This is a genomic window from uncultured Tateyamaria sp. (genome assembly GCF_947494755.1).
Lineage (GTDB): Bacteria > Pseudomonadota > Alphaproteobacteria > Rhodobacterales > Rhodobacteraceae > Tateyamaria.
In genome coordinates, this window is sequence record NZ_CANLVZ010000018.1 from 1 (window position 1) to 57,352 (window position 57,352).

Consider the following 57,352-nt stretch of genomic DNA (forward strand, 5'->3'; position numbering starts at 1 on the left):
GGGCTTAGAAGTTTCCCTTTGCGGCCTCCGCCAAGATCAGCTTGTCCAGCGTCAGATCCGATACGGCCTTTCTCAAACGCTCGTTCTCTTTCTGTAGACGCTTCAGTTCCTTCAATTGATCCGTGCCCATTCCACCGTATTTCTTCTTCCAGCGGCAGAACGTTAGTTCAGTCACACCAATCTGGCGGATCGCATCCAGACGCGGCATCCCTTGCCCCGTCAGAACCTCAACCTGCCGCAACTTCGTGACAATCTCTTCCGGCTTCGGTCGCTTGTTTGCCATGTGCTTCCTCCGTTTTCCTAAACATAGCGAAGGACCACTTCAGTGGGGGAGGATCAAATCAGGCTAAGAACGATGGCAAGGCCGGGGCGATCCGTCGGGCGCATCCCCTAGCTTTCCGGGTCGACGCGACCGCGCATCTGCTTGACCTCACCGCGTACTTTCTTGGCCTTGAGGCGGCGCTTTTTCGATCCAAGCGTCGGTTTGGTGGCGATGCGGCCTTTGGGGGCGACAAGGGCTTTCTTGATCAATTCCGCAAGCCTCTGGCGGGCAATGTCGCGATTTCGGGCCTGACTGCGGGTTTCGTCACATTGGATGATCAACGCGCCCTCGGTCGTCCACCGCCGGCCCGCCAGACGGCGCAACCGCGTCTTGACCGCGGGGGCGAGCGACGGCGAACGCGCCGCTTCAAAGCGCAATTCCACGGCCGTCGCGACCTTGTTGACGTTCTGCCCGCCGGGGCCGGACGCGCGCACAAAGCTTTCGCTCAACTCCCAATCCTGAATCTGAATATCATCCGTGATGTGCAACATACCCCTTGCTACCCATGGAACGACCTGCCCGACCAGTGCGTTTGTCCCCCGATACGCAAATAATTTTGGGAGAGAGACAATGCTGAATACGCAGAGCATCACACAACTGACCACTGACCGCGCCGATCTGTATGCGTTTCGGATCAGTGGCGAAGTGAACCGCGATGACATGGAACAAATGGCCGAAGTGATGAACGCTGCCTTTGACGCCCATGACGACAAAATCGACATGCTCATGATCTTTGACCCCTACAAAGGGTCCGAAACCGGCGCGAGCCTGAGCTGGGAAGCCGTCAAAAGCCGGTTCAAGGCCATCACGAATGTGAACCGCTACGCGGTGGTGGGCGCACCCGACAAGGCCAACAAGATGATCGATTTCATGGACCAGTTGATGCCGGTCAAGGCCGAGACATTTGCCAACGAACCCGACGCATGGCGCGCATTGCAGAGACAGACCTCTGCCGCCGCCTGAACGTACGAAAAAAGGGCCACCTTTGCGGGTGGCCCTTTTCGAAATGTTTCGGAGGTGTGCCGGTTAGATCTCACCGACCAACTTGGCGGCCTGCGCCGCGTGGGGTTGCCCTAGAGGGCGGCCTCCCAAGCTGTTCCGACACCTCGCTCCAATACCTTTCTTGACACTGGATCACCTCCTTTTCATTTGTTGAACTCACGACCAGCTTTGCACAGCCGGTGCGAAAGTCAACGGATTTGTGCGCGCGTTCCGATGCGTGCCGTGATCCAGCGAAACGGTGCCAATGCAATAAGCGCCAGCGTCAGTTTCACCGCCCAGTCCGCGATTGCCAGAGACACCCAAAGCGGTGCGACGGGGCCAAGGCCGAGGATCGGCAAAGCCTCACCCGCCCAAGACACATCGTTGCCAGGTTCGATGAAGGCCAGCGTGCCAGAAAACGCGACGCTGAAAAAGATGGCCGTGTCCACAGTGCTGCCAATCAGGGTCGAGACGAGCGGGGCCTTCCACCACACACCACGGCGCAGGGCTGCAAAGATGCCGACATCAAGCAGCTGAGCCGTCAGAAAGGCCAGCCCCGATGCCATAGCGATGCGGAACGTAACCAGCGGGCCGAACTCACCCACAACCTGTGTGCCGATCATTGAACACAGCACACCCACAACAAAGCCGACCAACACGACCGTGCGCGCCGGTCCGGCACCGTAGACGCGGTTCATGATGTCCGTCACCAGAAAGGCGAACGGATAGGTAAACGCCCCCCAGGTCAGCCAACTGCCGAAGAGGTATTGAACAAGGATGTTGGAGGCCACAACGATGATGGCCATGGCAAGAATGCCGGGAAGGTGCGCGCGTGTCATAATATGATGCCCGTTTTTGCAAGGTAGCGGCGACTTGGCCCGGCAGGATACCGGACGGGCGGGTCTTAGTCGCAGGTGGCCCCGCCCGCAAGGGTTTCCGTGAGGGCGTATTCCACCAGTTCAGTGCGCAGGATCGATAGAAAGTTGTCGTCCGACACCATGCTGAGGCACGTGGCCCCGCTGATGGATTGCCAGACTGTAACCCCTTCGAGATTGTCATGCTGCCCGGCATGGGTCGTCAGCAAGGTCCGGGGCGGGGCGGTCCAGTCCATAGGGTCAAGGGTGCGAATGCGGCTGCGAAACCCAAGCGGGGAAAAGGCCCGCTCCAGGATATAAAGCCGTCCGTCAGGGCCGATATCTGCGCCGACCGGCAGGAATGGGTTGCGCCGGGACAGGGTGGCAGGCACGTCCCAAGCCCCGTTGCGAAACCGATAGACCGGAAAGCCGCGCGCCTTGTGGCCCGATCGCTCGGGCAGGGTGTAGACGGTGCCGTTCGCCTCGGCCGCCAGTGCTTCGAATGATCCGTTGGGGTGATAGATGTGGAACGCAGGATTATCGGGCAAGGCTTTGCCCTGTTGATCCACGACTTCGCCGGGTCCCTCATAGCTGTAGAACAGGTCGCCACCTGAATAGGCCAAACCTTCGCTGTCGCGATCAGGCTGCGGCTGGCTCAATCTGGCGACCTCGTAGGTGCCGGCAGCCCGGTTCAAACTGACGGAAAAGGCGGCCCCGCGATCTGACAGCAAAACGGCAGTGGACCCATCGCGGGTTTCAATCGCCGATATCCCGCCAAATCCGGGCAGACCAGAGGTCAGCGGAACCGCACGCACAAAGGTCAGCGGGTCGGCCCATGCCGTCCCGCACACCCAAGTGGCCGTGATCAACGCGAGGCCAGAACGCCAGCACATTGCTGCGGCAAATCTCCGACCCGCAACTCGCGACGGGGTTGGGGGGCAGGGGCGTTTGGATCGCGCGGCTTGGCGGGGGGCGGGTTGAGGATGTTGTTGACCCATTCCTGCGCGTCTGCACAGCCGTCACCGGGGGGCGGAGCCGCCTGTTCGATACACCCGCGCGCGCCCTTGGGGCAGGAAAGGCGAATGTGGAAGTGATAGTGGTGCCCGTACCACGGCCGGATCTTGTTGAGCCACGCCCGGTCTCCCTTTTCATCCTTGCACATCTGCACCTTGGCCCCCGGAAAGACAAAGATGCGCGCGGTGCGCTTGTCTTGTGCGGCGGCCTTGATGACCTCGTGATGGGCGCGGGTCCAGTTCGAATTGACGAAGGCCCCGGCCGACCGGCGCGTCGAGATGGAACTGATGCTTTCGCGTTCCGCCACAGACAGGGTGAGATTGCGGGCAGGCAGCATCCAGATATCCGCGTCCAGACCAATCTGATGGCTGCGGTGCCCGGTCAGCATCGGCCCACCGCGCGGTTGGCTCATGTCGCCAACATAAATACCGTTCCAGCCGGGTTGCTGCGCAGCCTTTACGCTCAGCTTCTTGACCATGTCGACCAGTTCGGGATGGCCCCAGTTGCGATTGCGCGACAGGCGCATGGCCTGCCATGTGGGCCCGGTTTCAGCCAGCTGGATCGACCCCGCGGCACAACCCTTGGCATAACTGCCATAGGCGGCCGCCTCTTGGGCCGATGCCCGGCGCTTGGCCCCGAACGCGCCTTTGGCGACGCCCTGCAGCGTGGCCGGATCGACATCGGGCAGCGGCGTGCCGTCGATGTTGGTATCAGCCCCGCCCGCGCAGGCGCACAGTACCAGCGATGCAATCAGGGCAAGGGATCTGTTAAGCCTTCTCATGCGTGATCTCCCTCTGGTTTGACCCATATCAACATGATGATCCCGATCAGGAATAGCACAATCAAGGGGGAAACACCCAGCCTTTGATCACCGGTAATGTCACTGGTCACGGCGATCAGGAACGGAGCCATGAAGGCTGTTGCCTTGCCAGAAAGGGCGTAAAGGCCGAACGCTTCGGCCATGCGAGCCGGATTGCCCTGCCGGGTCAGCATGTTGCGGGACGAGGCCTGAAGCGCACCACCCGCTGCACCGATGATGGCCCCGCCAACGTAAAACATCGTATCGGGCAGGGTTGACCCAAGTGGCACGGCAAAGCCCATCACGGACGTCGGGGTGAGCGACACGATCAGGATCGCAACACCCATCAGCGCGATACAGCAGGTCAGAATGACGGGTTTGGGTCCGACCGCGCGATCCACACGGCCCCCCACCCAACAGAAAATCGCGCCCGACAATGCGGCTATGATCCCGAATACACCCACATCCACTGGGGCCCAACCCAGAACCCCGAAGGCATAGATGCCCCCGAACGTGTACATTCCGTTCAACGCGTCGCGGTAGAACATGGACGAGCCGAGATAGGCGAATAGCGACGGCGTCTGCGGCAACCGCTTCAACGTATCAATCAGGTCGGAGAGCCCGCTGCCAAATTTGTACTTGGTCGACACCGCATTGGGTACGTCGCGGATGTACAGAAAGAACGGGATCATGAAGACCGCGAACCAGACGGCCGCAAAAGGCCCAACGATCCGGGTGTCTGCGCGGCTTTCCGTATCCAGACCAAACAGGGGCGTCAGGCCCACCATGGTCTTGCCACTGTCGGTTGCCTGAAACAGGGCGATCATGATGACCAGCGCGACCACGCCGCCCAGATAGCCAAAGGCCCAGCCTGACCCGGAAATACGCCCCAACTCTTCTTTTGGACCAAAGGTTGGCAGAAAGGCATTGGTGAAAATCGTCGCGAACTCCATCCCGACGAGGCCAAGACCGAAAAAGAACAGGGCCCAGAGAACGGAAAATTCACCCGGTGCCGTCCACCACAAACCCGCAGCGCCAATTACGTAGGCTGCGGAAAAGAGCCAGATCCACGGCATTCGCTTGCCGGTACTGTCTGATATTGCGCCGAGGATGGGGGCGAGCAAGGCGATGATGATGCCCGTGACGGTCAACCCATACCCCCAATAGGCTTGGGCCTGCGCGTTGGCAGCACTTTCGGCCATGCCACCCTCGACCAGCGCACCTGTGGCGACCTGGGCAAAGTAGGGGCCGAAAATGAAGGTCAGTAAAAGGGTGTTGTAGGGTTGGCTGGCCCAATCAAAGAAATACCACCCCCAAATGCGCTTGCGCTGTGAAGTCTCTGCCATGTCCGCCCCTTGCCTTTTGTTGAGGCAGAGTAGAACCGGGTTGCACGTCCAAGCGCAAGGAAAGGTTTTCAGGCGGCGGCGCGTGTGGGGACGTCGAGGTCTTGCATCGGAGGCCACGGTCGTTGTGCTTCGGCACGCACCCACGCTGCGATCCAGTCGGGCATGGGGGGTGATACCGCATTTGTACCCATGGCCGCCAAGACCCGGTCCGGGGTGACAATGCCGTTCTTGTCCGTGACAGCGGCACGGTAAAGAACGTGGCTGGCGCATTCGCCATCCGATTTCCACATTGATTGTTCGATATAGGTGAACTTGTCGTCCCAGCACACCGCGCGGCTGCGGGTCTCGAACCGTTCAAAGGCGTGCAGACGGCGGCGATACCGCACAGACGACCCGGCCATGGTCAGACCCCATTTGCGGGCCTTCAAAACGGTTACAAGGCCGGTGCGAAAGGCCATGCCGAGGCGGCCCAGATCGTACAAGGTCAAGGCGCGCCCGTTGTTCAACTCCAGAAACCCATCCAGGTCCCACGGCCAGACCATATGGCGCGACACATGCAGATCGGTCAGCCCGATATCTGGCTGACGACGGGCGAGATAAACATCTTTGGCCAGGCGAATGAACGGAAACATGGGGGCGACCTCCTGCCTTCGTAAATGCGGCGGCGCAGCGAAACGTCAACCACCGTTGCCAAGTGACCTTGCGCCATTTCGCGAGGCACCCTAGGTCTGGGGAAACAAAAGGGACGTCCGCATGATTGCCATTTACCAAACGCTCGACCTGATTTTGGGCGTTGTCTACATGATCATGATCATCCACATCATCATGAGCTGGCTGATCAACTTTCAGGTACTGAACCTGCACCAACCCATCGTCGGGCAGATCTGGATGGGGCTGAACAAGCTGCTGGAGCCAATATACCGGCCAATCCGGCGCTACATGCCCGACACGCACCCGCTGGATTTGGCCCCGTTGGTGGCGTTTATCGCGGTGATTGCCCTGCGCTCGTTTATCCTGCCGGCGATCTTTCTCGGCTAAGTTTGACTTGTTCACATCCTGTTAAAATGTGAGTCTGTACCAAACGAGCAGACAACATAAAATTTGACAGGGTTTTGAGATATGGCCAGCGCTGCCACGCTGTTGCAGGACGTCTTTGGGTTCGATGGGTTCCGCCCCGGGCAGGAAGAGATCGTTGATGCAGTGACAGCGGGCGAAAACACGCTGGCGATCATGCCGACAGGCGGCGGGAAATCCCTGTGTTTCCAATTGCCTGCGCTGATGCGCGATGGGGTGACGGTCGTGATCTCTCCGCTGATTGCGCTGATGCGTGATCAGGTGCGCGCCTTGCAAGAGGCGGGGGTGAACGCGGGCGCGCTGACATCAGGCAATACTCCGGAAGAAACCGATGCGGTGTGGACGGCACTTGAGGCAGGCGAACTCAAACTGCTCTACATGGCTCCCGAGCGGCTGGGCAGTGGGTCGGCCATAGGCATGTTGCGCCGGATCGGCGTAAGCTTGATCGCCGTGGATGAGGCGCATTGCGTCAGCCAGTGGGGGCATGATTTCCGTCCAGACTATCTGCGGATCGGCGAATTGCGCCGGGCTTTGGATGTTCCACTGGCCGCGTTCACGGCGACAGCTGACGCGGAAACTCAGGCCGAAATTATCCAGAAACTGTTCGACGGCGAGCCGCCCCGCAGTTTCCTGCGCGGCTTTGACCGGCCCAATATCCACCTCGCCTTTGCCGCCAAGAACGGACCGCGCGCGCAGATCCTCAATTTTGCCGCGGCGCGCAAAGGGCAGTCGGGCATTGTCTATTGCGGCACCCGGGCCAAGACCGAAACGCTGGCGCGCGCCCTGAGCGAGGCGGGGCACGCCGCGATGCACTATCACGGGGGGATGGAGGCTGACGACCGACGCATCGCCGAACGCCGCTTTCAACAGGAAGACGGGCTGATCGTCGCCGCCACTGTCGCGTTCGGGATGGGCGTCGATAAACCCGACATCCGGTGGGTGGCCCACGCCGACCTGCCCAAGTCGATCGAGGCGTATTATCAGGAAATCGGGCGCGCGGGCCGCGATGGTGCGCCTGCGGAAACCCTCACCCTGTTCGGGCCCGAAGACATCAAACTGCGTCGTACCCAAATCGACGAAGGGCTGGCCCCGCCCGAACGGCGCATGGCAGATCACGCGCGGCTCAACGCGCTGCTTGGGCTCGCCGAGGCGCTGGAATGTCGGCGCAAAACGCTGCTCGGGTACTTTGGCGAGGCCGAGGTGACCTGCGGCACCTGCGATCTCTGCGACACGCCCGCAGACGTATTCGACGGAACCACTGCTGTGCGCAAGGCCTTGTCGGCCATGCTGCGGACCGAAGAATGGTTCGGGGCAGGCCACCTGATCGACATTCTGTTGGGGATCGAGACGGACAAGATCCGCCAACGCGGGCACACGTCCTTGCCGACCTATGGGGTGGGCAAGGAATACACCAAACCGCAATGGCAGGCGGTGTTCCGGCAGATGATGGGGCACGACCTGGTGCGCCCGGACCCCGAACGCTACGGTGCGCTGCGCATGACAGATGCGGCCCTGCCGATCCTGCGGGACGAGGCCAAAATTAACCTGCGCCGCGATACGATCAAATCTGCGGTACGCGGCCCTGCGGTCAAAGAGATGGTGTCGGACGAAGATGCACCATTGCTGAGTGCGCTCAAGGCCAAGCGGCGCGGGCTGGCCGAGGCCGCGCGCGTGCCCGCCTACGTTATTTTTCCTGACCGGACCCTGATCGAGATGGCAGAAAAGCGACCCAACAACCTGGATCAAATGGCCGGGATCAGTGGCGTGGGTGCCAAAAAGCTTGAGAAATTCGGCGACGCCTTTCTGGAAGTGATCAACGGCGAGGCGGCCACTTTGCATCCCACCCGGCGCAAATTGGCCGGGCATGCGGCGGGGACAATCTATGACCAACTGCTCGCGGTGCAAGCCCAACTGGCGCGCGGGCAGGATGGAACAGACAAACCGCTAAGCTGCTCGGCATCGCAACTGGCCAAGGTTGCGCAGTTGCGCACCGCCGACAATGCAGCGCTGGAAAACCTGCTTGGGGATCGCAAGGCCGAACGCTTTGGCCCAGCATTTCTGGACGTGCTGCGGGACGCGGGTTAGATCGATTTCAGACAGGTAAGGATAGGTTTATGTTGGTGGTGATTTCCCCGGCCAAACGGCTGGACTGGGCAAAGCGTGACGTCAAAACAAGCGAACCCGCGATGCAGGAGGATGCGCTGCGGTTGGTGCGCACCGCGCGCAATATGACCTTGGGCAAGCTCAAGGCCCTGATGGACTTAAGCGATGATCTGGCGCGATTGAACCGTGATAGGTTTGCCGCTTTCGAGGAGGCACCCGCCGCCGATCTGACCCGGCCTGCGATGCTTGCCTTTGCGGGGGACACCTATCAGGGGTTGGACGCGGCGAGCCTGTCGGCGGATGACACCGCCTATGCCCAAGACCACCTTCGGATATTGTCCGGCCTGTACGGATTGCTGCGTCCCTTGGATGCGATCCAACCTTATCGACTGGAAATGGGCAGCCGCCTCAAAACGCGGCGCGGCACCTCGCTTTATGACTACTGGCGGGACGAAATCGCGCAGGCGCTGAACGTCCAGGCGGACGCAGTTGGCACGGACATGGTGGTGAATTGTGCCAGCCAGGAATATTTCGGTGCCGTGCCGGAGGCCGCGCTGACCCCCCGTGTGATCACGCCGGTCTTTATGGAAGACAAAGGCGCAGGCCCCAAAATCGTCAGCTTTTTCGCAAAACGGGCGCGGGGTGCGATGGCGCGTCACATCGTGCAGAACCGGGTGCGCGATCTGGATGGATTGCGTGCTTTTGATGCTGATGGATACGTCTTTCAGCCTGATCAGTCGGATGACACAAGGCTGGTCTTTGTGCGCCCTTATCCGGCTTGACGCGCCGCTTCTTCTGCTTCGGGTAACGGCGGTATAACGCCATCCGGGCACATCTCGCGCAATTTGCCGTGGATCTCGGGTTTGCGCAGCGGTTTGGTCAGGTAGTGATCAATGCCCGAGGCGAGAATACCCTGATCATCTCCGTCCATCGCGTGTGCAGTCAGTGCCACGATTGGAACGTGACCGCCCGTCTTGCTTTCCAGTTCGCGGATTTTGACGGTTGCCTCTTTGCCGTCCATTTTGGGCATCGAGATGTCCATAAAGATGAGATCGGGCGCAAAGCTTTCGAAATATTCAACGGCCTCGATCCCATTGTTGGCGAACTTGAGGTCGATCTCGGCGTCCTTCACCATTTTACCAAAGACCAGTTGGTTGGTCTTGTTGTCCTCGGCAGCCAGCACACGCATCTTTCGCGGCGTGGCCGGATCGGGCGGCGCGACGGCAGTGTCGTCGATCACCGGGCCAACCGATTGCAGGCGCGCAAACAGATCGGCGCGCGGAACCGGCTTTTGCATGATCGCGTGCAGATGCGCGGCACCCGGATCGTTTGCCGCAAAGCTGGGGTTTGAGCTGAGCAGCAGGATCGGCACCGGATTGTCAGCGGCGCGGATGGCGTCCGCCAGCTCGAGCCCATCCATCTCGGGCATGTTATGATCGGTCAGTACGAGATCGACATTGTCGAGGTTTTTCAACGCCTGCATCCCGCTGGAACAGCAGATCACGCCCAGACCCATCTGTTCAAGCTGGCGGCGCAGAATGGTGCGGTTGGCCTCGATATCATCGACCACCAGCACGCGGCGCAGCCCATCGGGTACTGGTGGATGTTCGGGCAAGTCGCTTTCGCTGAGCGCGAGGGGCAGTTTGAACCCAAAGCACGATCCGACGCCATCCTCACTTGTGACCCACATGTCACCGTCCATCAGCTTGACCAGTCGTTGCGAGATCGCAAGGCCGAGCCCGGTGCCGTCAAACTGCCGATTACGCTCATTTTCGACCTGATTGAACTCGCCAAAGATGTGGTCAACCTTGTCCTCGGGTATGCCGATCCCGGTGTCTTCAATCACAATCGTAACGTCCGCCCGCCCGCTTTCGGGGTCCGGCACGCCTGTAACGCGCACCAGAACATGGCCATCGGCCGTGAATTTCACCGCATTGCCCATCAGGTTGGTCAGAACCTGCCGGATGCGCCCCGGATCGCCCACGTATGTCGTCGGCAGAAACAGATCGAAATCGACCAGCAGCGTCAGCCCCTTGTCCCTTGCCGAGGGCTGCAACAGCATAATCACCTCGTGGATAGAGCGTTCCAGATCGAAGGGTTCGGGGTGCAATTGCAGCTTTTGCGCTTCGATTTTCGAATAGTCGAGCACGTCGTTGATGATCACGAGCAGCGCCTCGCCGGAATTCTTGATCGTGTCGACATAAAGCTGCTGCTCTTCGCTCAGGCCCGTATCACCAAGCAATTCGGCCATACCGACGACCCCGTTCATGGGGGTGCGGATTTCGTGGCTCATATTGGCGAGGAACGCGGATTTTGCGCGGCTTGCCGCCTCTGCCTCTGCCCGCGCGTCCTTCAACTGCTTTTCGTAGCGGACGGATTCGGTGATGTTGAGGCCAAGCGAGACGATATCGCCCCCGTGCCCGCGCCGGTCGACGAGCTTGACGTATTGATCGTTCCAGAGGCGGACCGTGATGGGTTCCGGGCTTGGCGACATCCACCGGTCGGTCATCATCTGACGCCAATCATCAGGCGAGAGAGTGCCTGTGTCCACGACCCCCTCTTCAGTCAACACCTGCAGGATCGTGACATAGTTCACCCCCGGGCGGATCAATTCGTGCCCGTCAAAGATGGTCAGATACGCGCCGTTGGCTGCAATCATCTGATTGTCGGAATTGAAGAACGCAAACCCGTCCGTGATTGTCTGAACCGAGTGCCACAGCCGCCGTTCGGCGATTTCAACCTTTTGGTTGGCTTGCCCGAGCTCGGTTTTGACCCGCTCGTTTTCCGTCTTGACCGTTTCGACTTCGGCCCGGGTTTCGACGATCTCGCCCTGCAATGCAGCCGCATGCCGCCCAAGCTTGCGATTGGCGGCTGACAGTTCGACCTGCTTCAGTTCAAGCAGCCGCTCAGCCGCGAGCCGCCCGCGCCGTTCCTCCGCCAGCTTGTTTGCCAGACTCATGCATCTGCCCCATCGAAACTTCCGCGATTCGGTATCTCACGGGGATGGTGAAGATGCGCTTAACCGCATCACCTGAAACATTTGCATGCCCCGCCCCGCGCGTGGCAGGTTGATGCATATTGTATCCATTTTATCGGAGATCACGCATGCGCCGTGCCATCTTTGCCTCCGTCGGTTTTCTTAGCGTTTGTCTGATGGTTTCCGCCGCTACGGCCCAGCAAATCCTGCCGGAGAACCGGTATTTTCTGACGCAAGACATGGATTTCTTTGGCGCGGACCGCACCGCATTGTTTGACACCACTGTTGCGGCGTGTGAGCGGGCTTGCAGCGCGGATGACCAATGCGTCGCGTTCACCTTCAACACCCGGTCGAACGCCTGTTTCCCGAAATCGGCGATCACTGACCGGCAACCCTATCCCGGCGCGCAATCGGTAGTGCGGGTGCGCAGCGATGCGACGCAAAACGCGACGGCGGCGCGACGTGCCGCCGCATTGGGGGCGAGCCAGGATGATATTGAGGCCGCGCGTGCTCTGGCTGCGCGCATGGGTTTTCGATATGCGGTCAACGGGCAGTCGCTTGAGGCTTTGGTCGAAGCATCCCGAGCCGCATGGCAACGCGGTGAGCGTGCCGTGGCCCTGCGGTGGTCGGGCGCTGCTGTTGCCTTGAGCGATGCGCCCGATGTCTGGGCGCGCTACGCCTATATCGCGCAGCGCTTGGGCGAGAATGCCCCAAGCCGACAGCAAGGCGATGCCCTCCAGGAGGCTGTGCCCGCAGCCCTCAACGCCTATCTGCGTGCAACGAGCACTGGTGGACAAGCGACCGCGCTGCAGACCTATGCAGAGGCGCTTGAGCGCACTGGGCGCGGGCGGGATATGATCGGCGCTCTCCGGCTCGCGCAGGCTTTGCAACCGCGCGATGACATCGCGGCGGCCCTGACCGATGCCATTGGAAAGTACGGCTTCCGGATTGTTGAGACCCAAGTGGACAACAACAGCGCCGCACCGCGTATCTGTGCCACCTTCTCGGAGGATCTGGTGCAGGCAGGCCTGGATTATGAACCCTTCGTGCGCACCGAAACTCAAGGCTTGGTCGTCGATGCAGATGGGCGCACGCTCTGCATTGACGGGGTGCGTCATGGTGAGCGGTATCGCATCACGCTGCGCTCGGGGTTGCCCGCGGCGAGTGGCGAGACGCTGAGCAAGGACGTCACCCTCACGCAATACGTCCGCGACCGCGCGCCCGTCGTGCGCTTTCCGGGACGCAGCTATGTGCTGCCGCGCGGTGCCGGGGCCAGCATCCCGGTCGAAACCGTCAATCTGGACACCGTGTCACTGACCCTCGCGCGGGTCAGTGACCGCAATCTGGTGCAGGCGATGCGGCGCGATTTCTTTGGTCGTCCCATGACCCAATGGCAGGCGGATCAGTTCAACACAGAGATTGCCGAAGTCATCTGGGAGGGCTCCGGCGATGTGGAAAATACGCTGAATACAGAGATGCGCACATTGCTGCCTTTGGGCGACGTGCTGGCCGACCAACCGCCGGGCATTTATGTGCTGACCGCCGAGCGTCCGGGCAGTGACAGCTTTGACACGCTTCCCGCGTCGCAGTGGTTTGTGCTGTCGGACCTTGGGATCAGCACTTGGCAGGGGACGGAGGGGCTGACTGCCGCGGTGCGTGCGCTTGGGGACGCCAGCGCCGTTGAGGGGGCAAAGGTCAGCCTGATTTCGCAGGCCAACGCGATCCTGGGGACTGCGCGCACGGATGCCGATGGGTTCGTGCAGTTCGAGGCTGGCCTGACCCGTGGCAGAGGGGCGACAAAGCCTGCGCTGTTGCAGGTCGAAACGGGTGATGACTTCGTGTTCCTGCCGCTGAGCGATCCCGCCTTCGACCTTTCGGATCGCGGCGTCGAGGGCCGCCCGCCTGCACCCCCCGTCGACGTGTTCCTGACACCGGATCGGGGGGCATACCGGCCCGGTGCGACGATCTATGCAACGGCCCTGGCGCGTGACGCAAAGGTTGCCGCGATCGACGGCCTGCCCTTGACCGCCGTTCTGTTCCGTCCCGATGGGGCCGAATACGCGCGCGTCGTCAGCGCCCAAGGCCGGGCGGGTGGACATGTCATGGCCTTGCCCGTGGCCACAACCGCGCCCCGCGGCACATGGCGCATCGAGGTAATGGGGGATGCGGATGCCCCGCCACTGGCCAGCCAGACCGTACTGGTCGAAGACTTCATCCCCGACCGGATCGAGGTCGATCTGGACCTGCCCGAAGGGGCCTTGCGCTTTGGGGCGCCTACGCGCATCGCCGTCGACGCCCGCTATCTGTTCGGCGCACCGGGCGCTGATTTGGTGGTCGAGGGCGATATGCGTGTGCAGCGGCGCAGTAGCGTCTCAGGCTGGCCGGGATACTCCTTTGGCCGCCATGATGCGCAGTTTTCGCCGCAGCGCGCTTTTTTCGACGGGGGCCGCACGGATGCAGCGGGACAGGCAGATGTCGCGCTCACATGGCCCGATGTCACGGCCGAGGGTGTCTTGCTTGAGGCGGTTACGACAGTGCGGGTGTCGGACAGCGGTGGCCGCCCGGTCGAACGGTCGCTGACCCGGCCTATCGCACCGACAGGCATGGTGATCGGGATCAAGCCGGGGTTCGAGGATGTCTTGCCCGAAAACGGCACCGCCCGGTTCGATCTGGTGGCACTTGGCGGTGCTGCGGTACGGGCGCAATGGACCGTCAACAAAGTCGAAACGCGCTATCAATGGTATCAACTGTTCGGCAACTGGAATTGGGAACCCACGACCCGGCGCACGCGGGTGGCCCAAGGCGAGATCACACTGGGCACCGAACCGCAAAGCATCGAGGTGCCAACCGAATGGGGCGACTACGAAGTGGTCGTCGAGACGGTTGAGGAGGCCTATGCGGCCAGCTCGGTCAGTTTCGCGGCGGGTTGGTATGGGGGCACGGACAGCAGCAGCACGCCGGATCGGCTGACCCTGTCGCTGGACGCACCCCGCTACCAGGTCGGGGACACAGCACAGCTGCGCGTGGTGCCGGGATTTGACGGGGTGGCCTTGGTGAGCGTCCTGTCAAACGGAGTGATTGCGCGCCAGGTGGTGCCAGTGGTTGCGGGTGAAAATGTGATCCCGCTGGACGTGACCCAGGAGTGGGGCACGGGCGCTTATGTCACCGCCTCAGCATTGCGCGGGTCGGGCGAAGGGTTCGGGCCGGGCCGCGTGTTAGGCCTCGCCCACGCGGCCATTGATCCCGGTGCAAAGGCGCTGAGCGTCTCCATCGAGGCCCCGTTGGCCGTCAACGGTCAGCCCGGCACCACAGATGTCGAAGTGCGCGTGGATGGGCTAGGTGAAACCACGGGATATGTGACGCTCGCAGCCGTCGATGTGGGCGTGCTGAACCTGACAGGGTTCGATGCCCCCGACCCGCACGCGCACTATTTCGGCCAGCGGCGTCTTGGCGTCGATCTGCGCGACATGTACGGGCGGCTGATCGACGGGCGCAGCGGCGCAATGGGCACCGTCCGCTCGGGTGGAGACGTAGGTGCGGCGATGCAACGCCAAGGGCCGCCGCCGACCGAGGCTGTGATGGCCACCTTTTCCGGCCCCGTTGAGGTTGGGCCAGACGGGGTCGCAGTGATCCCTGTGCCGCGCCCGAATTTCAACGGCACAATCCGCTTGATGGCGATGGCGTGGTCGGACACCGGTATCGGGCAGGCCAGCGCGGACATGGTGGCCCGCGATCCGGTTGTGATCTCCGCAGCTGTGCCGCGCTTTCTGGCACCGGGGGATCGCAGCCGGATGATGCTGGAGTTTGTGCACGCAACCGGGAATGCGGGGGCCATGACGCTTGCAGTCGATGCTGAAGGTGTCACGCTTGGTGACGCCCCCGATCAGATCGACCTGCGCGCGCAGGGCACAGTGCGCGTCGCTGTGCCGGTGACGGCGGATGCGGTTGGGAATCACGGCATTCGCGTCACTTTGACCGCACCGGACGGCACCGTGTTGCGCAAGGCGCTTACTCTGGGCGTGCGGTCCAATGACCCGGTTGTCGCCACCACCCGGCGGTTCAGCCTTGATGCAGGGGCCGCACTCACCTTTGACAACAACGTGCTGGCCGATTTGCGTGGAAACACGGCGCGGGCGACCCTTGCCGCAGGCCCATTGGCGCGTTTCGATATGCCGGGGTTGCTGCGCCAGCTTGACCGCTACCCTTATGGATGCACCGAGCAGGTGACATCGGCGGCGCTACCGCTGCTTTACCTGCCCCAGGTCGCCGGGGCGGCGGGGATCGACGACATCAAGTCCCGCGTCGATCAGGCGATTGCGCGGGTGCTGACCCGGCAGGCCAGCAATGGGGCCTTTGGGTTGTGGCAGGCGCAGGCCGGCGAGTTCTGGCTGGATGCCTACGTCACCGACTTCCTCACACGCGCGCAGGAGCAGGGCTACGACGTTCCCGCGCGTGCTGTGCGGCTGGCCTTGGACAACCTGCGCAACCGGATCAACTATGCGCCCGACTTTGACGCCGGGGGCGAGGATATCGCGTATGCGCTGATGGTTCTGGCGCGGTCAGGGGCCGCGTCGATTGGCGACTTGCGCTACTATGCGGACACCAAAGGCACGGCCTTTGCCACCCCGCTCGCACGGGCGCAACTGGGGGCGGCCCTGGCCAGCTATGGAGAGCAAACGCGGGCGGACCGGATGTTCGGCCTGGCCGGTGATATGGCGGTCAACGCGGGCCCCCAAGGTCAGCAATGGCGTGACGATTTTGGCACGCCATTGCGAGACGCGGCGGGTGTTCTGCACCTCGCCGCCGAAGTGGGCAGCACCGCCGTGAACCGGGCCACGCTCGCCAGCGCGGTCACCGCGCAATCGGGTCAATATTCGACCCAAGAGGCGGCGCAGGTGCTGATGGCGGCGCAGGCCCTGCGCAGCGGTGCGGGGCCTGCGGCCCTCACCGTGGATGATGTGCCTGTGGCCGGGCCGCTGGTGCAGTCGCGCAGCCGCGGAGATGCGGTGTCGATCATCCGCAACGTCTCTGGCGCGGCGCAGGACGTGACGCTGACCACATACGGCGTCCCCCTGAGCCCGCCCGAAGCGGGCGGATACGGATACCAGATCACGCGGGCGGCCTACACACTCGAAGGCACCCCGGTCGAAGGGCCATGGGCAGCGGGCGAGCGTCGGGTGATTGTATTGCGCGTCACGCCGTTCGAAGAGGTGGGCGCGCGGCTGATGGTGGACGATCCGCTGCCCGCTGGCATCGAAATCGACAATCCGACCCTCATCCGGTCGGGCGATGTGCGGGGGCTTGACTGGCTGAGCCAGGCTCCGGTCCAACACGTTGAATTCCGCGCCGACCGGTTTTTGGCGGCAGTGGATCAGCGGGGGGCCGACGCGTTTGAGCTGGCCTATATCGCGCGCGCGGTTAGCCCCGGCACGTTCCATCACCCTGCCGCGCTGGTCGAGGACATGTATCGCCCCGAATATCGCGCCATTACGGCCACCGGCGAAACGGTCGTGACCGAGTGAAACCGCATCGTCCCCTCATCGCGATAGCCTTGGCGATGCTGTCGGTCGCCTTCGCGCGCGAGCGGTGGGACATGTGGGTGGACGCGACCGTGATCCCACCGACGCTGAGCGAAACCTCGGTCGAAATGCGGGACCGCGATGGCATCCTCATGCGGGCCTTTCCGGTCGAGGATGGTCGCCTGCGGCTGGCCGTGACGCGTGGATCGGTGGATGCGGATTTCATCGACATGCTGATCGCCTACGAGGACAAGCGGTTTCGCGATCACAATGGCGTGGACGGGCGCGCCATGGCGCGGGCTTTGGGGCAGGCGATCTGGTCGCGCAAGATCGTCTCGGGGGGATCGACGCTGACCATGCAGGTGGCGCGCCTGCTGGAAAACACCGGCACGGGGTCTGTGCGGGGCAAGCTGCGCCAGATGCGGTTGGCCTGGGCGCTGGAACGGCGGCTGATCAAGGACGACATTCTGCACCTCTATCTGCAACACGCGCCCTATGGGGGGCGGATCGAAGGGGTGCGGAGCGCCAGTTTCACGTGGTTCGGCAAAGAGCCACGGCGTCTATCCCCAGCAGAGGCCGCCTTGCTGGTCGCTTTGCCCCAAGCCCCCGAAAGCCGCCGTCCGGACAAGTTTGCGGATGCCGCACGTGTAGCGCGCGACCGGGTTCTCGCGAGGGTAGGGGCGGCTGAGGTGCGGGCCGATGTGCCGCGCCAGATGCGCCCTGTCCCCCGGCTGGCCCCGCATATGGCAGATGCGCTGCGTCAAGCTGATCCAATGGCGCGGGGGCATGACACCCACCTCTCTGCCGGACTGCAGCGCAAGATGGAGCGGCTTGTGCGCACCCATGCCGCCGGGCTCGCGCCAGGGGTTTCTATTGCACTGATGGTTGCGGATCACCAAACGGATGAGGTTTTGGCCCGCATCGGCGCGCCCCACTACACGGATGCGCGCGGCGCACTGGGCTTTGTGGATATGACGCGGGCTGAACGCTCGCCGGGATCGACCCTCAAGCCGTTGATCTACGCGCTGGCCTTTGACCGGGGTCTTGCGCATCCGGCGACGGTGTTTGCGGATCGCCCCACGCGGTTTGGCCGCTATGCGCCGCAGAACTTTGACGGGCAATTTCGCGGCGACGTGACCGCGCGCCAAGCCTTGGAGATGTCGCTGAATATTCCACCCGTCGCGCTGACAGAGGCGTTGGGGCCGGAACGGTTGATGGCGACCCTGCGCGCCTTCGGGGCCGAACCGCGTCTGCCGTCAGGAACCGCCGGATTGGCGGTGGCCTTGGGCGGCGTCGGTCTGACGCTTGAGGATTTGATGCAGATCTACGCCGGGTTGGCGCAGTTGGGAGTGCGGGTCAGTTTTGACAACCAAGACAGTGCGCGTGCACGCATCCTTACCCCCCGCGCAGCTTGGCAAGTGGGGGATATCCTGCGCGGCATCGCCCCGCCGCGCGACGCGGTCGCCGGATTGGCCTACAAGACCGGGACGTCCTATGGGCACCGCGATGCATGGGCGTTTGGCTATGACGGGCGGCACGTCATCGGGGTCTGGATGGGACGGCCTGACGGCACGCCCGTCCCCGGTGCTTTCGGGGGCGATCATGCCGCCCCGATCCTGTTTGAAGCCTTCGGGCGGCTCAAGCCCAGCTACGACCCGGCCCCGCCACCACCGACGGACACGCTGATGCTCAGCACCGCAGATCTGCCCATGCCCTTGCAACGCTTTGGCACGGCGCAGGACGCTGCGAGTGGACCTGCGGTGGCTTTCCCACCAGATGGGGCGGTGCTGGCGCAAGCCGATGCGGTGATCAAAGTCGAAGGGGGCGCATTGCCGCTGACGGTCCTGTTGAACGGTGCGCCCATCGCCTCGAACCTGCGCCATCGGCAGATCGATATTGGCACCCTTGGCCTCGGGTTTTCGGACATTGCGGTGATTGATGCGGCGGGCCGTTCGGCGCGGGTGGCGGTGGAACGACGCCCCTAACGGCGGCCCTCGCGCAGCCACGCACCGGTGATCAGCCCCGCAGCCAGGATCAGCACCAGCCAAGGCGGCAGCAGCGACATCTGACGCACATCCTGCGTTTCATAGGCGTTGCGTGGCGTGATCCCGATCCATCCGCGCCCTGCGGCGGGGCGGCCTTCGCGCACCGTGCGGATGCGGGGTGTGCCTTCTTGCAGACGCAGCACGCCACCCCGGGTGGCCGCGACGCGTTCACCCAGAATGTCGGGGGTTGCAATGGTCGCTTCGAACTCTTTGGGCGCAGCAGGGCCAAGGCCGATCACCGTGCTTTGATCCCCGTTTTCGAGCCGGTAGAGGCCGATTTCAGGACCGTCAAAGCGGGTTTCGAACTGACCGGGTGTGGCTTCGTTCAGGTCAAGTTGCGTGGTGGTGCCGTCGGGGCCTGTGATGGTGACCGGTGGGGCGGTATCCTCGAGCGTGCGGCGCAGAATATGCATGGACTGGCCAGTGGCGATGGCGGTCAGGGCCTCTTCTTCCAACTCGGGCTCTTTCATCATCCAGTGGGCCAGACGGCGCAGCAATTCCAGTTGCGGTCCGCCGCCTTCGTATCCGCGATTCCAAAGCCACGCATGGTCCGACGCGAGCAGCGCGACACGGCCCTCACCCACCCGATCAAGCACGAGGAGGGGGCGATCCTCAACGCCTTCCATCACGGTGGTGCCGGACCGTGGATCAACGTCGATCTGACGCAACCAGCGCCCCCAATCCCCAGCACTTGGCAGCGCCGTGGTGACCGGATGACGTTCCCCGATCTCTGACACTTTGGGCAGATAGGCCTCTTCGATCACACGGGCCGAAGGCTGGGCCGGTAGCACCGCGCCCAGGGGCGAGCGATAAAGGCTATCGGCCCCCGCAAAATCCGGGCCAGCGGCGACCAGGACGGCCCCACCGTCACGGATATAGCGCGCCACGTTGTCGAGGTAGAGGGCAGGCAAGATCCCCCGCCGCTTGTAGCGATCAAAGATGATCAGGTCGAAATCGTCGATCTTTTCGAGGAACAATTCGCGGGTTGGAAAGGCAATCAGTGACAGTTCGCCTACCGGGACGCCATCCTGCTTTTCCGGGGGGCGCAGGATGGTGAAGTGGACCAGATCAACCGAGCTGTCGGACTTCAGCAGGTTGCGCCATGTGCGCCCGCCCGCATGGGGCTCGCCCGACACCAGCAGCACACGCAGGCGATCCCGGACCCCGTTCATCTGAATGAGGGCGGTGTTGTTGCGATCGGTCAGCTCGCCCTCGGCTTCAGGGACTGAAAACTGGATCACGTTGCGCCCGCCATGGGGCAGGGTCACGGGCAGGTCGATATCCTGCCCGATGGGCACATTGAAACGCTGTGCAGGTGCGCCATCAACCGAGATATCGAGCGGGGCCAGCCCCACATCGGTTGGCGCGGCACCGCTATCTTCGATCTGCAGGGTCAAGGTCACAGCCTCGCCAATGATCGCAAAGGCGGGGGCGTTCTTGACCAGCAGGCGGCGGTCCCAATCGGTGTCCTCGCCGCTCAGCAACAGGTGCAGCGGCGCGGGCAGATCAATCGGCAGATCGGGATCATGCACTTGCCCATCGCTGATCGCGATCAGGCCCGCAACCCGGGCGCGCGGTTCTTCGGCCAAGGCGTCCGACAGGGCGGTCATCAGGCGGGTGCCCGCGTCCTCATCCCCGTCCGGGACGGTGATCCGGCGCACCTCGGTGTTGTCGCGCGCGATCAATGCGGCCTCAAGAGTGTCCGCCGCGCTGGTGCTTTGGGCGGGACGGTCGCGCAGGCGTTGGCTGGCGCTTTGATCTTCGGCCAGGATCACGATGTCGGACAGCGGCGCGCGGTCTTCTTGTTGCAGGGCGGGACCCGACAATGCGGCCAGCACCACAAGGCCCGCCAAGCCGCGCAAGGCCCATCCCGACAGACCACGCATCAGCGCCAGCGCGACCCCTCCCATAACCAACACGGCCAGGACGGTCAAAACCGTCCATGGTAGCAGTGGATCAAACAAAACAGTTCCGGTCATTGGCCCAGCCTATCCAGCAGTGCAGGTACATGGACCTGATCGCTTTTGTAATTGCCCGTCAGCACGTGCATCACGAGGTTCACGCCAAAGCGGTAAGCCAGCTCGCGTTGCCGCTCACCGCTGAACCCTCGGCCTACGGGCAGCATCGCCTGACCCGAGGAGGTCACGGCCCAGGCTGCCGCCCAGTCATTGCCGCCGATCACCACAGGCGTGACCCCGTCATTGAGGTTGCGGAACGGCATGCCCTCGACCTGTTCGGCGCCGGGTGGCGCGGCCTCGACCCAGATATCCGCGCCCACGTGACGACCTGGAAAATCCTGCAACAGATAGAATGTGCGCGTTAGCACGTGGTCACGCGGCACAGGCTCAAGCGCGGGAATGTCCAGCGGAGCGGCGAGGTCCTGCAACTTGCGCCCGTTGCCGCTGGCGGTGCCAAAGCCCGCAATATCGCCGTCGCGCGTATCAAAAACGATCAAGCCGCCGGAGCGCAGATATTCATTCAGCTTGGTATAGGCTTCACGCGAGGGGCGGGGTTGGTCGGGCGTGATCGGCCAATAGAGAATGGGGAAGAACGCCAATTCGTCCGTTTCGAGGTTCACGCCAATCGGGGGGGCGGGCTCGATCGAGGTACGAAAGAACAGGGTATCAGACAGACCGCGCAGGCCCGCCTCGGCGATTTCATCCACTTGGCGGTCGCCCGTGATGACATGGGCCAGAACGACCTCGGCGGCAGCTGCAATCTGGGATCGGTCATCCTGTTGCGCGTGGGCATGAGAGGCTGGCAGGACGAGGATAAAGGCTAGCGCGATCCCGGATATACGCGTGGCGCGCACGCCGCCTGTGAGACGTCCCGACAAAGCGAGGGAGGCCACCACATCCAGCAGCAGCAGGCAGATCGCGGCCGCCAGCAGCAATCCGGCCAGCGGTTGTTCCGGGGCGATAGTCAGACCCGACACCGGAATACGGGCAGGCCATGTTGCAGGGTTTAGGGCCGCATCCGCCGTCAACACATTGCGCGCGAGGCTGCGATCTCCCGAAAGGTACACGCCGGGCAGCAAGTCAGGCCCGGTTGGGTCGCTCACCAGCGATGGGCCATCAACGCCCGGCATCGCGCCTGCGTCGCGCAGGCCACCAAATCCATCCATCACGATCTGCGGGGCCCATATGGTGCCCTCGAGGTCACCTGCCTCGGGGGCCGAATTGGTCGATGACACGGCCAGCCGTTCGAGCATTTCGACGAACAGACCGGACAAGGGCAGGGTCGACCACTCCGCGTTGGCCGTCACATGGAACAGCACGATCTGGCCTTGCCCAAGCCGCTTGCGGGTCACAAGCGGGGTGCCATCGCTCAGCTCTGCGATGACGCGTTCGGCCAGCGTCGGGTCGGGCTGCGCCATGACCTGAGCGGTGATGGCCACATCCTCGGGCACGTCCAACCCAAAGAAGGGAGAGCCTTCGCGGAAGGCCGCGAGGGTCTTGGGCGATCCCCAGCTCATCGCGCCACCGACGCTCCGGCCCCCGGCGCGCAGGCGCACGGGCATCAGTGAATCCTCATCAATGCGGCTGATGTCGCTTGCGGCGACGCGCGGCCCGGCAAAGCGCAGCAGCAGCCCGCCTTGATCCAGCCATTCGGTCAAATCCTCGGCCTCGCCTTCGGACAGGGTAGCCACATCGGCCAACACGATCACATCCGGGTTCGCGGGCAACACGTCGGACAATGCACCGCTCAGCAGATCGGCGGTCGGTTCCAGCGCGCGTTCAAGGTAATGCAGAGGAGAGAGCAATTCGAGGCCCTCGCGCCCTTCACGCCCCGCGATCAACGCGACCTCTCGGCGGCGCAGACTGTCATCGACCAGTGTGACTGACCCGGCAGAGCGCGCGCCCTGAACTTCGAACCGCGTGACGCGGGCGCGCAGTTCGGCGGGCAGCGACAGGGCAGTGGTTGCCGTCATCTCACCGCTTGCGAACGCGGCATTGGCGGTGGCGAGCGTCGTGGCATTGCCAGCCGGGTCGCGCCCTTGGGCCAGTACGGTAACGCCCCGTTCGGGGCCGGGCTGGGCGCGGATGGCTGTCAATTGAACCGCCCCGTCGACATACGCCGCAGGGGTCAGGGCCAGCACATCCAGCGCGGTTTGCGTGACACGCACGGCACCGCGGGCCTCAAGGGTCTCCAGCAAGGGCGCGCGATCCGGATAGTCGAGCGCATCACTAAACCACACCGTCTCAAATGACCCGTCGGGCAGCATCGCGCCGATCTGATCGGCGCTATGGGGTTGCCACGGGGCAGGGGCGAGACCGGGCAAGCGCGCCGAAATGGCATTGGCTGCCTGAAACACTGTCGGTGCCGGATCGGCCAGATGCAACAATGCAACCTCCCGACCCGCAGCACCCGCACGGCGCAAGGTATCATCGACCGCTTCGATCTGACGTGGCCACTGTACAGCCCCCGCCCAACTGCCATCCATCACGATCAACAGCGGCCCGTCGCCAGTTTCGGCGTTGGTATTGGGGTTCAAGACCGGGCCAGCCAATCCGATGATCATTGCGGCGACAGCCAACATGCGCAGCAGCAACAACCACCATGGCGTGCGATCCGACACCGCCTCGTCATCCTGAAGGCCAAGCAGCAGGGCCACGCCGGGAAACCGCTGGCGGATCGGCGCGGGTGGGATCGCGCGCAGGATCAGCCACAGGATCGGCAGGGCGATCAGTGCAATGAGCAACCATGGCGCTGCAAATCCGATGGGGCCAAAAACGGTCATGTGCGTGCCAGCCCTCCGTCCAATGCGCGCCACAACCACAGCAGCCCTGATTGGGCGGATGTGTCGGTGTGGTGCAGGCCGTACTGCCAGCCTGCGATGGCGCAGAGATGTTGCAATTCAGCCTTCCGCGCAGCAAGGCGGTCCAAATAGCGCTCTTTGAGTTCGGAAGCCTTCAGTGTTTCATGTTCCAACGTGCCACCGACACTCTCAAAAACGGTGCGTCCCCTGAAGGGAAAGGCCTCTTCTGCGGGATCGAGCGTGTGCAACAACACACCCCTTACACCCCGGTCGGCCGCTTTGGTAAGGGCAGTGTGCACGGCCTCGATATCGCCCATGAAGTCCGACACGAAAACGGCGCGGGCATGGGGGATCATGGCGCGATGTTCGGGCGGGGCGTAATCTTCGGTATCGTCCTGCGAGAACATCTCGGCCAGACGCAGGATCTGGGCGCTGCCCCGGCGCGGGGGCAATTGCGTTCCGGTGAGCCCTACACGTTCACCACCGCGAATAAGAAGAATTGCACAGGCCAGCCCAAGCACGCGGGCGCGGTCGGCCTTGGTCGTCAGATCGCTGGTCGAGGCAAAGCGCATCGATGCGCCCTGATCGACCCACAGCATCACCGACTGCGCAATCTGCCACTCGCGTTCGCGCACAAACTGCACATCCCCCATCGCACTGCGGCGGTGGTCGATCATCCGGCGACTGTCGCCGATCTGGGCCGGGCGGTATTGCCAGAAATCGTCGCCCATGCCCGCGCGACGGCGCCCATGGTCGCCCAACAGGACAGCCCCCGCCAGATGCTCGGCCCGCGCCAGAAGGGCAGGCAGACGGGCGGCTTGAGTCTCCGCCTTTTCGCGCAAGGCGAGAGGAGTGATCACGCAGCGGCCTTTTGACGGCTGAGGGTCGCGGCGGTCGTTTCGATCAGGTCGGCAAGGCTGTCGCCGCGTGCGCGGGCTGCGAAGTTCAGCGCCATCCGGTGGGACAGGACAGGGCGGGCCATGTCGATGACATCCTCGGCTGAGGGGGCAAGGCGTCCTTGCAGCAACGCGCGGGCGCGCACAGCCAGCATCAAGGCCTGCGCTGCACGCGGTCCGGGGCCCCAGGCGACGGTTTCGCGGACCAGATCGGAGGCGTCAGCCTCGTCTGGGCGGAAGGCGCGGACGAGATCAAGGATCATCTCAACCACGCTGTCTCCCACCGGCATCCGCCGCAGGAGAGTCTGGGCGGACAGCAACTCGTCGCCGGAAAAGACTGGCGTGGCTTGGGCGTCTTCGGTGCCCGTGGTGGCCAGCAGAATATCACGCTCGGTCGCCCGGTCGGGGTAGAGTACGTCGATCTGGACAAGGAAGCGATCAAGCTGCGCTTCGGGCAGGGGATAGGTGCCTTCCTGTTCAATAGGGTTCTGGGTCGCCAGCACGTGGAACGGGACGCCAAGGGGGCGGTCCTGTCCGGCGACAGTCACCGTCTTTTCCTGCATCGCCTGCAACAGGGCGGATTGGGTGCGGGGGCTCGCGCGGTTGATTTCGTCCGCCATCAGCAACTGGCAAAAGATCGGACCCGGTACAAAGCGGAACGCGCGGCTGCCATCCTCGGCGGTGTCCAGTACTTCGGAGCCCAGAATGTCGGCAGGCATCAGATCGGGGGTGAACTGGATGCGGCTGCCATCAAGGCCCATGACGGTCGACAGTGTCTCGACCAGGCGGGTCTTGCCCAGACCCGGCAGGCCGACCAGCAACCCGTGCCCCCCGCAGAGCAGCGCGGTCAGGGTCAATTCGACCACACGTTCCTGACCAATGAAGCGTTTGGTGATCGAGGCTTTGGCCTCAGCCAGTTTGCCCCCCAGTGCTTCGATTTCGGCCACAAGATCCTGCGCGTCGGTCATGACATCTCTTTCATTCGGGATATATGCTAGTTGATAACCTATTACCCTCAGAGGGAATGGCAAAAGATATGAGTGGACAAAAAAGCGTGACACCGGATGCCGAAGGGCTTTTGGCGTCGATCAATGCCACGAAAACGCGCGGATTGCCGCCCGTGCATCTCTGGAATCCGCCGTTTTGCGGGGATCTGGACATGCGTATCGCGCGGGACGGGACGTGGTTTTACGAAGGCACGCCCATCGGGCGGCCTGGTCTGGTCAAGCTGTTCTCCTCCATTCTGAAACGGGAAGAGGGCAAGTATTTCCTTGTCACCCCGGTCGAGAAGGTCGGGATCACGGTCGATGACGCCCCTTTTGTGGCGTTGGATTTCGAGTCCAAGGGGGAAGGCGCGGATCAAGTGCTGACCTTTACCACCCATGTGGACGATGTGGCTGTGGCCGGTCCTGACCACCCCATCCGCGTACACCGGGACGCCGAGACGGGCGAACCAGCCCCCTACATTCTGATCCGAAGCGATCTGGAGGCGCTGATCGATCGCAAGAGCTTTTACCGGCTTGTCGATCTGGGTGTACATCACGACGGCTGGTTCGGCGTTTGGTCCAGTGGCCAGTTCTTTCGGATCATACCGTCCGCCGAATTGCCCTGAGGCTGGCGCAGGACACCTGCGCCTTACACTGCACAACTGACTGTGCGCCGATGGATATGGTATCGTACTCGCAAATCGCCGAACCTATTGCCCTGTAAGGCGGAGGTGTCCTCCGCCCGTCCGATATCAGTGAGGGATCGTGTATGAGCGATGGAACAGCCGTCATCATCGGCGCAGGCAGCGGCTTGTCCGCCGCAGTTGCACGTCGGTTGAGTGGCGCAGGCTATGATCTGGTTCTGGGCGCGCGCAACACCGATAAATTGTCTGATCTGGTCAGTGAAACAAGGGCGCGTGCCGTTGCCATGGATGGGAGTGTGCCCGCCGACGTGGCCGCTTTGTTTGACAGCATCGACGGGCCAGTCCGTGTCGCGATCTACAACCCATCGGCCCGCCAACGCGGCCCCGTCGCCGATCTGGACCCCGAACAAGTCCGCCGCGCCATCGAGATTACCGCATTTGGGTCGTTCCTTCTGGGGCAGGCGGCGGCGCGCCGCATGCAGGATCAACCCGAAGAGGACGGGCGGCGGGGCACCATCCTGTTCACGGGCGCATCGGCCGGTACCAAAGGCTTTGCCCAATCCGCGCCCTTCGCCATGGGCAAGTTCGCGCAACGCGGTCTGGCGCAATCCATGGCGCGCGAGTTGCATCCCAAGGGCGTGCATGTGGCTTGGGTGAACATCGACGGCGGGATCGCAAATGTGGACCGGCCCGAGCGTGCCGACGATGGAACGGACAAGATGTTGAACCCGGACGCGATTGCCGAAGGGTATCTCCATCTGATCAACCAGCACCGGTCGACCTGGTCGGACGAACTGACGTTGCGCCCATGGGTCGAGACGTTTTGATGGTGCTGGTTCACGACCGCGGCTAGGGTGCCGCGATGCCACGTTTCGCAGCCAACCTGACACATCTGTGGGCCGAATTGCCCTATTTGGATCGCTTTGATGCAGCGGCGGAGGCTGGCTTTCTGGCGGTTGAGGTTTTGTTTCCTTATGATGTGCCCGCGCCCGACACGCAGGCCGCCTTGAACTGCAACGGGCTACAGATGGTTCTGCTGAACGCGCCGGGGCCGAACTACACCGGCGGCGCGCGCGGGTTCGCAGCCATTCCGGGCGGTGCCACGCGGTTCGATTACGATATGCGCCGCGCCGTGCGGTATGCGCAGGCCCTTGGCGCGGGCATCATCCACGTGATGAGCGGCGATGCGGAAGGTCCCGAGGCGAAGGACACCCTGATCGACAACCTCAAACGCGCGACAGCGACCCTGCCCGAAGGTCTCTGCCTGACGTTGGAGCCATTAAACCCAAAGGCACAGCGGGGCTATTTCATGAACAGCTTTGACCTGGCGGCGGAGGTTATCGAGGATGTGGGCGCACCCAATCTGGGCCTGCAATATGACAGCTACCATGCTTATGAAATCACCGGCGACCCCGTGGGTACCTTTGAGGCGATGGCCCCGCTGATCCGCCACATCCAGATTGGCGACGGGCCGGGGCGGACCCCTCCCGGCACGGGTCAGATTGATTTCCCGGCCCTGTTTCAGGCGATTGACGCGTCTGACTATGCGGGCTGGGTCAGTGCCGAATACACGCCCAACGGCCACACGGAAACCGGGCTCGGCTGGATGCGCTGAGCATGTGCGTTAACGCACTTTTCACAGATGCACCCCATCAGTACGTTGCCCTTGATCCGCAACATAGGATAGGTCCGATGATCCCTGCCCGCTATGCCCACATTGCCTTTGGTTTTCTGCTGAGCGGGATGATGTCGTTTCTGGTCTCGGGTATTTCGACGTTTTTGACACTTGGTCCGATCAGCGGCTTCTTTGGCGCTTGGACCGGAGCGTGGTTGCCCAGTTGGGCGGCTGCCTTTCCCATCGTGCTGGTGGTCGCCCCGATTGCACGCCGCATTGTCGGCGCACTGACGATCAAAGAGTGATGGGCCGGGTGCCTAGTGCGCCTCGGCCCAGTTCTGGCCCTGCCCTGCGTCCACGATCAGCTTTACGTCCAGATGCACCACCGGATCGGCGGCGCTTTCCATGACGTCCTTGGCAACCCCGATCAAATCGTCGACCGCACCATCCTCGACCTCGAACAGCAGTTCGTCGTGAACCTGCAACAGCATGGCGGCGGGCAGGTCCTTGATCGCGTCGGGCATGCGGATCATCGCGCGCCGGATCACGTCCGCCGCGGTTCCCTGAATGGGTGCGTTGATGGCCGCACGCGCGGCAAAGCCGGCGCGGGGGCCTTTGGACGCGATTTCAGGCGTGTGGATGCGTCGCCCGAACAGGGTCTGCACATAGCCGTGTTCCTTTGCGAACGCCTTAGTGTCGTCCATATAGGTGCGGATACCCGGGAAGCGTTCGAAATAGCGGTCGATAAAGCCCTGCGCTTCGGCCCGTGGGATGCGTAGATTGCGGGCCAACCCAAAGCCCGAAATGCCATAGATCACCCCGAAGTTGATCGCCTTGGCCTGACGTCGCACCTCGGGCGTCATTTCGTCCAGCGGCACATCGAACATCTCGGATGCGGTGAGGGCGTGAATGTCGATGCCGTCCGCAAAGGCCTGCTTGAGTTCGGGAATGTCCGCGATATGGGCAAGGATGCGCAATTCGATCTGTGAATAGTCCAGCGCCACAAGCGTCTTGCCCGGTTCGGAAACGAAAGCCTCGCGGATACGCCGCCCTTCCTCGGTGCGGATCGGGATGTTTTGCAGGTTTGGATCGGTCGAGGCGAGGCGACCTGTTGAGGCCCCTGCGATAGAATAGGACGTATGCACCCGGCCCGTATCGGCGTTGATGTGATCCTGCAGCGCATCGGTGTAGGTCGATTTCAGTTTCGACAACTGCCGCCAATCCAGCACGCGCCCCGGCAATTCATGCTCGGTCGCCAGATCTTCGAGCACATCCGCGCCGGTGGCATAGGCCCCGGTCTTGCCCTTTTTGCCGCCCTCAATCCCCATTTCGTCAAACAGGATCTCGCCAAGTTGCTTGGGTGAGCCGACATTGAACTTGCGGCCCACCATTTCATAGATTTCATCTTCAAGCCCCGCCATCTTCTGCGCGAAGGCATTGGACATACGGCTGAGCGTGTCGCGATCCACCTTGATGCCGGAGCGTTCCATCGCGGCCAGCACGGGCACCATGGGCCGCTCGAGCGTTTCGTAGACTTTGGTCACTTGCGCGCGGTGAAGCTGGGGCTTGAAATGCTGCCACAGTCGCAGGGTGATATCGGCATCCTCGGCGGCGTATTTCACCGCGTCCTCAAGGGGCACCTGATCGAACGTCTTGGCCGATTTGCCAGACCCGAGCAGGGGTTTGATCGGGATGGGCGTGTGGTTCAGATAGCGTTCGGACAGGGTGTCCATGCCGTGATTGTGCAGCCCGCCATGCATTGCGTAACTCATCAACATGGTGTCGTCGATAGGGGCGACCGTGATGCCGATCTGCGCAAAGATCTTGGCATCGTATTTCATGTTCTGTCCGATTTTGAGGATGCTGTCGTCCTCCAGTACGGGCGTGAGCATCGTGAGCGCTTCATCCAGCGGCATCTGCCCTTCGGCCAGCTCATCCGAGCCGAACAGATCATCACCCCCCTGCTTGTGGGCGAGCGGGATATAGCAGGCGTGGCCGGGGTTCACGGCCAGCGATATGCCCACCAGCCTGGCGGTCATTTCATTTAGGCCGGTGGTTTCCGTGTCGATCGCCACATATCCACGCTCGTAGATCAGGTCGATCCATGTTTGCAGGGTTTGCGCGTCCTGCACATGCTCGTAGATGGCGTCGTCGAAACCGGGGGCCTCGGGCGCATCCGGTGCGGCGGGGGCAGGCTCCTTGATCTCGGGCATCTCGACCTTGAGCTGCTCGGCGATGCGCTTGGTAAGGGTGCGGAATTCCATCTCGGCCAGAAAGGGCATGAGGTGATCGGGGATCGGGTCACGCACCTCGAGATCGTCTAGGGTAAAGTCCAGTTCCATATCCGCGTCGAGCTGCACGAGGCGGCGGGACAGCCGGATCTGGTCGGCATGTTCGATCAGGGTCTCGCGGCGCTTGGGTTGCTTGATTTCGCTGGCCCGGTCGAGCAAGCCGTCCAGATCGCCATATTCGTTGATCAGCAGGGCCGCCGTCTTGATCCCTATGCCGGGCGCGCCGGGCACGTTGTCCACGCTATCCCCGGCCAGCGCCTGCACGTCCACGACACGGTCGGGATACACGCCGAACTTCTCGAACACGCCGTCGCGGTCGATGCGCTTGTTCTTCATCGCATCAAGCATCTCGACCCCGTCGCCGACAAGCTGCATCAGGTCCTTATCCGAACTGATGATGGTGCAGCGCCCCCCGGCGGCACGCGCCTGGACGGCGAGGGTGGCGATGATGTCGTCGGCCTCGAACCCTTCCTTTTCCTTGCAGGCGATGTTGAAGGCTTCGGTGGCCTGGCGGGTCAGCGGGATCTGGGGGCGCAGGTCCTCGGGCATCGCCTCGCGATTGGCCTTGTACTGATCGTACATGTCATTGCGGAACGTGTGGCTGCCCTTGTCAAAGATGACGGCCACATGGGTTGGCGCATCGGGGCCAGTGTTACCCTCGACGTAGCGGTGCAGCATGTTGCAAAAGCCCGACACCGCCCCGATGGGCAAGCCGTCGGATTTGCGGGTGAGCGGGGGCAGGGCGTGGTAGGCGCGAAAGATAAAGGCCGAGCCGTCGATCAGATGCAGGTGACATCCCTTGCCGAACTGAAGTGCCATTGCGCCGCTCCCTCTTACTGCTGCGCCCCTCTTTTGGCACGGGGCAGGGCAAGGGGCCAGCCGTGATCCAATGGCGCGCCTGCTGGCGCACGATATTTTTGATTTTGAGGGTCGCTGTGGGCTTGCTCAGCTATCTGCGGGGCCACTGGCGAGGACGTATTTGCAGTCGCAATAGGGGCATTCCACCCAGCCTGTGTCCTCGGGGATCTGCAACCAGACGCGGGGATGGCCCAAGGCACCTTCGCCTCCGTCACAGGCGATGCGGGTGCTGTCGACCGTCTTGGTTTCCGGGGCGTCGATGGGCATGGGGGCGGTCCTTGGCTGTGGCGCGGTGCAGGCGCGTTTATGGGCCAAGGGGGGCAGGCAGACAAGTCCCTAGTCGTCAGCATCCACAGGCCGATCCACGCGAGCCTGATAACAATTGTTGCGTGCCGAGCGGACGTGGATATAGGCGACATCGGGGTTGGCAAAGATCTGATCAAGACGAGCCGATATTTGGGACGTCGGGGTAACCGCGCCGGTGCCATAGACGATGCGATCCGCGTCGGAATAGCCCTTGATCAGGTAATCCGGCGAAGTGGTGAGGATCGGCGGCAGCTCAGCACCACCACCGCCGCGCGTGCAGGGTTCGGCGCACAGGAATATGGGGCCAACCTCGGCGTAGGGGTGCGTGCCCGCAAACGGTTTATGCGCCAATACCAGCATCGGCGCGCCCGCGGGAATATCACAAAGACAATGGCGGCAGGGATTGCCGTCCCCGTCACTGACCGCGCGTTCTGGTGGATTACCAAAGGCATCGGGGCCCCCTGCCCGGTAAGCGGCGACAATGTCAGAAGGTAGTGCAGTGAACACGGGCATCTCAGGTCCTTTCAAGATCAACGGGTCTATCGTGGGCACCGACGACCCGCTGCACGACCCGAAAGATGCGGCTTCCTATCTGTGTCGACCAAAAAATCGCGGAGGGTCGTGGCATGCAGCAAATCGGGAAACCCGTGCAGCCCAAGTCACTCCGGTGCAGCAAACCGTTGTTGCAACGAAAAGGCGTCCTTGGATGCGCCGTTCTGGCGCAAGTTCTGCAGCCTCTCCCAACCCTCGTTCAGCGAAACGCGGGTGCCGCGGACAACCCACCACATCACCATCGTCGCCCCGTCCGAGCGATCCACCCAATCGCGCAAGGTCCGCATCCCCTCGACATGCAATGGCTCGCGATAGGTGAAGCGGTGCATCGCCTTCACGTCCCGCCATCCGGCCATGGTGATGATGTGCAAATTCTCGTGAGTATCGCGGGTGTCCTGCGCCAAAATTCCGTCCATCTCGAGGTATTGTCCATCCGGTGCCCGCGCCCCGTGGGCGTGCCAGAACAGGTCACCATCCGCCTTGGCCTGAGCGAAAACCAGCGGCAACTGGCGGAAAAAGTACTGGGCGTTGGAGTGGCCTGCGTTGAAGGGCCCCACGGGGCGCACCACATTCATGTGAACCAGCGTGTATTTCTGCGCGTCGGCCAACTGTTGCTCGCCCCCAACCTTCTTTCCAAGCCTGATATAGCACGGTAGAAAGCCCGAGACGCTGCAAATAAAGGTTCATTGGCAAATGGCACCCTCAAAACCGGTTGTTCTGTGTATTCTTGATGGGTGGGGCCTGCGCAAAGAGACGCATGGCAATGCACCGGCGCTGGCCGAAACGCCAACCTTCAGACGGATCATGAAAACCTGCCCAACCGCGACCCTTACCACCCACGGGCCTGATGTGGGCCTGCCCAACGGGCAAATGGGCAATTCCGAAGTCGGCCATACCAATATCGGCGCCGGCCGGGTGGTGGCGATGGACCTCGGCCAGATCGATCTGGCTATCGAAGACGGCAGCTTTTTCCACAATGACCCCCTCAACGACTGGATCGCTGCGATCAAAGAGCAGGGCGGGCGCGCCCATCTGCTTGGGGTGGTATCTGACGGCGGGGTGCACGGGCATATCTCGCATATGGTCGCTGCGGCCAAGGCCTGCACCGATGCGGGCGTTGATGTGCTGATCCACGCGATCACGGATGGGCGCGATGTTGCCCCGAAGTCGGCGGAAACATACCTGTCGGATTTGAATGCTGAGCTGCCTGCGGGTGCGCGGGTTGTGACCGTTACGGGTCGCTATTTCGCAATGGATCGCGACAACCGGTGGGACCGCGTCGAAAGCGCCTTTGCCGCGATTGTCGCCGCTAAGGGGCGTGTGGCCAAAAGCCCTTTTGCCGCGGTCGAGGCCGCTTATGGCAACGACACCACGGACGAGTTCATCCCGGCCACGGTCATGGACGGATATAAGGGGGCCAAGGACGGGGACGGGCTGTTTTGCCTGAACTTCCGGGCTGACCGCGCGCGCGAGATCATGGCCGCCCTTGGCGATCCGTCCTTTGAGGCGTTTGAGCTGGAAGGTCGCCCCGATTGGGCCGGGTTGATCGGGATGGCGGACTATTCCCAGGCCCATCAGGCGTACATGGGCACCGTCTATCCCAAGCCCGAAATCGTGAACACGCTCGGGGCGTGGGTGGCCAAGGCGGGCCTGCGCCAGTTCCGCCTTGCCGAGACCGAAAAATACCCGCACGTGACCTTCTTTCTGAACGGGGGGCAGGAAACGCCCGAAGAAGGCGAAGACCGTGCAATGCCCAAATCGCCATCTGTGGCGACTTATGACCAGCAACCCGAAATGTCGTCGGTTGAGGTCACGGATCGCTTCATCGAAGCGATCGAGGCGGGCTATGACCTGATCGTGGTGAATTACGCGAACCCGGACATGGTGGGCCATACCGGCGATTTGAAGGCCGCGATTGCGGCGTGCGAAGCGGTGGATCGGGGCCTTGCCCGCGTGCTGCCCGTGCTTGAAGCGGCGGGTGGCGCGATGATCCTGACCGCGGATCACGGCAATTGCGAAACCATGATTGATCCCGACACTGGCGCGCCGCACACGGCCCACACGACAAACCTTGTCCCCGTTGCACTGATCGGGGCCGAAGGTGAACTGAACGAAGGGCGGCTTGCCGATCTGGCCCCCACCTTGCTTGAGTTGATGGGGCTGGAAAAACCGGTTGAGATGACGGGGCACAGCCTGATTGCATGAGGTATCTTGCGGCCCTTATTGCTTGCCTGATGGCTGTGTCTGCTGCCGCCCAAGAGGACGCGGGCGCGCTGGCACGTGAGGCGGGGGCGCAGCTTGAAAGTGCGTCGATCCAGTTGACGGAGGCGGACAGCGCGCGGGACCGGGTGCGTGCGCTGACCCAAACCGTGCAAGCCTATGAGGCGGGATTGTCGGCCATGCGGGCTGGTTTGCGCCGTGCGGCAATCCGTGAGGCGCAGCTCAGCGGGCAATTGGCCGCGCGCGATGCGGAAATCGTGCAATTGCTGGCCGTTCTGCAGCGGCTGACCCCTGGTGACTCTCCGACCGCGTTCCTGCATCCGGGTGGCCCCAACGGAACGGCGCGTGCGGGCATGTTGCTTGCTGAACTAACCCCGGCGCTGAACCAGAGGGCCAAAACCCTGCGCCGGGACCTTTCGGACGTTACGGACCTGCGCCTTTTGCAAACGCAGGCCGCCGCGCAACTGCAAACGGGCCTGAGCGAAGTGCAGACCGCACGCGCCGCGCTGAATCAGGCGATGGCAGAGCGCACCGACCTGCCCCAACGTTTTACCTCGGATCCTGTGCGCACCGCGATCCTGATCGCCTCTGCTGAAACGCTGGACGCGTTTTCGAGTGGGCTGGCCAGTATCGCGACGGATGATGCAGGCTGGACCCCGCCCAGCATCGACGATCAGATCGGCAACCTGCCCGCCCCTGCACGCGGCCTGATCCTGCGTCGCGCGGGTGAACCGGACGCCGCCGGGATCACGCGCCCCGGCATTTTGCTGGCCACCCGCCCGGGCGCGCTTGTCGCATCGCCAACCGCCGCGACGATCCGTTATGTGGGCCCATTGCTCGACTTCGGGAACGTCACGATTCTGGAGCCACGCCCGGGCACATTGTTTGTCCTGGCGGGTATGGGCGTTACCTATGGGGAAACCGGTCAGATCATCGCCGCAGACACGCCATTGGGCCTGATGGGAGGGCTGCCGGGGCAAGGTTCCGCAGACGTGCCATCAACTGGTGGTGATGGGGGTAGCGCTGCGGCGTCGGAAACGCTCTATATAGAGGTAAGACAGGACAATGTGCCAATGGACCCGCTTGAATGGTTCAGCACCGACAAGGATGGATAGAACAGAATGAAGAAATTCGTCATGGCCGCCGTGGGCGGTACACTGGCTGGCGTCATCGCCACCACGCAGGTGGCAGGGCCGTTGCTGGCGCAGGAAAGTGCGGCCAACAGCAGCGTCTATGAACAGCTCGACCTGTTTGGCGACATCTTTGAGCGGATTCGCAGCCAGTATGTCGAAGACGTCGAACCGAGCGAGCTAATCGAGGCGGCCATTGACGGCATGTTGACCTCGCTTGATCCGCACTCCAGCTATCTGTCCCCCGATGACGCAGCGGCTATGCAGGTGCAGACCCGCGGCGAATTTGGTGGCCTCGGGATCGAGGTCACGCAGGAAGAGGGCTTTATCAAGGTCGTCTCGCCCATCGACGGCACTCCCGCCGCCGAAGCGGGGATTGAGGCGGGTGACTTCATCACCCATGTGGACGGCGACAGCATGTTGGGCCTGACACTCGACTCAGCGGTCGAGCGGATGCGCGGCCCGGTCGGCTCGGAAATCATCATCACCGTGGTGCGCGAAGGCGAGACTGAACCCTTCGATGTGTCCATCATCCGCGATACGATCGAATTGCAGGCTGTCCGCAGCCGCACCGAAGGCGATACGGTCGTTATGCGTGTGACCACGTTTAACGATAAGACGACCCCCAATCTGATCTCCAAATTGCAGGAAGAGGTCGAAGCCTTGGGTGGCATGGATGCGGTCAACGGATTTGTCATCGACCTGCGCAACAACCCCGGCGGTCTGCTGACCCAGGCGATCCGGGTGTCGGATGCCTTCTTGGAAGAGGGTGAGATCGTATCGACCCGCGGCCGTGACCCGGCGGACGGGGATCGGTTCAACGCCACCCCGGGCGATCTGGCAGAAGGCAAACCCATCGTCGTGCTGATCAATGGCGGTTCTGCCTCGGCTTCCGAGATTGTCGCTGGTGCCTTGCAGGATCACCGCCGCGCCATCGTCGTTGGCACCAAGAGTTTTGGCAAGGGGTCCGTGCAGACGGTGATGCCGTTGCGCGGCGAAGGTGCGATGCGCCTGACCACCGCGCGCTATTACACGCCCTCGGGCCGGTCGATCCAGTCGCTTGGCGTCAGCCCCGACATCGTGGTCGAACAGCCGCGGCGCGCCCCTGAAACCGAGGAAGAGGACGAACCGGCAAGCGCGGTTGGTCAGCGTTCCGAGGCAGATCTGCGCGGCTCGCTCAACAATGACTCGCTGAGCGAGGATGAAATCCGCCAGATCGAAGAGGACCGCGCAAAGGCCGAAGCGGCTGCCGAACTGCGAGAAGAGGACTACCAGCTGGCCTATGCCATCGACATCCTCAAGGGGCTGAACGCGCTTGGCCCCGAAGACTGAGTTTTAACGGGGTGGGCGATATCGCCCACCCTACATCACAGCGCGACTTCGAAAGGGGTCAGCTTGGTCCAGTCGAACTCCACCCCGATCCCTGGTACATCGGGCGCGACCGCCAGATGATCCTCGATCACGAGAGGGCGGGTCGTATAGCGATCAATCGGAAAGCTGTGCACTTCGAGCCAGCCGCCATGGGGTTGAGATGACACCAGCGAGACGTGCAATTCCTGCATTCCGTGACTGCACACTGGCACATCGTGCACTTGCGCCATCTCGGCCACCTGCAACCACCCCGTGATTCCTAGGCAGTTGGATGCGTCCGGTTGGATGAAATCCACATACGGCAGGGCGCGCGCAAATTCGTGCATCGTGTGCAGGTTTTCGCCCTGCGCCACAGGCATGCCCGAAGCCTCCCGGATTGCGGCGTAGTCCTCGAAGGCGTCCGGAAGGATCGGCTCCTCGAACCAGGTGATGTCGTAGGGCGCAATCGCTTTGGCCATCGAAATCGCCTGATCCGTGGTCATGGAATAGTTTGCATCGACCATGAACGTGGCCTCTGGCCCGATCAGATCCCGCACGGCCTTGATCCGGGCCACATCCTCGGTTTGTGTCGGTTGGCCGATCTTAATTTTGACCGCGTTGTGGCCACGATCCAGATAGCCCTGAATGCTGTCGAGCAGCTTGGGCAGATCAAAGCCCAGGTCGATGCCGCCCGCATAGGCCTTGCACCGATCCGAAGCGCCGCCCGCCGCCTTGACGAGCGACTGCCCTACACCTTTCAGGCGCGCATCCCACAGCGCGATGTCCACCGCCGAGATCGCAAAGCTAAGGATGCCGCCCCGGCCCACATAGTGCATGTGCCAGTCCATCGCTTCCGTTAGCGCCTCGACGTTTTCGGCATCCTGACCGATCAGAAACGGGGCCAGATCGTGGGCGATCATGGCCGCCGTCGCGTGCCCGCCCCGCCCGCCATTGTAGGTATAGCCGGTGCCCGTCCGCCCATCCGCCAGCGTGACCGTGGCCGTCACCAGATGAAAGTGGAAATGGTCGCCATGCTTGGCATCCACCAACACCTCATCCAGAGGCACCTCGAAGAGGCGCGCGGTAACGGACGTGATCGCGCTCATGTATTCAGATGCGCCGTTTCCGGCACAGGGGTCAGCACTTTGCCCGTCTTGATGTGCTCGAGCAGGTTGTCGACGACGAGATCACCCATCGCAGCCCGCGTCTCATGCGTGGCCGACCCGACATGAGGCAGGAGGATGACGTTGGTCATGGATTTCAGCGCATCCGGGATCTTTGGCTCCGCCTCGAACACATCGAGGGCCGCATAGCCGAGCTTGCCCGTCTCCAACGCGCTGACCATAGCCGCTTCATCCACCACAGACCCGCGCGAGACATTGATCAGCAGCCCATTAGGCCCCAATGCCGCCATCACATCCGCATTGACGATCTTGTCCGTCGACGGACCACCGGGTGTGATGCAGATCAGCACCTCCACCGCTTCGGCCATGCCAAGAAGCGTGTCGTGATAGGTGTAGTCCACGTCTCTCTTGGTCCGGGTGTGATAGTGGATCTCGGGATTGAAGGGCGCGAGCTTGTCCGCAATCGCCTGCCCGATCCGCCCCAGTCCGAGGATACCGACGCGCCGGTTGTCCGCGCTGCGCGACAGAGGCGCGTTGCCGTTTGCCTCCCAATTGCCCGAACGCGCATGCGCTTCGTCGGCTAGAAAATTGCGGTAGCTTGTAAGCATCAGCATCACCGCGGTTGTCGCGACCTCCGCATTCAACACGTCGGGGGTGTGGGTGACCAAAATGCCGCGCTCGACCGCGGCATCGGTGTCTACCGCGTCATAGCCGACACCATAGCCACTGATCATTTTGAGATTGGGACAGGCGGTCATCACATCGGCGGGCACGCCATCATGGCCGTTGGTGGCGATATGGGTGATCGCCTCGCCAGGATAGTCCCCATCGCTCAGTTTGTGGATGGTGAAATGCGGGGTCAGGCGATCGCGCATCGCGTCGGTGATGCCCCCGATTTGCAGCAGGTCATGCATCTTCTTTCACTTCCTGACGCTGGCGGCCCAGCCCTTCGATTTCGAGTTCCATCACGTCGCCGACCTTGAGGTAGGTGGGCGGCTTCATCCCCATGCCGACACCCGGAGGGGTGCCTGTGGTGATGATGTCACCGGGGTGCAGCGTCATCAGCCCGCTCAGGTGTTCGATGATCTCGGCGACGGTAAAGATCATGGTCGACGTATTGCCGGTCTGCATCCGCTTGCCGTTCACATCCAGCGACATGGCAAGGTTCTGCGGGTCGGGGATTTCGTCGCGCGTCACAAGATACGGACCCGTAGGGCCAAAGGTGTCGCAGGATTTGCCCTTGGTCCATTGTCCGGTCAGTTGGGTCTGGAAATGCCGTTCGGACACGTCATTCACCACGCAGTAGCCTGCCACATGGTCCAGCGCGTTTCCCTTGCTGACGTACTTAGCGGTAGTGCCGATCACGACGCCCAACTCGACTTCCCAATCGGTATGGGTCGAGCCGCGCGGCATGACCACATCGTCATGCGCGCCGACGATGGCCGAGTTCGCCTTGAAGAACAGGATGGGGTGTTCGGGGATCGCCGCACCGGTTTCGGCGGCATGGTCTGAGTAGTTGAGGCCGATGCACAGGAATTTGCCAAAGCTGCCGACGCAGGGCCCGAGGCGGATGTTGCCTTTGACCTCGGGCAGGGTGGCCGGATCAAGCGTGCGCAACCGATCGAGCGTCGCGTCGTCCAGCGTTGCGCCCGTAACATCGTCAATCTCACCCGAAAGGTCGCGCAGCGTGTCGCCGTCGATCATCCCCGGTTGTTCGCTACCTACGGCACCGTATCTTACTAGCTTCATCTTCTGGTCCTTAGTGATTGTCGCGCGGCATGTGCTTGCGCGAAATGTCTTGGTAGGCGTCCGCCCCGCGCAGGGTCATCCCTTCGTCAAAGCGGCCCACGCGGTCCCGGAAAATCTCTTGCCACGGGCTTTGGTTTTCGGGACTGGCATAGCCGCCAGCCTCTTGCAGCGCGACTGAGCGGCGGGTGAGTTCCTCCGCTTCGATCAGCATGTCAGCGGTGCATTTCTTCAGATCGATCCGCACTCGGTCGCCGGTCTGCAGTAGGGCCAGCCCGCCCCCATCTGCCGCTTCAGGCGAGGCATTCAGGATCGAGGGAGAACCGGATGTGCCCGACTGGCGCCCGTCGCCCACACAAGGCAGCGCGGCGATCCCTTTTTTCAGCAGATAGGAGGGCGCGCGCATGTTCACGACCTCGGCCCCGCCGGGATAGCCCTTGGGGCCCGCACCGCGCATGAACAGGATGCAGTTTTCGTCGATGTTCTCGGCGGGATCGTCGATGCGATGGTGGAAATCTTCGGGTCCGTCGAACACCACCGCGCGGCCCTCAAAGGCCTCGGGATCGTCCGGATTGGAAAGATAGCGCGCGCGGAAATCCGGCGAGATGACAGATGTTTTCATGATCGCGCTGTCGAACAGGTTGCCCTTGAGGTTAATGAACCCGGCATGCTCCTTGAGCGGATCGGACACGCTGCGGATCACCTTCGTATCCTCACTACGCACGTGCCCGCAATTCTCGCGCATGGTCTTGCCGTTGGCGGTGATTACATCCGGATGGGGCAGCAGGTCAGCCGCGATCAACTCGCCAATGACCGCAGGCACACCGCCCGCGTGCTGGTAATCCTCGCCCAGATATTCGCCTGCGGGCTGCATGTTCACGATGAGCGGGACCTCATGCCCGACCGATTGCCAGTCGTCATTGTTCAGAGGCACATTCAGATGCCGCGCGATCCCGTTGAGGTGGATAGGCGCATTGGTCGACCCGCCGATGGCGGAGTTGATCACGATGGTGTTCTCGAAGGCCTCGCGGGTCATGATGTCGGAAGGGCGCAGGTCCTCCCACACCATCTCGACCGCGCGTTTGCCGGTTTCGTAGCTGATCTGCCCGCGCTCGCGGTAGGGCGCGGGAATGGCGGCGGCACCGGGCAGTTGCATGCCCAACGCCTCGGCCAGCGAGTTCATCGTGGTCGCGGTGCCCATCGTGTTGCAATACCCGACCGAGGGGGCCGAGGAGGCGACGAGTTCCATGAAACCTTCCTCGTCGATCTCGCCCTTGGCCATCATCTCGCGCGCTTGCCAGACGATGGAGCCCGACCCGGTGCGCTTGCCCCGGAACCAGCCGTTGAGCATCGGACCGACGGACAGGGCGATGGCCGGGATGTTGACCGTGGCGGCTGCCATCAGCAGGGCAGGTGTGGTCTTGTCACAGCCAATGTTCAATACGACCCCGTCTAGTGGGTAGCCAAAAAGGGTCTCGACCAGCGACAGATACGCGAGGTTGCGATCCAGCATCGCCGTGGGCCGCTTGCCGGTTTCCTGAATGGGATGCACGGGCACCTCGATGCAGGTCCCACCCGCTGAGATGATCCCGTCACGCACCCGCTTGGAAAGCTCGATGTGGTGGCGGTTGCAGGGCGAGAGATCACTGCCGGTCTGCGCGATTCCGATAATCGGTTTGCCCGACTGCAATTCCTCGCGCGTCAGGCCGTAGTTCAGGTAGCGTTCCAGATACAGCGCGGTCATCTCCGGGTTGTCCGGGTTCATGAACCACTTGCGCGACCGCAGGTCTTCTATTCCAATTTTACGGGTCATTGTCCTGACCAGCCTCCGTCGATGATATGGGGATGTCCGGTGGTAAAGCCGCTTTCGTCGCTCGCAAGGTAGACGACAAGGGCGGCGATTTCGTTTGCTGTGGCCACGCGGCCCATGGGCTGGCGCGACACGAATTGTTCCAGCGCCGCCTCGTAGCTGCCGACCTCTTCACCGAGGGCTTTGACGCGGTCATGCCAGCTTGGGCTTTCGACAGTGCCGGGGCAGATGCAGTTGCAGCGCACGCCGGTCTTCACGTAGTCGACAGCCACGGATTTGGTCATGCCGATGACTGCGGCCTTGGTCGTGCCGTAGATAAAGCGGTTGGGCGCGCCGATCACGGACGAGCAGGCCGACGACATGTTGATGATTGAGCCAGTGCCGCGTTTCACCATGCCCGGCAAGGCCGCGCGCATCGTGCGGAACATGGAGCGGACGTTGAGATCAAAGGCAAAATCCCATTCGTCATCTGTCGCTGCCTCGACCGAGCCGTGATGTACGAAGCCTGCGCAGTTGAACAACACATCGGGTTGCGCGTGTTCGATTCCGGCGCGGATGCTCGTGTCGTCCATCGCATCGAGCACATAGGTTTCGACGCCTGCCGGCATGTCGCTCAGCAATTCGGCGTTGATGTCCGTGGCAAAGACCTGCGCGCCCTCGGCGGCCATCGCCATCACGCTCGCCCGGCCTATCCCTTGGCCCGCCGCTGTCACAAGCGCGCGCTTTCCGTCCAAACGGCCCATGTGATCCCCCCATCCTGATCAGGTGTTGCGCTGGCCCGTGGCCTGCGTTTTGGTGTCAGCGTAGGACATGGCGGAACTGTTGACCAGCCGTCACGACAAAATGGGAGGATGCGCGATGGCGTTCGAAAAAGTGGCCCTGCTCGGGACCGGGTTGATGGGCTTTCCGATGGCGCGCAACCTTGCGCGGGCGGGGGTGCCGGTGACGGTGTGGAATCGCACGCGCGCCAAGGCGGACCCGCTGGCCGAGGTCGGCGCGCAGGTGGCCGATACCATCCCTCAGGCCGTCGCGGACGCCGATGTCATCATCACGATGATGAGCGACGGGCCAACTGTCTTGTCCGTCGTCAATGACGTTGCCGAAGGGCTGACACGGGGGGCGCTCTGGATCGACATGTCCTCTACCAAACCCGGTGAGGCGCGCGCGCAGGCCGATGCGCTGGCGAAGGTCGGTGTGACCCATCTGGATGCGCCGGTGTCCGGTGGCACAAAGGGGGCCGAGGGCGCGTCGCTCGCCATCATGGTCGGCGGGGGGGCGGATGAATTTGCCCGCGCCACGCCAATCCTCGAAGTGATGGGACGCCCCGTGCATGTGGGCCCGTCCGGCACCGGGCAACTCTCCAAACTGTGCAATCAGACCATCGTGGCTGTGACCATCGGGGCAGTGGCCGAGGCGATGTTGCTGGCTGAGGAAGGTGGCGCGGACCCGGCGGCGTTGCGCGCGGCGCTGAAAGGCGGGTTCGCCGACAGCACCATCCTGCAACAGCATGGCGAACGCATGACAACCGGAAATTTCGAACCTGGCGGACTCTCGAAATTCCAGCTCAAGGATCTGGATAACGTTCTGGCCGAAGCCGAATCGGTCGACCTGTCCCTGCCCATGACCCAAGGGGTGCGCGATCGCTTCGCTCATTTCGTTGAGGATATGGATGGGGCGGACAAGGACCATTCTGGCCTTTATCTTGAGTTGCGTGCGCGCAACGGGATGGTCGCATGAAACGGGTTCTCATCCTTGGCGGCGGCGGCATGGTCGGGCAGAAGCTGGCACATCGGCTGGAAGATGACGACGACATCGCGCTGACCTTGCACGACATCGCTTTCCCCGAAGGTGGTGCGGGGACTGACCGGCGCATCGGCGACCTTTCGGTGGCTGCCGAAGGCGCTGCACTGGCGGCGGAGCGGTTCGACACGATCTACTTCCTCGCCTCCATCGTGTCGGGGCAAGCGGAAACCGATTTCGATCTGGGCTGGCAGACGAACCTTTGGCCAATGTGGCATTTCCTTGAGGCCTTGCGCGCGCAGCACCGTGCCAGCGGTGGGGACTACGTGCCGCGCCTCATCTTCACCTCGTCCATTGCGGTGTTCGGTGGGCCGTACCCCGAAAAGATCACGGACGAGTTTCTGCAATCTCCCCAAACCAGCTATGGCGCGCAAAAGGCGGCTTGCGAGTTGCTGGTGCAGGACTTTTCCCGCAAGGGGTTCATCGACGGGATGTCGCTGCGCCTGCCTACGATCTGCGTGCGGCCGGGTAAGGCGAACCTTGCCGCCTCGTCGTTCTTTTCCGGGATCATCCGCGAGCCGCTGAATGGCCAAGAGGCGGTATTGCCGGTCCCTGATACGGTACGGCACTGGCACGCCTCGCCCCGGTCTGCCGCCGGGTTCCTGGCCCATGCGGCCAGACTGGATACGGACCGGCTGGACGGGCGGCGCGCACTGAACCTGCCAGGGATCAGTTGTACCGTGGCCGAGCAAATCGAGGCGCTGCGGGACGTCGCGGGGAACAATGTGGTTGCGCTGATCAAATCCAAGCCGGACCCGGCCATCGCGAAGATCGTGCAAGGCTGGCCGCGCGATTTCCAACCCGACCGGGCGACGTCCCTGGGCTTCAAGGCCGAAGGGTCGTTCCGCGAAATCGTGGATGTCTATATCGAAGAGGATTTGCAGCGATGACGAGGAGCGTTATTGCGGTGGGGTTCATCACCGCGACAAGTGGGATCGCACTGGCCCATTCCGGGGTCAAGAATGCCGCCGTCATGCAGCGCATGATGGGGATGAGCGGGATCAGCGAGAACATGAAGGTCATCGGCGATATGGCCAAGGGGCAGATCCCGTTTGATGGTGATGCCGCGCGCGCCGCAGCACTTGCGATTGCCGGATACGCCGCGCAGACGCCGAAGTTGTTCACCGCTTTCGAGATGGACCCAAAGTCCGAGGCCAAGCCGGAGATTTGGGACAATTTCAGCGATTTTATGGCCAAGTCGATGCACATGGAAACGGTCGCCACCGACCTCTCTGCATCCATCCAAGAGCCCCAAGACCTCGGCCCGGCTGTCGCGGCTTTGGGCGAGACCTGCCGGGCGTGTCACAAGGCCTACCGCGAATAGGTATCGCGGTTCAGGCCGGTTCACGCTCCACGTCCGCCATCAGATGACGCGCAAGATGGTCATGGATTTTATGGCGGGTCAGTGCCTCGTCCCCGGCCATGGCCGCATCCAGAATCTGCTGATGCTGCCGGATGTTTTCCGAAATGAAGTCAAATGCGCGGTCCTCGATCATCAACTGCTGGCGGAACCGGCAATAGACTTGATGATGCGTATCGCGCAGCGCATCAGACCCGCAAGCCGAGATCAGCGTTTCGTGGAATTGCCGTTCGGCATCAAACCAGAGATCGATGAAGGGGGCGGTATCCTGCGCGCTTTGCAGGCGCATTTCGAGGTGGCTGAGTTGGTGATGCGCGGCTGTCAGGCGGGCTTCCCACGCGACGCCGCCGCGGCGGATCGACATGGCGGTGCCTTCGGCCTCAAGCAAGACACGTAGATGGGTCAATTCGTGGATCAGGGCGCGCGATTGCTCGGGGACCCGGAACCCCCGCTGTTCCCGAAATTCGACCAGACCAATGGTGGACAGTCGGAACAGGACCTCGCGAATGGTGCTGGCAGAGCACCCGAACTCAATGCGCAGATGCTCGGCGCGGACTTTTTGCCCATGCTCGAATCCGTTGGTCATCAAGCGATGACGCAGAGCGTTGTAGATGTCGGTGTCATAGGACATTGGGCAGGCCACTTGATGCGGAAAGTGGCTCAACCTTAGGACACGAAATTCCGAAATTCCATCAAAATCTCGAAATTTAGGCGAATTTCATTTTTTTGTTGTCGTGTGGAACATCTGCGCATAGCCTTCCTCTACAGCGCGCCAATCGTAGCACAAGACCTCGACCGCGCGCGTGCCAACATGTCTGGGAGGAAAACATGACATTCTTAAAGAAGGCGGCATCCGTCGCCGCCGCTGCAACACTTGCGGCATCCGGTGCGATGGCGGACGGCCACGCCACGAAACTTCGGGTTCAAACGCACTACGCCCCTGAATCCAACTCGGGTCAGCTGATCCAGACCTTTATGGACAACATCGCGACCATGTCCGACGGGTCGCTGGAATTGGAAATGTTCTGGTCGTCATCGGTCGTTAAATCAGTCGAAGGGTTCGACGCCGCGGCAAGCGGTATTCTGGATTGCGAGATGCACGGCGGCGGTTATCAGACCGGCAAGAACCCCGCATTCCAGTTCGTCGGCGACATCATGGGCGGCTACGCGACACCCTACCAGCAGCTGTCGTGGTTGTATTATGGTGGTGGCCTTGATGCGGCCCAAGAGCTCTACAACAAGTACGACATGGAGCTGATCGGCTGGTGGGTCTATGGTCAGGAAAGCTTTGCCTCGACACGTCCCATCGGTGGTCTCGAAGACCTTAAGGATTGGAAGTTCCGTTCGCCCCCCGGCATGGAAACGGTGATCTTCGAAAAGCTCGGCGCCTCGCCCATCGTCATGGACTTCACCGAGATCTTCACCGCTCTGGAGACGGGTATCATCGACGGCGCGGATGCGTCGGGCCTTGCCAACAACGTGGGTCTGGGTCTGTACGATATCGCCAAACATGCCAACTATCCTGGCTTCCACTCGATGCCGTCGGACCACCTGACCTGCAACAAAGCCGTGTTTGATGGCCTTTCGGAGTCGCATCAGCGTATCCTTCGTGTCGGTATGGAAAGCCTGGCCTTGCGCACTGCTTTGCAGACAGAGGTCGCCAACACCGAAGCGCTTGCGCAGCTCAAGGAGCAGGGTGTGACAATCCACACGTGGTCCGATGAGGATCTGAAAGTGTTCCGCGAAGCGGCCCAGTCGGCATGGACCGAATACGCGACGACGCCCGAGGCGGTTGCCTTGGTGGAAAGCCACAGCGCTTACCTGCGTCAACTCGGGTTGCTGGACTAAATCAATCAGTATCGAGGGCGGCGTGACCGCCCTTGATCGCCCGACTGTGCCAGCACCACCGCGGCGCGGTCACTTCAAGCCAGAACATGGGGGATTTCATGATGGAGTTGCGCTCAGGCTCTATGGTCGAGTGGCTTGTACCATTGGCGTTCATTTTATGCGCTGGATGGGTCACATGGCACGCACCTGCCTTCATCCTGGATTTCAATCCTCCTGCTGATGCATCGCAGTTTGATAAACTGTCCGCACTGTTCAAACGCAACGACGTCACCGCTGAGATGAGCGGGCTATTTGGTGGTTTTGCAGATATTATCGACTGGCTCGCGCTCATCGGAATACCGCTCACCGCCTATCTAGGAATGCGCACCGTGCGTCGCGCCGGTATGGAATTTGAAAGCTGGAGACCTGCCGACCGCCTGGCTGTTTTTATTGGCCGCGTCACCATGATGCTGATTGTGCTTTTGACGGGCGTCATGCTGTACGAAGTGCTGCTGCGCTACGTTTTCGAGGCCCCGACACTTTGGGCCAATGAAATGTCACTGTGGCTTGCCGGCTTCGTGTTCCTGTGTTCGGGCCTCTACGCGATGCAGCAACGCAGCCACATCCGCATCGTCCTGCTTTACGACGCCGTGCCGAGATGGGTGCAGCGCGTGTTCGACACGATCTCGACCACGCTGATCGTGCTGTTTGCATTTTTCCTTGTCTATGGCGGCTACGGTGAGGCCTTCGCCAAATTCTACCGATGGGAAACATTCGGCACGGCCTTCGACCCACCCATTCCCGCCACTATGAAGCCGATGGTGTTGTTCATCGTCTCGCTCGTGGCGCTGCAGGCCGTCGTCAACCTGATCTCGGACTGGAACAAGGAAGAGGTCCACTATGGTGGCGAAGACCTCGACGAAGAAGAAATCGAGCGCATCAAGGCGCAAGTGGCAGGGAAGTAATCCATGGACGTCGGAACCATCTCACTTGTCCTGATGCTGGGGCTGATCCTCCTACTGGCCATCGGGATGCCGCTTGGCTTTGCCTCGGCCTTCATGGCCGTGGTCGTGCTGGTCATGAAGTTCGAACCGGCCTTACTGCTGAACCCGACCCTGTGGGGTGACGGAATTCTGACTGGGCGGCCGGGCACGGGCCCGCTCAATATCCTGCCCCAACGCATATACGGGGATGTCCTAACCAGTTACGTCCTCATATCCATTCCGTTATTCATCTTCATGGCCGCCCTGCTCGAACGCTCGGGCATCGCCAAGGAGATGTACACGTCGCTCAATGTCTGGCTGAACCGCACCCGTGGCGGGATCGCCATCGTGACGTCGATCATGGCTGTGATCATGGCCGCGATGTCGGGGATCATCGGCGGCGAAGTCGTTCTGCTGGGCCTGATCGCGCTGCCGCAGATGCTGCGACTCGGCTACAATCAGAACCTCGCCATCGGGGTGATCTGTGCATCCGGCTCGCTTGGCACCATGATCCCGCCGTCCATCGTTCTGATCATCTACGGGCTGATCACGGAAACCTCGATCAAGGCGCTGTTCACAGCCGCCTTCATTCCGGGGTTCATGCTGGCCTCGTTCATCATCATCTACATCATCATCCGCACGACGCTGAAACCCGAGGACGCGCCCCTGCCCGAAGAGCGGATCGCCAAACGGCTCGGAGAGCTTGATGCGATCACGGACAAGACGCAGTCCGAACAGGCTGAGCACAGCGCATTGATGGCCGAAAAGGCAGACCTCGAATCCCAACCGAGAGGCCGCGAGAAATGGGCGCTGTTCGGTGCCTTCATGAACGTCGTTGTGGCCGGGTTCACCGCTGCCCTGTTCGTGCGGGCAGCATTCTTTGAATATTCGGGGTCCAACGCTGCCAATACGGGCGATGCAGCGTTCTGGGGCACGGCGGAGTATATCGGCATTTTTGCGGGCATGTTCGCGGTCTGCATGGTGCTGGCCTTCTTTGCCTTCGGACGCGGGCGCACCGCGACCGGCTGGGCCATGGGCAAGGGCCTCGTGCCGCCCATGGTGGTCATCGGCGTCGTGCTGGGGTCGATCTATGGCGGGATCACGGGCATCACCGAAGCTGCTGGCATGGGCGCCATGGCGGTCTTCGTGATCGCGTTGCTGCGCGGCGAAGCGTCGGTGGAACTGGTATGGGATTCGCTGATGCGGACCCTCAAGTCGACAGGCACCATTGTGTGGGTAACCATCGGGGCGACTGCCCTTGCCGGAGCTTATACCATCGCGGGCGGTCCTACTTACGTGGCGGACTTCATTGTCGGGTCAGAGTTGCCCACGATGCTGGTCATCGCGCTGATGATGCTGATCCTGCTGTTCATGGGCGCCTTCATGGACTGGGTCGGTATCGTGTTGCTGATCATCCCCGTCTTTTTGCCCATCGTCCAGAAACTGCCCATTGACGAGATCGGGATGTTCGGTGAGTTGGACCCGCGCCACGTGGCGATCTGGTTCGGGGTGGTGTTCTGCATGAACATGCAGGTCAGCTTCCTGTCTCCACCCTTCGGGCCAGCGGCCTTTTACCTCAAGTCCGTAGCCCCGCCGCACATCAGCCTGACGGATATCTTCAAAGGATTCCTGCCCTTCATCGGCATCCAGTTGCTCGCATTGTCGGTGCTGCTGATCTATCCGCCGATCATCTCGATCCTGTTATAAAGCGCGGGCAATGGAGTTTATCCGCCTTGATCCCACTGACACGGTTGTCACCGCAACCCGCGCCTTGCAGGTCGGGGTCACAATTGAGGGTGCAGAGACCCGCGCGCTGATCCCATCGGGGCACAAGATCGCGACGGTCGATATGGCCAAGGGCGTGCCCGTGTGCAAATACGCGCAGGTGATCGGTTATGCGGCGCAGGACATCGCCGCGGGCGACCATGTCCACACCCACAACGTCGAATTTCGCGCGACCGACGTTGAGTACGAATTCGGCAGCAACCTGCGCCCGGTAGCTGAGGCGACGGGCGACACGTTCATGGGCTATCGGCGCGAGAATGGATCGGTTGGCACGCGCAACTACATCGCCATCGTCACATCGGTGAACTGTTCTGCAACGGCGGCGCGCATGATCGCCGCCCATTTCACACGCGACATCATGGCCGACTATCCCAACGTGGACGGCGTCGTCGCTTTTGTGCATGGCACGGGCTGTGGCATGGCCGATTCCGGGGACGGGTTCGAGGCGTTGCAGCGCGTCATGTGGGGCTATGCCCGCCATCCCAACCACGCAGGGGTGCTGATGGTCGGCTTGGGCTGCGAGATGAACCAGATCGACTGGCTGCTTGACGCCTGGGGGCTCAAACAGGGGCCGCTGTTTCAGACGATGAACATCCAGTCGGTTGCCGGATTGCGCAAGACGGTTGAAAAGGGGATCGAGAAGGTCGCCGCCATGCTGCCGCTTGCTGATCAGGCGGTGCGGACACAGTGCCCGGCATCGGAGTTGAAAGTGGCCTTGCAATGCGGCGGGTCGGACGCGTGGTCGGGCATCACCGCAAATCCCGCGTTGGGCTACGCCACCGACCTGTTGGTCGCTCAAGGTGGCACTGGAGTCTTGGCCGAAACACCCGAGATTTACGGGGCGGAGCATCTGCTGACGGCAAGGGCAGCGGATCGCGAGACGGGCGAGCGTCTGCTCGGGCTGATCCACTGGTGGGAGGATTACACCAAGCGCAACAACGGCTCGATGGACAACAATCCAAGTCCGGGGAACAAGGCGGGCGGGCTGACCACGATCCTCGAAAAATCGCTTGGGGCGGCCGCCAAGGGGGGCACGACGCCGCTGACCGGGGTCTACAAATACGCGGAAGTCGTGCGGGCGCGTGGCTTCACATTCATGGACAGCCCCGGCTATGACCCGGCCAGCGTGACCGGCCAGATCGCGGGCGGTTGCAACCTCGTGTGCTTCACCACGGGGCGCGGCTCGGCCTTTGGGTCCAAGCCCGCGCCGACGATCAAAGTGGCGACGAACACCGACATGTACACCCGCATGACCGAAGACATGGACGTGAACGCGGGCGCGATGCTGAGCGATGGGGTGTCGCTCGAAGAGAAAGGGCGCGAGATCTACGAGATGTTCCTGCGCGTCGCATCCGGAGAGCAGACCAAATCCGAAGCGCAAGGCCTGGGCGACTACGAATTTGTCCCATGGCAGATCGGAGCGGTGATGTGATGGAATGCCTGAGTGCTGCGCAGAAAGACCACTTCGAAGCCCGCGGTTACCTGCTGCTGGAGAACCGCATCCCACCCGAGTGGCTGACCAAAATCCGCGATGAAATCACCCGGTTCGAGGCGGAGGCCGCCACCATGACGGCCAGCAATGATCGCCTTGACCTTGAAGACAGCCACACGGCTGAAAACCCGCGCCTGCGGAGGATCAAGCTGCCCCACACCATTTCGGATGTGATGCGCGAGTTGATGTATTCCGACCATGTGCTTGCGCCCGCGCGTGACCTGATCGGACCGAATCTGCGGCTGCACACCACCAAGCTGAACATGAAATCCGCAGGCTATGGCGCGGCGGTCGAATGGCATCAGGACTATGCGTTCTATCCCCATACCAATGACGACATCCTAGCGATCGGAATTTGCATCGATGACATGGCACCCGAGAACGGGCCGCTCATGGTCTATCCCGGCTCGCACAAGGGGCCGGTGTATGACCACCATGTCGATGGGGTCTTTGCGGGCGCGATGCTGCCCGACGAGAACGGCCTGAACCCTGAGGACGCAGTGCAACTGACCGGGCCCGCCGGGTCGGTCAGCATCCATCACGGGCGGATCGTGCATGGCTCCGCACTTAACACGTCGGACCGATCCAGGCGCATTTTGTTCTATGAAATGATGGCGGCGGACGCCTTTCCGATCATGGGCAGCATGACAAAATGGGACGGGATCGCGGACTACGATTCGCGGATGTTGTGCGGCGAGCCGACGCTGACCCCGCGCCTGAAAGACATCCCGATCCGTATCCCGCAACCGCAGCCGGATGTGCCGATCTCGATCTATGAAATCCAGAAGGGGCTGAAGACACGCGCCTTCGACACCATTCCCGCACAGGAGGAAACGACATGAGCAAACCCACAATCGGTTTCATCGGCCTGGGCCTGATGGGCGGTGCAATGGTTGGGCGGCTGCAGGATCAGGGTTATGACCTGACGGTGATTGCGAACCGGACCCGGACTTATGTGGATCGCGCGGTTGAGCGTGGCGCAAAAGAGGCGATGACCGCCAAAGATGTCGCCGCCGCCAGCGATATCGTCATGCTGTGCATGGACACGTCGGACAATGTCGAGGCACGGATGCGCGGCGATGATGGCGTGATTGCGGGACTGAAACCGGGTGCAGTTGTGATTGATTTCGGCACGTCACTGCCCGGCTCTACGCGCGCTTTGGGGGAGGAGGTCGCCGCTACCGGTGGCCATTTCCTCGACGCTCCCTTGGGCCGCACGCCGTCCCACGCGGTCGATGGATTGCTCAACATCATGTGCGCGGGCGATGCGGATGCGTTTGCCAAGGTGCGCCCGGTTCTGGACGATCTGGGCGAAAACGTCTTTCACCTCGGCGCGCTTGGGTCTGGGCACACAATCAAGCTGATCAACAATTTCTTCGGCATGACTGTGGCCAACGCCATGGCCGAAGCCTTTGCGATGGCGGACGTGGCCGGAGTGCCGCGCAAGGACCTTTACGACGTGATGGCCGCCGGGCCGCTCAAGTCCGGCATGATGGATTTCGTCAAAGGCTACGGCGTGGATGGCGACCCGAACCAGTTGGCCTTTGCGATCAAGAACGCGGCCAAGGATGTCGGATACTATGCGCAGATGGCATCGGATGCAGGGGTGGAGTCGGTCATGTCCAGATGCGCCCTTGGCGCGTTGCAGGATGCGCGCGACAATGGGCGGGCTGACGATATGGTGTCGCAGATGGTCGACTATTACGCGGACCGCTTCAAAGGGTAGATCATGGCCATCGCGGCGCAAGCCCAACAGGATCGCGCCGCGCTCGGGATCGTCATGACCCTCGGGGCCTATGTGTTCTTTGCGGTCATCGACACATCCGTGAAATGGCTGGTGCTGGCAGGGCTGCCCGCGTTTCAACTGGCGTTCATGCGCTACGCGCCGCATTTCATCATCTCGACGCTGATGGTGCTGCGGCAGGGGGCAAACCTGTCGAGCTTTCAGACCGCCCATCCGGGCCTGGTGTTGCTGCGGGCGGTGCTGCTGGCCTCGGCTACGTTGTTCAACTTCATCGCGCTCAACTACCTCAGCCTCACCATCACCGGTTCAATCATGTTTTCGACGCCGATCATCGTCTGCGCGCTGTCCTGGCCGCTATTGGGCGAGCGGGTAGGACCGTGGCGCTGGTTCGCGATCATCCTCGGGTTCATGGGCGTGCTCGTGGTGATCCGCCCCTTTGATGCGGCGTTCAACTGGGTGGCCCTGCTGTCGGTCTATAACGCCTTCGCGCTGGCGTTCTATTCGATCATCACACGCAAGATTTCGGGCGTGGTGGCGGCAGAGACGATGCAGTTCTACATGGGCGCGACGGGCGCGATCCTGCTGGCTCCGTTCGCGTGGTGGGTCTGGGTGCCACCTGCCACATCGCTGCAATGGGGGTTGATGATCGGCCTGGGCATCTGGGGCTGGGCCGGGCACGAGATTTTTTCGCGCGCGCATGCCTTTGCGCCAGCCAACACGCTGATGCCCTACACCTACAGCTTCCTTCTTTATCTGGCGCTGACCAGCTACATTGTGTTCAATGACATTCCGGACAGGTGGACGGTACTGGGTGCGGGGATCATTGTGGTCTCTGGCCTGATCATCTGGCGGCGCACAGCGAAAAGGGGCACCCTATGAGAATCGCAGCGATTGGCGAGGCGATGATCGAATTGAGCCTTGCCGGAGATACCGCAGGGGTCGGAGTCGCGGGTGATACGCTCAACACCGCGATCTATCTGAAACGGACCGCACCGGATGTACAGGTCGACTATATCACCCGTCTTGGCACTGACGCATTTTCAGATCGGATTGCGGATTTCATTGCGGCCCAAGGGGTCGGTACGAAATACATCACGCGTGATCCGGAGGGGACGCCCGGGCTTTATGCCATAACGACGGATGATGCGGGCGAGCGGTCGTTCACCTATTGGCGCGACAGTGCGGCGGCGCGGCTGACATTCATGACCGACATTGGCCCTGATTTTAATGCATTGGCACGCTATGACGTGATCTACCTCTCCGGGATCACCCTTGCGATCCTGCCCGCCGCAACGCGCACTGGTTTGATGCGCTGGCTTCAGGCTTTTCGCAATTCGGGCGGGCGGGTTTGCTATGACAGCAACTACCGCCCCAACCTATGGCTTGATCGGGACTCGGCCCAACTGGCCAATGACGCGATGTGGGCGCTGACCGATATCGCGTTGCCGTCGATCGATGATGAGCAGATGCTAACGGGCGAAACACCCGAACAGATCGCACGCCGCTTTCTGAATATGGGGCGCACGGGTGCTTTGAAACGAGGACCATCGGGGCCGCTCTGTCTCAAGACCGGACAAAGCTACACCTTTCCCGAGGCTGAAACAGTCGTGGATACGACCGCCGCCGGCGACAGTTTCAATGGCGGCTATCTGGGTGCCTTGCTGAGTGGGTCGACACAGGCACCCGCCTTGCGCAAAGGGCACGATCTGGCGATCAAGGTGATCGGCTGCAAAGGGGCGATCATCCCCGCCTAGGATGCGCCGATCAGGGCGCGCAACGCGCCTTTAGCATCACTGGCGCGGCAGGCCAGCGCAATCTGGTCGGCCATCGGATCATCAAGCGTGCGCCCCGCTGCGACCTCTGCCTGAACAAAACCGATCCACGCGGCCACCGCCGCTTCAAGTGCAGGACTGTCGGATGTCCGCGCGGCCAAGCTCGCCAGAATGCGGATGGGCAGTTTCTGGCTGCCATCCATCGCGATCTGGCGCAGGCGGTGATGCAGGCTCGGGTTGTCAAAGCGCGCAATCAGGTCGTCCGAATATTGTGCGGCCTGCAGCTGTACCTCTGCCGGTAGAGTCTGTGCCGCTTCGGCCATAAGGGCCTGCGTCGTGGCACGCAGGTCCGGGTCGGCGACCGCTTCGTGAACATAGGTGTGTCCACGCAAGGTGCCCGCATAGGCGAGGTAAGAGTGCGCGCCGTTCAGCATCCGCAACTTGCGCATCTCATACGGGGCCACGTCATCGACCCATTGCACCCCCGGCCAATCGGGGCGTGCGGCGGCAAAGTGATCCTCAACCACCCATTCGCTGAAGGCTTCGGTCGGCACGGCCATGAGATCAGACGCCTCGGCCCGGGTGGTGTCGGTTGTTGCAGGGGTGATCCGGTCCACCATGCTGGCGGGAAAGGTGACGTTGATCGTGATGTCGATTCCTGCGGCACTGGCAAAGTCGTGGACGGCGCGGGCGAGCTTTGATCCATTTTCGGGCAGGTTATCGCAAGACAGGACGGTCACAGGATCGCGACGCTGCGCAAGACCACGCACCAATGCGCCGACAGGGGTGAGCGGCCCACCGGCCAGATCAGCGGACACGGCGGGGTGGCTCAGGTCCAGTCGACCGTCCGGTGTCAGGTGATAGCCCTTTTCGCTGACGGTCAGAGTGATCACCTGAACATCGCCGTCCGCCACCGCATCTATCACCGCTTGGGGACCCTCTGGCGCGACCAGCATGTGATCCAGCACCGTGATGCGCTTGATCGCCGTCCCATGCGCGTCCTTGATCAGCAACGCATAGTCATACCCTTGGTCCGCCAGACCGTCGCGCACATCGGCTGAGCGAAAGCTGACGCCGGTGATCCGCCAGCCCGGCGTGTCCTGGGTATAGGCGGCCTGATGGGCACGAAAGAAATTGCCAACGCCGAAATGTAGAATACGCGGCATGATCAGCCCAACCGATAGGTGTCACGGGCGAGGTCGGTCGCCAGAAGTTGTGCGATTTCGGCAGCGGTGCCCGCGCTGAAATACCCCCGCTCGACCTGCGCCGCCAAGTGTAGCGCCACCCCGCGCCGCCACAGATCGTGACGGGCCGGGATCGACAAAAAGGCGCGGGTGTCGTCATTGAACCCCGCGAGGTTCCAGTAGCCTGCCGTTTCCACCACCGCATCGAAATACCGTGCGATCCCGTTGGCGCTGTCGTGGAACCACCACGGCGGGCCGATGCGCAGGCACGGCCAATGACCTGCCATGGGTGCCAATTCGCGCGCGTATGTCGTCTCATCCAGCGTGAACAGGATCAGGGTCAGGCCACTGTCATTGCCCACCCGGTTGAGCAGCGGCTCAAGCCCACGCACCCAATCGACAGCGATCGGAATATCCGCGCCCATGTCGCGGCCAAACCGATCCAGAACGGCGGTGTTGGTGTTGCGCCGACTGCCTGCGTGCACCTGCATGACCAATCCATCCTCGACCGACATCTGCGCCATTTCGATCAACATGTGCCCGTAGAACGGTTTGGCTTGCGCAGTGTCCCCCTGCAAGAGCTGTGCGTAGATCCGCGCGGGATCGTCCAGCCACACCGTTTGAGGTTGCTCGATGGCATGATCCGTCGCCGTCGCCCCCATCGCTTTGAAGGCCCCGCGACGTTGGCGCAGCGCCTCAAGAAATCCCTGAAAGCTGCCAGTGTCCGTACCTGTCATGTCACCCAAAGCCGCCACAGCATCGCGCCAGCCCGGCATGGTCGGGTCGAGCACTGCATCGGGGCGAAAGGTTGGCAGAATACGGCCCTGCCACGTGCTGTTGCGGACGGTTTCGTGGTGGCTCAGATCGTCAAGGGCGGCGTCGGTTGTCGCCAGCGCCTCAATGCCAAAGCGATCAAACAAGGCTCGGGGGCGGTTGCTGGGATCGTTGAGCCAGGTGGAGATATGATCGTAGAGCGTGTCGGCGGTATCGGGGCCCAAATCCAAGTCGCAGCCAAGCGTCTCACGCAGCACATACTCGATCCAAAGCCGACTTGGGGTCCCCTGAAACAGATGCCAGTGCGCCGCAAACAGCCGAAAGATCGCGCGCGGATCACGCTGATCGGCAGGCACACCCACGCCCAGGTCAGCCATGGAGGTCCCTTGCGAATAAAGCATCCGAAACACGTAGTGATCCGGGATGACCAGCAGCGCGGCGGGGTCCTCGAACGGGGCATCATTGGCGAACCATGCCGGGTCACAATGGCCGTGGGGCGATACAATGGGTGCATCCCGCACCTCATCATAGATCCGTTGCGCAAGCCCTGATAGGTGCAGCACCATCTGCCAGTCTCCCCTTTTTGCGCAGCCTAGCACGAATGCCCCTTGGCGCATGTGCTAAATGCCGCCAATCTGGGCTGCGGAGGACGTCGATGAAGGTTTTGCTGATCGGGATGGGGATGGTCGCGCAGACGCACGTATTGGCGTTGCGGGACAACACTGAGGGGCTGACGCTGGCCGGGGTTTTGGGGCGAGATATTGGCCGTACGCAGGCGTTTTGTGCGCAGGCCGAGGGCACGCTCGGGTACACCGTGTCGGCCTATGGCTCGACCGAGGACGCGTTGCAGGACGCACCCGATATGGCGATCCTGATCACGCCGCCAAATGTCCGGGCGGGCTATGCCAATGCCCTCAGCACGGCAGGTGTCCCCACATTGATGGAAAAGCCGGTCGAACGCACGCTGGAGGCCGCCAAAGAAATTGTGGCGATCTACGCGCGGGCGGAAGTGCCGTTGGGTTTATGCTTCCAATTGAGGACGCGGGCTGCGGTTCAAACTCTGAAATCGAAAATCATCAGCGGTACGCTTGGCGAGATTATCCACGTCGATATGCGTGTGCCGTGGTGGCGTGACCAGACCTATTATGATGCGCCGGGGCGGGGCACCTATGCGCGAGACGGAGGTGGCGTGATGATCAATCAGGCCATCCATACCCTTGACCTCGGGTTGTGGCTGGCGGGGCCTGTCACCCATCTTCAGGCGCATATGCAAACCAGCCCGCTGCACCGGATGGAAGGAGAGGATATCG

Annotated in this window: 48 protein-coding genes and 1 pseudogene (1 of these 49 cut by a window edge); 25 read left to right on the top strand and 24 right to left on the bottom strand. The window is 62.2% G+C overall.

The window, feature by feature from the left end; genetic code table 11:
• Positions 1 to 13: 13 nt before the first annotated feature.
• Positions 14 to 283, bottom strand: a pseudogene (locus tag Q0908_RS17800) (transposase); the annotation flags it as partial.
• A gap of 107 nt (positions 284 to 390) precedes the next feature.
• On the bottom strand, positions 391 to 813 hold the full coding sequence (gene arfB / locus Q0908_RS17805; RefSeq protein ID WP_299287749.1) for an alternative ribosome rescue aminoacyl-tRNA hydrolase ArfB: 423 nt from the start codon (positions 811 to 813) through the stop codon (positions 391 to 393).
• A gap of 79 nt (positions 814 to 892) precedes the next feature.
• Here arfB and Q0908_RS17810 point away from each other — a divergent pair, with 79 nt between their 5' ends.
• Positions 893 to 1,285, top strand: a complete 393-nt coding sequence (locus tag Q0908_RS17810; protein ID WP_299287752.1) for an STAS/SEC14 domain-containing protein — start codon at positions 893 to 895, stop codon at positions 1,283 to 1,285.
• A gap of 227 nt (positions 1,286 to 1,512) precedes the next feature.
• Here the strand turns inward: Q0908_RS17810 and Q0908_RS17815 are convergent, their stop codons facing one another.
• The 5 genes from Q0908_RS17815 to Q0908_RS17835 form a co-directional block, all read right to left on the bottom strand.
• Positions 1,513 to 2,142 carry a queuosine precursor transporter gene (locus Q0908_RS17815; protein ID WP_299287755.1) on the bottom strand — a complete coding sequence of 210 codons (630 nt, stop codon included), beginning with the start codon at positions 2,140 to 2,142 and terminating at the stop codon, positions 1,513 to 1,515.
• A 65-nt stretch (positions 2,143 to 2,207) separates the two neighbouring features.
• Positions 2,208 to 3,050: an esterase-like activity of phytase family protein gene (locus tag Q0908_RS17820; RefSeq protein WP_299287758.1), complete on the bottom strand. Its 843-nt coding sequence runs from the start codon at positions 3,048 to 3,050 to the stop codon at positions 2,208 to 2,210.
• Positions 3,023 to 3,952, bottom strand: a complete 930-nt coding sequence (mepA, locus tag Q0908_RS17825) for a penicillin-insensitive murein endopeptidase (RefSeq protein WP_299287761.1) — start codon at positions 3,950 to 3,952, stop codon at positions 3,023 to 3,025. Before mepA ends, Q0908_RS17820 begins: the two co-directional genes overlap by 28 nt.
• Positions 3,949 to 5,316, bottom strand: coding sequence for an MFS transporter (locus Q0908_RS17830; RefSeq protein ID WP_299287764.1), 1,368 nt, complete (start codon positions 5,314 to 5,316; stop codon positions 3,949 to 3,951). The genes mepA and Q0908_RS17830 overlap by 4 nt, the downstream gene beginning before the upstream one ends.
• 68 nt (positions 5,317 to 5,384) lie before the next feature.
• Positions 5,385 to 5,948: an acyl-CoA thioesterase gene (locus tag Q0908_RS17835; RefSeq protein WP_299287767.1), complete on the bottom strand. Its 564-nt coding sequence runs from the start codon at positions 5,946 to 5,948 to the stop codon at positions 5,385 to 5,387.
• A gap of 121 nt (positions 5,949 to 6,069) precedes the next feature.
• On the opposite strand from Q0908_RS17835, the gene Q0908_RS17840 reads away from it, so the two are divergent.
• The 3 genes from Q0908_RS17840 (at position 6,070) to yaaA (ending at position 9,275) form a co-directional block, all read left to right on the top strand.
• Complete coding sequence (locus Q0908_RS17840) at positions 6,070 to 6,354, top strand: YggT family protein (protein ID WP_299287770.1); 285 nt, start codon at positions 6,070 to 6,072, stop codon at positions 6,352 to 6,354.
• Between the two features lie 81 nt (positions 6,355 to 6,435).
• The gene (gene recQ, locus Q0908_RS17845) at positions 6,436 to 8,475 is read left to right on the top strand and encodes a DNA helicase RecQ (protein WP_299287773.1); all 2,040 of its coding nucleotides are present in this window, start codon (positions 6,436 to 6,438) and stop codon (positions 8,473 to 8,475) included.
• 29 nt (positions 8,476 to 8,504) lie between these two features.
• A complete protein-coding gene (yaaA, locus tag Q0908_RS17850) occupies positions 8,505 to 9,275 on the top strand; it encodes a peroxide stress protein YaaA (protein ID WP_299287776.1) in 771 nt (256 codons plus the stop codon).
• On the opposite strand, the gene Q0908_RS17855 is transcribed toward yaaA, so the two are convergent.
• Positions 9,263 to 11,452: a response regulator gene (locus Q0908_RS17855; RefSeq protein ID WP_299287779.1), complete on the bottom strand. Its 2,190-nt coding sequence runs from the start codon at positions 11,450 to 11,452 to the stop codon at positions 9,263 to 9,265. The two genes, yaaA and Q0908_RS17855, sit on opposite strands and share 13 nt — an antisense overlap.
• Positions 11,453 to 11,598: 146 nt before the next feature.
• Here Q0908_RS17855 and Q0908_RS17860 point away from each other — a divergent pair, with 146 nt between their 5' ends.
• A complete protein-coding gene (locus Q0908_RS17860) occupies positions 11,599 to 16,992 on the top strand; it encodes an alpha-2-macroglobulin family protein (protein ID WP_299287783.1) in 5,394 nt (1,797 codons plus the stop codon).
• On the top strand, positions 16,989 to 18,974 hold the full coding sequence (gene pbpC, locus Q0908_RS17865; RefSeq protein WP_366869451.1) for a penicillin-binding protein 1C: 1,986 nt from the start codon (positions 16,989 to 16,991) through the stop codon (positions 18,972 to 18,974). The genes Q0908_RS17860 and pbpC overlap by 4 nt, the downstream gene beginning before the upstream one ends.
• On the opposite strand, the gene Q0908_RS17870 is transcribed toward pbpC, so the two are convergent.
• Genes Q0908_RS17870 through Q0908_RS17885 form a run of 4 tightly spaced genes read right to left on the bottom strand, consistent with a single transcriptional unit; the run spans position 18,971 to position 25,657 of the window.
• Entirely contained in the window at positions 18,971 to 21,013 is a 2,043-nt protein-coding gene (locus Q0908_RS17870) for a hypothetical protein (RefSeq protein ID WP_299287786.1), read from the bottom strand. The genes pbpC and Q0908_RS17870 overlap by 4 nt on opposite strands.
• Positions 21,010 to 23,775, bottom strand: a complete 2,766-nt coding sequence (locus Q0908_RS17875) for a DUF4159 domain-containing protein (protein ID WP_299287789.1) — start codon at positions 23,773 to 23,775, stop codon at positions 21,010 to 21,012. Before Q0908_RS17875 ends, Q0908_RS17870 begins: the two co-directional genes overlap by 4 nt.
• On the bottom strand, positions 23,772 to 24,653 hold the full coding sequence (locus tag Q0908_RS17880; protein WP_299287791.1) for a DUF58 domain-containing protein: 882 nt from the start codon (positions 24,651 to 24,653) through the stop codon (positions 23,772 to 23,774). The genes Q0908_RS17875 and Q0908_RS17880 overlap by 4 nt, the downstream gene beginning before the upstream one ends.
• Positions 24,650 to 25,657, bottom strand: coding sequence for a MoxR family ATPase (locus Q0908_RS17885; RefSeq protein WP_299287794.1), 1,008 nt, complete (start codon positions 25,655 to 25,657; stop codon positions 24,650 to 24,652). The genes Q0908_RS17880 and Q0908_RS17885 overlap by 4 nt, the downstream gene beginning before the upstream one ends.
• 68 nt (positions 25,658 to 25,725) lie before the next feature.
• Between Q0908_RS17885 and Q0908_RS17890 the strand changes: the two genes are divergently transcribed.
• The 4 genes from Q0908_RS17890 (at position 25,726) to Q0908_RS17905 (ending at position 28,239) form a co-directional block, all read left to right on the top strand.
• Complete coding sequence (locus Q0908_RS17890; RefSeq protein ID WP_299287797.1) at positions 25,726 to 26,301, top strand: DUF1285 domain-containing protein; 576 nt, start codon at positions 25,726 to 25,728, stop codon at positions 26,299 to 26,301.
• A gap of 143 nt (positions 26,302 to 26,444) precedes the next feature.
• Positions 26,445 to 27,146: an SDR family NAD(P)-dependent oxidoreductase gene (locus Q0908_RS17895; protein WP_299287800.1), complete on the top strand. Its 702-nt coding sequence runs from the start codon at positions 26,445 to 26,447 to the stop codon at positions 27,144 to 27,146.
• Between the two features lie 35 nt (positions 27,147 to 27,181).
• Positions 27,182 to 27,934, top strand: coding sequence for a TIM barrel protein (locus tag Q0908_RS17900; RefSeq protein ID WP_299287803.1), 753 nt, complete (start codon positions 27,182 to 27,184; stop codon positions 27,932 to 27,934).
• Positions 27,935 to 28,011: 77 nt separating this feature from the next.
• On the top strand, positions 28,012 to 28,239 hold the full coding sequence (locus tag Q0908_RS17905) for a DUF2798 domain-containing protein (RefSeq protein WP_299287806.1): 228 nt from the start codon (positions 28,012 to 28,014) through the stop codon (positions 28,237 to 28,239).
• A gap of 12 nt (positions 28,240 to 28,251) precedes the next feature.
• Here the strand turns inward: Q0908_RS17905 and polA are convergent, their stop codons facing one another.
• The 4 genes from polA to Q0908_RS17925 form a co-directional block, all read right to left on the bottom strand.
• Positions 28,252 to 31,044: a DNA polymerase I gene (gene polA / locus Q0908_RS17910; protein WP_299287809.1), complete on the bottom strand. Its 2,793-nt coding sequence runs from the start codon at positions 31,042 to 31,044 to the stop codon at positions 28,252 to 28,254.
• 126 nt (positions 31,045 to 31,170) lie between these two features.
• Positions 31,171 to 31,350, bottom strand: coding sequence for a zinc-finger domain-containing protein (locus Q0908_RS17915; RefSeq protein ID WP_299287813.1), 180 nt, complete (start codon positions 31,348 to 31,350; stop codon positions 31,171 to 31,173).
• Positions 31,351 to 31,419: 69 nt separating this feature from the next.
• Positions 31,420 to 31,902 carry a DUF1203 domain-containing protein gene (locus tag Q0908_RS17920; protein ID WP_299287816.1) on the bottom strand — a complete coding sequence of 161 codons (483 nt, stop codon included), beginning with the start codon at positions 31,900 to 31,902 and terminating at the stop codon, positions 31,420 to 31,422.
• Between the two features lie 146 nt (positions 31,903 to 32,048).
• The gene (locus tag Q0908_RS17925) at positions 32,049 to 32,549 is read right to left on the bottom strand and encodes a DUF3291 domain-containing protein (RefSeq protein ID WP_299287819.1); all 501 of its coding nucleotides are present in this window, start codon (positions 32,547 to 32,549) and stop codon (positions 32,049 to 32,051) included.
• An 85-nt stretch (positions 32,550 to 32,634) separates the two neighbouring features.
• Here Q0908_RS17925 and gpmI point away from each other — a divergent pair, with 85 nt between their 5' ends.
• Genes gpmI through Q0908_RS17940 form a run of 3 tightly spaced genes read left to right on the top strand, consistent with a single transcriptional unit; the run spans position 32,635 to position 36,623 of the window.
• Positions 32,635 to 34,146, top strand: coding sequence for a 2,3-bisphosphoglycerate-independent phosphoglycerate mutase (gpmI, locus tag Q0908_RS17930; RefSeq protein WP_299287822.1), 1,512 nt, complete (start codon positions 32,635 to 32,637; stop codon positions 34,144 to 34,146).
• Complete coding sequence (locus Q0908_RS17935; protein ID WP_299287825.1) at positions 34,143 to 35,276, top strand: peptidase M23; 1,134 nt, start codon at positions 34,143 to 34,145, stop codon at positions 35,274 to 35,276. The genes gpmI and Q0908_RS17935 overlap by 4 nt, the downstream gene beginning before the upstream one ends.
• A gap of 6 nt (positions 35,277 to 35,282) precedes the next feature.
• Entirely contained in the window at positions 35,283 to 36,623 is a 1,341-nt protein-coding gene (locus Q0908_RS17940) for a S41 family peptidase (RefSeq protein WP_299287828.1), read from the top strand.
• A gap of 35 nt (positions 36,624 to 36,658) precedes the next feature.
• On the opposite strand, the gene Q0908_RS17945 is transcribed toward Q0908_RS17940, so the two are convergent.
• Genes Q0908_RS17945 through Q0908_RS17965 form a run of 5 tightly spaced genes read right to left on the bottom strand, consistent with a single transcriptional unit; the run spans position 36,659 to position 42,064 of the window.
• Positions 36,659 to 37,747, bottom strand: coding sequence for a mandelate racemase/muconate lactonizing enzyme family protein (locus Q0908_RS17945; protein WP_299287831.1), 1,089 nt, complete (start codon positions 37,745 to 37,747; stop codon positions 36,659 to 36,661).
• Complete coding sequence (locus Q0908_RS17950; RefSeq protein WP_299287834.1) at positions 37,744 to 38,679, bottom strand: 2-hydroxyacid dehydrogenase; 936 nt, start codon at positions 38,677 to 38,679, stop codon at positions 37,744 to 37,746. Before Q0908_RS17950 ends, Q0908_RS17945 begins: the two co-directional genes overlap by 4 nt.
• A complete protein-coding gene (locus Q0908_RS17955; RefSeq protein ID WP_299287837.1) occupies positions 38,672 to 39,514 on the bottom strand; it encodes a fumarylacetoacetate hydrolase family protein in 843 nt (280 codons plus the stop codon). The genes Q0908_RS17950 and Q0908_RS17955 overlap by 8 nt, the downstream gene beginning before the upstream one ends.
• 10 nt (positions 39,515 to 39,524) lie before the next feature.
• Entirely contained in the window at positions 39,525 to 41,324 is a 1,800-nt protein-coding gene (locus Q0908_RS17960) for an IlvD/Edd family dehydratase (protein ID WP_299287840.1), read from the bottom strand.
• Positions 41,321 to 42,064 (bottom strand): SDR family oxidoreductase, encoded by a 744-nt coding sequence (locus Q0908_RS17965; protein WP_299287844.1) that lies wholly within the window; start codon positions 42,062 to 42,064, stop codon positions 41,321 to 41,323. Before Q0908_RS17965 ends, Q0908_RS17960 begins: the two co-directional genes overlap by 4 nt.
• Positions 42,065 to 42,164: 100 nt before the next feature.
• Here Q0908_RS17965 and Q0908_RS17970 point away from each other — a divergent pair, with 100 nt between their 5' ends.
• The 3 genes from Q0908_RS17970 to Q0908_RS17980 are packed head-to-tail and all read left to right on the top strand — an operon-like array spanning position 42,165 to position 44,445.
• On the top strand, positions 42,165 to 43,058 hold the full coding sequence (locus tag Q0908_RS17970; protein ID WP_299287951.1) for an NAD(P)-dependent oxidoreductase: 894 nt from the start codon (positions 42,165 to 42,167) through the stop codon (positions 43,056 to 43,058).
• Positions 43,055 to 44,011, top strand: a complete 957-nt coding sequence (gene denD / locus Q0908_RS17975; RefSeq protein WP_299287847.1) for a D-erythronate dehydrogenase — start codon at positions 43,055 to 43,057, stop codon at positions 44,009 to 44,011. Before Q0908_RS17970 ends, denD begins: the two co-directional genes overlap by 4 nt.
• The gene (locus Q0908_RS17980) at positions 44,008 to 44,445 is read left to right on the top strand and encodes a cytochrome c (RefSeq protein WP_299287850.1); all 438 of its coding nucleotides are present in this window, start codon (positions 44,008 to 44,010) and stop codon (positions 44,443 to 44,445) included. Before denD ends, Q0908_RS17980 begins: the two co-directional genes overlap by 4 nt.
• Positions 44,446 to 44,455: 10 nt before the next feature.
• Here Q0908_RS17980 and Q0908_RS17985 read toward each other — a convergent pair whose 3' ends face one another.
• Complete coding sequence (locus Q0908_RS17985; protein ID WP_299287853.1) at positions 44,456 to 45,112, bottom strand: GntR family transcriptional regulator; 657 nt, start codon at positions 45,110 to 45,112, stop codon at positions 44,456 to 44,458.
• 197 nt (positions 45,113 to 45,309) lie between these two features.
• Here Q0908_RS17985 and Q0908_RS17990 point away from each other — a divergent pair, with 197 nt between their 5' ends.
• The 8 genes from Q0908_RS17990 (at position 45,310) to Q0908_RS18025 (ending at position 54,066) form a co-directional block, all read left to right on the top strand.
• A complete protein-coding gene (locus Q0908_RS17990) occupies positions 45,310 to 46,329 on the top strand; it encodes a TRAP transporter substrate-binding protein (RefSeq protein WP_299287856.1) in 1,020 nt (339 codons plus the stop codon).
• Between the two features lie 98 nt (positions 46,330 to 46,427).
• Complete coding sequence (locus Q0908_RS17995) at positions 46,428 to 47,273, top strand: TRAP transporter small permease (protein ID WP_299287859.1); 846 nt, start codon at positions 46,428 to 46,430, stop codon at positions 47,271 to 47,273.
• A gap of 3 nt (positions 47,274 to 47,276) precedes the next feature.
• A complete protein-coding gene (locus Q0908_RS18000) occupies positions 47,277 to 48,998 on the top strand; it encodes a TRAP transporter large permease subunit (RefSeq protein WP_299287861.1) in 1,722 nt (573 codons plus the stop codon).
• 10 nt (positions 48,999 to 49,008) lie between these two features.
• Positions 49,009 to 50,508, top strand: coding sequence for a UxaA family hydrolase (locus Q0908_RS18005; RefSeq protein ID WP_299287863.1), 1,500 nt, complete (start codon positions 49,009 to 49,011; stop codon positions 50,506 to 50,508).
• Positions 50,484 to 51,410, top strand: coding sequence for a phytanoyl-CoA dioxygenase family protein (locus Q0908_RS18010; protein ID WP_299287865.1), 927 nt, complete (start codon positions 50,484 to 50,486; stop codon positions 51,408 to 51,410). Before Q0908_RS18005 ends, Q0908_RS18010 begins: the two co-directional genes overlap by 25 nt.
• Positions 51,407 to 52,294 carry an NAD(P)-dependent oxidoreductase gene (locus Q0908_RS18015; protein WP_299287867.1) on the top strand — a complete coding sequence of 296 codons (888 nt, stop codon included), beginning with the start codon at positions 51,407 to 51,409 and terminating at the stop codon, positions 52,292 to 52,294. Before Q0908_RS18010 ends, Q0908_RS18015 begins: the two co-directional genes overlap by 4 nt.
• 3 nt (positions 52,295 to 52,297) lie before the next feature.
• Positions 52,298 to 53,191, top strand: a complete 894-nt coding sequence (locus Q0908_RS18020; protein WP_299287870.1) for a DMT family transporter — start codon at positions 52,298 to 52,300, stop codon at positions 53,189 to 53,191.
• Positions 53,188 to 54,066: a sugar kinase gene (locus Q0908_RS18025; protein WP_299287873.1), complete on the top strand. Its 879-nt coding sequence runs from the start codon at positions 53,188 to 53,190 to the stop codon at positions 54,064 to 54,066. The genes Q0908_RS18020 and Q0908_RS18025 overlap by 4 nt, the downstream gene beginning before the upstream one ends.
• Here Q0908_RS18025 and Q0908_RS18030 read toward each other — a convergent pair.
• Both Q0908_RS18030 and uxaC read right to left on the bottom strand, forming a co-directional pair.
• Complete coding sequence (locus Q0908_RS18030) at positions 54,063 to 55,250, bottom strand: mannitol dehydrogenase family protein (protein ID WP_299287876.1); 1,188 nt, start codon at positions 55,248 to 55,250, stop codon at positions 54,063 to 54,065. The two genes, Q0908_RS18025 and Q0908_RS18030, sit on opposite strands and share 4 nt — an antisense overlap.
• Before the next feature lie 2 nt (positions 55,251 to 55,252).
• Positions 55,253 to 56,608, bottom strand: coding sequence for a glucuronate isomerase (gene uxaC / locus Q0908_RS18035; RefSeq protein WP_299287879.1), 1,356 nt, complete (start codon positions 56,606 to 56,608; stop codon positions 55,253 to 55,255).
• Between the two features lie 89 nt (positions 56,609 to 56,697).
• Between uxaC and Q0908_RS18040 the strand changes: the two genes are divergently transcribed.
• Positions 56,698 to 57,352, top strand: the 5' portion of a protein-coding gene (locus Q0908_RS18040; protein ID WP_299287882.1) for a Gfo/Idh/MocA family oxidoreductase. The gene runs 380 nt beyond the window's last position; 655 of the gene's 1,035 nt are visible here — the first part of the coding sequence; it begins with the start codon at positions 56,698 to 56,700; the stop codon falls past the right edge of the window.

Excerpts from the sequence above, each read along its gene's own strand:
- Q0908_RS18005 (WP_299287863.1), top strand. The coding sequence starts at position 49,009 with ATGGAGTTTATCCGCCTTGATCCCACTGACACGGTTGTCACCGCAACC.
- Q0908_RS17890 (WP_299287797.1), top strand. The coding sequence starts at position 25,726 with ATGAGTGGACAAAAAAGCGTGACACCGGATGCCGAAGGGCTTTTGGCG.
- Q0908_RS17830 (WP_299287764.1), bottom strand. The coding sequence starts at position 5,316 with ATGGCAGAGACTTCACAGCGCAAGCGCATTTGGGGGTGGTATTTCTTT.
- Q0908_RS18020 (WP_299287870.1), top strand. The coding sequence starts at position 52,298 with ATGGCCATCGCGGCGCAAGCCCAACAGGATCGCGCCGCGCTCGGGATC.
- uxaC (WP_299287879.1), bottom strand. The coding sequence starts at position 56,608 with ATGGTGCTGCACCTATCAGGGCTTGCGCAACGGATCTATGATGAGGTG.
- Q0908_RS17905 (WP_299287806.1), top strand. The coding sequence starts at position 28,012 with ATGATCCCTGCCCGCTATGCCCACATTGCCTTTGGTTTTCTGCTGAGC.
- Q0908_RS18010 (WP_299287865.1), top strand. The coding sequence starts at position 50,484 with ATGGCAGATCGGAGCGGTGATGTGATGGAATGCCTGAGTGCTGCGCAG.
- Q0908_RS17915 (WP_299287813.1), bottom strand. The coding sequence starts at position 31,350 with ATGCCCATCGACGCCCCGGAAACCAAGACGGTCGACAGCACCCGCATC.
- Q0908_RS17920 (WP_299287816.1), bottom strand. The coding sequence starts at position 31,902 with ATGCCCGTGTTCACTGCACTACCTTCTGACATTGTCGCCGCTTACCGG.
- Q0908_RS17875 (WP_299287789.1), bottom strand. The coding sequence starts at position 23,775 with ATGACCGTTTTTGGCCCCATCGGATTTGCAGCGCCATGGTTGCTCATT.
- Q0908_RS17945 (WP_299287831.1), bottom strand. The coding sequence starts at position 37,747 with ATGAGCGCGATCACGTCCGTTACCGCGCGCCTCTTCGAGGTGCCTCTG.
- Q0908_RS17835 (WP_299287767.1), bottom strand. The coding sequence starts at position 5,948 with ATGTTTCCGTTCATTCGCCTGGCCAAAGATGTTTATCTCGCCCGTCGT.
- Q0908_RS17980 (WP_299287850.1), top strand. The coding sequence starts at position 44,008 with ATGACGAGGAGCGTTATTGCGGTGGGGTTCATCACCGCGACAAGTGGG.
- arfB (WP_299287749.1), bottom strand. The coding sequence starts at position 813 with ATGTTGCACATCACGGATGATATTCAGATTCAGGATTGGGAGTTGAGC.
- yaaA (WP_299287776.1), top strand. The coding sequence starts at position 8,505 with ATGTTGGTGGTGATTTCCCCGGCCAAACGGCTGGACTGGGCAAAGCGT.
- polA (WP_299287809.1), bottom strand. The coding sequence starts at position 31,044 with ATGGCACTTCAGTTCGGCAAGGGATGTCACCTGCATCTGATCGACGGC.
- Q0908_RS17885 (WP_299287794.1), bottom strand. The coding sequence starts at position 25,657 with ATGACCGACGCGCAGGATCTTGTGGCCGAAATCGAAGCACTGGGGGGC.
- recQ (WP_299287773.1), top strand. The coding sequence starts at position 6,436 with ATGGCCAGCGCTGCCACGCTGTTGCAGGACGTCTTTGGGTTCGATGGG.
- Q0908_RS17960 (WP_299287840.1), bottom strand. The coding sequence starts at position 41,324 with ATGACCCGTAAAATTGGAATAGAAGACCTGCGGTCGCGCAAGTGGTTC.
- Q0908_RS17820 (WP_299287758.1), bottom strand. The coding sequence starts at position 3,050 with ATGTGCTGGCGTTCTGGCCTCGCGTTGATCACGGCCACTTGGGTGTGC.
- Q0908_RS17815 (WP_299287755.1), bottom strand. The coding sequence starts at position 2,142 with ATGACACGCGCGCACCTTCCCGGCATTCTTGCCATGGCCATCATCGTT.
- Q0908_RS17965 (WP_299287844.1), bottom strand. The coding sequence starts at position 42,064 with ATGGGCCGTTTGGACGGAAAGCGCGCGCTTGTGACAGCGGCGGGCCAA.
- Q0908_RS17895 (WP_299287800.1), top strand. The coding sequence starts at position 26,445 with ATGAGCGATGGAACAGCCGTCATCATCGGCGCAGGCAGCGGCTTGTCC.
- Q0908_RS17810 (WP_299287752.1), top strand. The coding sequence starts at position 893 with ATGCTGAATACGCAGAGCATCACACAACTGACCACTGACCGCGCCGAT.
- Q0908_RS17995 (WP_299287859.1), top strand. The coding sequence starts at position 46,428 with ATGATGGAGTTGCGCTCAGGCTCTATGGTCGAGTGGCTTGTACCATTG.
- Q0908_RS17935 (WP_299287825.1), top strand. The coding sequence starts at position 34,143 with ATGAGGTATCTTGCGGCCCTTATTGCTTGCCTGATGGCTGTGTCTGCT.
- Q0908_RS17870 (WP_299287786.1), bottom strand. The coding sequence starts at position 21,013 with ATGACCGGAACTGTTTTGTTTGATCCACTGCTACCATGGACGGTTTTG.
- Q0908_RS17840 (WP_299287770.1), top strand. The coding sequence starts at position 6,070 with ATGATTGCCATTTACCAAACGCTCGACCTGATTTTGGGCGTTGTCTAC.
- Q0908_RS18015 (WP_299287867.1), top strand. The coding sequence starts at position 51,407 with ATGAGCAAACCCACAATCGGTTTCATCGGCCTGGGCCTGATGGGCGGT.
- Q0908_RS18025 (WP_299287873.1), top strand. The coding sequence starts at position 53,188 with ATGAGAATCGCAGCGATTGGCGAGGCGATGATCGAATTGAGCCTTGCC.
- Q0908_RS17855 (WP_299287779.1), bottom strand. The coding sequence starts at position 11,452 with ATGAGTCTGGCAAACAAGCTGGCGGAGGAACGGCGCGGGCGGCTCGCG.
- gpmI (WP_299287822.1), top strand. The coding sequence starts at position 32,635 with ATGGCACCCTCAAAACCGGTTGTTCTGTGTATTCTTGATGGGTGGGGC.
- Q0908_RS18030 (WP_299287876.1), bottom strand. The coding sequence starts at position 55,250 with ATGCCGCGTATTCTACATTTCGGCGTTGGCAATTTCTTTCGTGCCCAT.
- Q0908_RS17950 (WP_299287834.1), bottom strand. The coding sequence starts at position 38,679 with ATGCATGACCTGCTGCAAATCGGGGGCATCACCGACGCGATGCGCGAT.
- Q0908_RS17900 (WP_299287803.1), top strand. The coding sequence starts at position 27,182 with ATGCCACGTTTCGCAGCCAACCTGACACATCTGTGGGCCGAATTGCCC.
- Q0908_RS17985 (WP_299287853.1), bottom strand. The coding sequence starts at position 45,112 with ATGTCCTATGACACCGACATCTACAACGCTCTGCGTCATCGCTTGATG.
- Q0908_RS18000 (WP_299287861.1), top strand. The coding sequence starts at position 47,277 with ATGGACGTCGGAACCATCTCACTTGTCCTGATGCTGGGGCTGATCCTC.
- Q0908_RS17940 (WP_299287828.1), top strand. The coding sequence starts at position 35,283 with ATGAAGAAATTCGTCATGGCCGCCGTGGGCGGTACACTGGCTGGCGTC.
- Q0908_RS17860 (WP_299287783.1), top strand. The coding sequence starts at position 11,599 with ATGCGCCGTGCCATCTTTGCCTCCGTCGGTTTTCTTAGCGTTTGTCTG.
- mepA (WP_299287761.1), bottom strand. The coding sequence starts at position 3,952 with ATGAGAAGGCTTAACAGATCCCTTGCCCTGATTGCATCGCTGGTACTG.
- denD (WP_299287847.1), top strand. The coding sequence starts at position 43,055 with ATGAAACGGGTTCTCATCCTTGGCGGCGGCGGCATGGTCGGGCAGAAG.
- Q0908_RS17990 (WP_299287856.1), top strand. The coding sequence starts at position 45,310 with ATGACATTCTTAAAGAAGGCGGCATCCGTCGCCGCCGCTGCAACACTT.
- Q0908_RS17955 (WP_299287837.1), bottom strand. The coding sequence starts at position 39,514 with ATGAAGCTAGTAAGATACGGTGCCGTAGGTAGCGAACAACCGGGGATG.
- Q0908_RS17970 (WP_299287951.1), top strand. The coding sequence starts at position 42,165 with ATGGGAGGATGCGCGATGGCGTTCGAAAAAGTGGCCCTGCTCGGGACC.